Genomic DNA, 57,671 nt, shown 5'->3' on the forward strand with positions numbered 1-57,671 from the left:
CGAGAATAAAAGATACCGTCGAAAAAATAATAAACAACAAATTTATTGATGGACAATTCTCGGATTGTCCCATAACTCTAAAAGATTTAGAAGCTATAAGAAGCAGTATAATTTCCACTATTATAGGCATCTACCATATAAGAATCGAATACAAAGAATGAGGAAAAACTGTAATTTTATAAATTTTGCCAATTTCCCAAAACAGTATGAGACGTTACTTAAAAAAGCTGCTGTAACTGTTTTAGAATCGGAAAAAGTTGAAAAGTATCAAATAAATTTTATAATGGTAGACGACAAAGAAATAAAAAAACTCAATACAAAGTATAGAAAAGTAAGACGCATAACAGATGTCATATCTTTTTTGGTGGTTCCGGAGCTTTTTATGGGCGACGTTTATATTTCAAAAAATCGTTCGCAAAAACAGGCAAAAGAATACGCTAACGCTTGGCAGCAGGAACTTGCCTATCTGGTAATCCACGGAGCGCTTCATCTTTGCGGATATACGGATTATGATGCCGTAAGCAGAGCAAAAATGTTTGCTAAACAGGATAAGATATTCAAATGTTTGTTTTATTGGCTTTAATTACTTTATTTCTGCTTTTGTTTTTATCGGCTTGGGTTTCCGCGTTTGAAATAGGAATTACGAGTCTATCAAAGTATAGAGTAAAAAAACTTATAGTTCAAACTCCAAAACTTTCAAAATCCTTGCTGTCATGGCTTGAATATCCGCATTACCTTCTCACAATTATTTTAACTCTCAACGTCGTCGCCGATATGCTCACAAGTTTTCTATCCGCGTTCGTTATGACCTCTGTTTTTTCTACGGTTAACAGATACGTTATAGAAACGATTACGTGGATTGCAACGTCTTTTACTCTTTTGATTTTTGGAGAACTCATACCTAAATTCTACGCAAGAGTAAACTCAGAAAAAGTTACGGTTATGTCAGTGCCTGTTTTTTCAAGAATGGAAAAAACTTTCAAGCCTTTTTTATACCTAATTAAAAAACTCGCTGAATTTTTGTCGTCTAAAACTCCAAATGTTAATTCTTATGGATTGAGCAGAGAAGAAGTTGAAAGTCTGCTATCAGAATGCGACTACAGCGGCGAGATAGATAAAGAGACCAGCACTATGCTTGAACGCACGCTTCGCTTCGGCGATTTGTCGGTAAGAAGAATAATGACGCCATTTAAAGATATAGAATCCGTGGATTTATCTTTGCAAAAAGAAGACTTTTTAGACAGAGCTGTTGAGATTTCAAGGAGCAGAGTGCCTGTGTATGTGAAATCAAAGGACAATATTATCGGCTATGTGCATATAAAAGATATTTTGATGTTATGGCAGGGAAATAAAGTCCATTTTATGAGTTCTCTTGTGAAGTCTCCTTATTATGTCAGCGAGGATAAAAAAATAGATGGTTTACTAAAAGAATTTCAGAGTGGAGAAACTCATATAGCGTTTGTAAAAGACAAAAATAACAATATAACCGGAATAGTTACGCTTGAAGACATACTGGAAGAAATTGTCGGCGAAATTCTTGACGAATACGAGCTTGAAAAATGATGATTTTAATTGTGGGTAAAATTACTCTGTTCGTTTTTCTTTTGCTCGTTTTGGTATTTTTTAACGGAGCGGAAACCGCCATTACGAGTTTACCCAGTGCTTGTTTGCACGAAATAAAGGAAAATCAAATAAAATATTCTAAAAATATAACTCTTTGGGAATCGCATACGCAGGAGCTGATGACTGCTATGATTATAGGTATAAATTTATCTATTGTCGGCATGGGAATCGTTTTGTCGTCTCTTGCCGTGGATATTTCCATGTACTATGAAATTAAATCCGATATTTTGAACATAATTTTCCCTTTTCTTTCAATAATTCTTGCATTGACAGTCGGAAGTATTTTACCGAAAACTTTGGCGCGGTACAACTCCGAAAGAATAGCATTGACAGCATTGCCAGCGGTAATAAAATTTGCGGCGGTTTTTAAAGTTGTCATCGGGCTTCTGCTTGGAATTTCAAACAGAATTATTAAACTGTTTAGCGCGCGGTCGGAGAGTCAATATATTAAAGCGGATGAAATAGATTTTTTGCTTTCAAATGAAAATACTTCGCCTCTTCCCGGTGACTCTAGAAAACTTGTAAGCAACATAATAGATTTTACTGAAAGAAAAATATCGCAGGTAATGAAACCGCTTTTTGAAATTTTTGCAGCAGACCTTGATTTGCCAGAAGAAGAAATAATCAAACGTATTATTGAGACAAAATATTCAAGAGTTCCAGTTTATAGAGGAAATATAAATAATATTGTCGGAATAATATATACGAAGAATCTTGCTGTTGCTTGGCGTAACTCCAAAATTATAGTGCTTGAAGACTTAATATATCCCGTTTATTATGTTCCAAAAGACGCAAAAATAAGCAAGATACTTAAAGAATTCAAAACGGGTCATCACCATATTGCGATAGTCGTCGATGAATTCGGTTCTACAATAGGGATAGCATCTATAGAAGATATCCTTGAAGAAATAGTTGGAGAAGTTTGGGACGAATATGATTCAAAAGAAAAAACTGCAATACCTTTAGAAGGCAATTCGTATATTATACAAGCTTATGAATCGATATCTAATGTAAATAGCAAATTAAATATTGAGATACCCGAAGGGAATTATAATACTGTTAACGGCTGGATTTTAGAGTTGTTTGGCAGAATTCCTAAAGCCGGCGAGAAAATAAATTGGCGGAATTGTTTTATAGAAATAAGAGACGCGGACTTAAAAAAAGTGAATAGAATTGCATTAAGGGTGTGTTCATAAAACAAAGTGTACTACACAATAAAAGGACTAGTTCTCAACACAAAAATAAAAGATGAGTATGATAAACTCATAACTGTTTATTCCTATGAGTGGGGAAAAATTCAGGCGGTTGTTCCTAGCGCAAAAAAAATTGCAGCAAAACTTTCCTCGTCCACCGAACCTTTAACGGAGAGCGAATTTATGGTTTTTAGTGGTCATTCTTCTGTAAGACCTAAAATTACCGGCGCGAATATAATTGAAAACAATACGAAAATAAAAATGAATTTCAATAGAAATTTGTACGCTTTATATACTGCGGAAATAAGCGACAAATTCGCTCCTTTTAATCTCAAAAATACCGTAAAGTACGACTTAATAGCGAGAATCTGGGAAATACTTGGCACTTGTAAATATCCGAAACGTGCGATTACGGCGTTTACTTTGCGCTTCTTAAAACTTTCGGGATATGCTTTTTCGGATTACTTAAAAAATAGCGGCGCTTTTGTGAATAAAGACATTGAAAAGGCTATAAAAAAACTTTCAAACTGTTCGGGAGATGATATTGACGCGCTTGAAGGAATAGAGGAAGAAAAAACTTGGAACTGTGTTGAAACTTATCTTATAAATTATATACGTCGTCCCGCGTTAAGCATTTTTCTGCAAAAAATCGGCAAAAGGAATTTTCAATTGACAAAATAAGAGAAAGTTGTTATACTTCTCCCTGCAATATGCGGATAACTGACGTCATTTTGACGTACGTATTCAGGTATTTTACCATCTTTTGTTTCAGAAAAATAGTAAAAAAGCAGAAAGAAATATAAAGGTAAAGGAAGAAATTTGATAGATTCCAGATGCTTTTATGAGGGGGAAACGCAATGATTAATGCCGGAGATACAGCTTTTATGATAATATGCACTGTCTTTGTGTTTATTATGACACCGGGTCTCGCTCTTTTTTACGGAGGTTTAGGTCGCAGAAAAAATATGGTAAATAATATGATGAATTCTGCATTTATTATGGGGCTAGGTATTGTTTTATATGTGCTGATAGGTTATTCGCTGTCATTTGGAGAAGGAGGAGGAAGTTTTATAGGGTCTTTTAAGAATTTCGGACTTTCTGGCATTACAAAAGATTCCCTCGCTGGATCGTTGCCTACGTTTGTCTTTGTAGCGTTCCAAATGATGTTTGCTCTTATAACTCCGGCAATTATAACGGGGTCTGTCGCGGGTAGAATGAGATTTAAAGCATTGTTTTTCTTCATAGCTTTGTGGTCAATATTCGTATATTATCCTCTGGCGCATATGGTGTGGGGCGGAGGATTTATCGGCGGCGAAATCGGGGCTCTTGACTTTGCCGGTGGAGATGTGGTGCATATTAGTTCGGGTACGACGGGTCTTATTCTCGCAATTTTGCTCGGCAAAAGAGTCGGTTACGCTCAGACTTCATATCGTATCCATAATGTGCCTTTCGTTCTTATAGGTGTGGCGCTTTTATGGTTCGGCTGGTTTGGTTTTAACGCAGGAAGCGCTTTAGCGGCAAACGGACTTGCAGCTCATGCGTTCATGACGACGGCTATATCTGCCGCTGTTGCTATGTTAACTTGGATGCTCATAGATGTAATTAAGCAGAAAAAAGCTACTTTAATTGGTGCTTGCACCGGTATTGTAGCGGGTTTGGTGGGCATCACTCCCGCAGCAGGTTTTGTTGATATGTGGGCTGCTTTAATTATTGGCATAACCGTAAGTCCCGTCTGCTATTTTGGGATAGTGCTTATTAAACGGATATTTAAGATTGACGATGCTTTAGATGCTTTTGGATGTCATGGTATCGGCGGTATATGGGGCGGCATATTGACTGGCGTTTTCGTAAATCCCGCAATCAACGGCGGCAAACCGGGACTTATTTTCGGTCAGACTGAACAGCTCTTTTCACAGATTGAGGGTATACTTGTAACTTTTGTGATAGTTATTACAGGAACTTTGTTATGTGCCGGAATCGTTAGGATGTTCATACCTCTTCGCGTAAAAAAGAAAGAAGAACTTATAGGTTTGGATATGTCGGAACATGGTGAAAATGCATATCCGTCGTTTACTGGTTTGGATTAATAAAAATTCTTTCTCTCGCCGCTTTCCATTTCCTCTGCTCTCTTATATCTTGAGGGTGGACGGATTAAGGTGGGAAGAGCAAATATAAAGGAGGAGTTTCATGATAAAAATCGAAGCTATAGTTCGCGAAGAAAAATTGGAAGATATAAAAGAGGCTCTTGACAGAGTTGAAGTAAAAGGTGTTACCATTTCGCAAGTCATGGGATGCGGGAAACAAAAAGGCTATAAAGAATTTGTGCGAGGAACTGAAATTGCCATAACCATGCTTCCAAAAATTAAAATTGAGATTATAGTTTCTTCTGAAGAGTGGGAACGGAAAACAATAAAAGCAATTCAAGAAGCGGCTTATACCGGCGCTCCCGGCGATGGAAAAATATTCAGCTATAACTTGCGCAGTGTTATGAGAGTGCGCACTAAAGAAATTGGAACGTCAGCAATAAATTGACAAAATGTAAAATTATCATATGATAAAAATGTAGAATCAAACTATGCAGAGTAATGTATGCAGGAAAATTATCCAGCCGTTTGAAAAAGCTCTAAGTAAATTGCAAGACGGAAGTCTAATAGGTCGGGAATATTGTGCGAAAGACAACAAGCCGCTGATGGACAATCAGTCAAAACAAATTGGCTGGAGCAAGTTTAACCAAGTTGACATTCATACAAAAATCTTATGGAGAAAGCAAACGGATGTCAATTGGAAAATGTAAAAAATTTGAAAGACTTAGAAGGAAAATGAGAAACCTTTTAAAATTGAAAGTTAAAAATTATCCTTATGATTGAGGCTAAGAGGGTTAACTTAATCTCTAGCTGTAAGCAAGAATACAGAGATAAGCTGTTTCAGGTCAGGCAGAAGCTTCTGAAAGAGATTTAATTACAAAAAATAATACGAAAAAGGATATTAACTATCATTGGTGGATGTAGTTGACCAAATGATAAACAGAAGGCACCACCTTAATATCAATAAACAAAAAACGCCTCATCGGAGACGGACATTTCATAACTGTAACCTAAAGCCGCATTTCTTTTTTTCCTAAAGTTGCATATATTCTAATTTTCTTCAAGATTTCGCTCGTCTTTAACAAATTTTGATATATAATCAGTTGTGTTTGTGGTATTTATCGTATTATTCCGCCGCCTAAAACTATATTGTTTCTGTAAAACACCGCGCTTTGTCCCGCGGTGACAGACATTTGCGGTTGAGTAAATTCAATTTTTGCCGAGAATGTTCCCCGCGGAATAATAAGTGCTTTTGCAGGTTTGTGTTGTTGTCGAATTTTTACGGTTGCTTCAATAGGTTCTTTCGGGGCGGAAATAGAATTCCACAATACCTTTTCAACTGTGAGCGACAAAGAGTATAAATTTTCTTTTGTGCCTACTGTCACAATATTTTGTTTAGCCGAAATATTTATAACGTACAACGGATATTTCGTCCCTCCCGCAAGTCCGAGACCTTTGCGTTTTCCCACCGTATAGTTCCATATCCCGTTGTGTTTTCCTAAAATTTTGCCGTTTTTGTCCACAATATTTCCTGGATTTGCGGAAAACTGTAAAATATTATTATAATCTCCACAGTAAAAATCCTGGCTGTCGGGTTTTTCGGCTGATGGAATTCCTGTTTCTTTCGCAATATTTCTGACTTGCTCCTTAGTGTAAGCGCCTAACGGGAAAATGGTTTCTGAAAGAGTTTTCTGCGTAAGTCTATATAAAAAATAAGTCTGATCTTTATTTATATCGGCGGCTTTGTGTAATTGATACATATTGATAGAATCGTCAAATCCTATGCTTGCATAATGTCCTGTGGCAAATTTGCCAAAAGAAAGACCGATTCTTTTAGCGGCAGCAGGAAGAATGCCGAACTTAATATAAGCGTTGCACCGTATGCAGGGATTTGGCGTGCGCCCTTCTTTATACTCATTTTTAAAATTTTCAAGAACAACTTTTTTGTATTCTTTTTGGCAGTCTATTATATGTAAAGGAATTTTAAGGAAATCAGATATTTTGCGCGCCGTTTCAATATCTTCATTTTCTGGTCCGAGACAAGAATCGGCGTTTTTTATTTTCGGCTTCGGAAGAGAATCGTCCCATATAGACATCATTGCGCCTGTCACTTCATGACCTTGTTTTTTTAATAGATAAGCGGCAACTGCAGAATCAACTCCGCCGCTCAAGCCGACTAATATTTTCATTTTTTTTGATAACCTCTGTCTCTGGCTTTTACATTCTTTATAGCAAAAAAATATCGGACAGACTAAGTTTTTTATAATTCATATCAAGCTCTTACTTTAATTACATACCTTATATCAACTTAATTCTTCGCCTAACTCTTATTTCACTCGCGGTTGTCCCGCTAAACTATCTTTATTTTCATAAATGATCCGCAGCTTTGGTTTGGCGTTGTTTTGCGGCTGTTCCTATTTCTTAAGAAATATTTTTTTCTGGTCGTCCTCCAACTCTTTCGTATTAGTGTTGCAATTTTGTATTTTTCGCATAAGCTGTGTCTTGTCGTCTGCATAATTTCCTCCGCGGCAATAAATGAAACAATACGCCTTGTAAAGTAACGCTGGCGACGCAAAAGAGCAAACTTAGGTGTAATATTTCTAATGCCGTTGGCGCTTTCCCTATGGATATTTTTTTATCTTTGTGTCAGAGGTAAGTTTCTCCGGGCAGACTTTTCGCCATTAAACTATCGCAGCTCATTTTCAAGCCAACCATTAAAACGGCTCTTTCTCTTGCGGCGATATTTAAAACAAAAGTTGTTTTGCCTATGCTGGTTTGTCATCAATAACATACAGATTATCTTTAGACACGCTCCGCCGCCCAACAATTCGTCAAGACTCTTTAAAACCTGTTTCCGTTATGGAAATTTCTGCTTTTTTTCCAGCTTATTCAAAATTTTTCAGCGTTTCAACAAACAGAACACACCGTCATAATCTTTCTTTCTAGTTCTGGTTTATCCTGTTTTACCGCCTCAGAAACGTTCTCTGTCTTTGCCATAGCTTCAGCTGATAATTTGTAGTATTTTATCTTAAGCTCGTTCAGTTCTGTTATTATCAGCTCTTTCGTCTCGTCGTCACCTTTGCCGCCGCAGAAAGCTAATATAATCTCTGGCATGTTTTCTCTATTTTTTTTCTAACTTTTCTATTAAACGCAGCATGCCGTCTTTGTTTTCCAGCTGTACTCCGCAATATCTCTCAAGACTATCGCCAAGTTTCGAGGAGTTATTGAAGTTTGTTATCAACGTTTGCTCTTTACGCTTGAAACATTCTTTAAAAAAATTGTCTGATTCTTTGCCTGCCCGATAAGATTTGTGTCCAAATAATTCGGTCTCTTTCTTTTCTGCTTTAGATATAGTATTCCTCCATGTCTGAGAAGATTTGCAAAAATGACGGAATTTTCTGCATTTTTTACATTGATTGGTTTGAAAAGACTGTGTTAAAAGATTGACTATTGAATAGTATTTAGATGGGGTTTTTACGCCAAGAGAAAGTTAAATGATTATCTAAATATAATCCGGAGAGGCGTATTTTTCTATACGCCTTTACTCTTTTTAAACTCCTGTTTCTAAGACTGTTCTCCTGTAATGTTTTCCGTTTAGTCATTCGCTCTTAATTTGCGTCCTAGTATCTCTATAGTCTGTTTAAGGCATGTATCTATTAATTTATAAATGCCGCCCCTCGCCGCATTATCTGCTCGGTGCACATGTCCTCTTGTGGCGTTGCCTGCCCTTGCGTAAATCCAAATATAATATTTGTCATTTATATGATTGTCGCGTCCTCAATCTCTGTTCCATGCCGGCACTCTTATGCGACCATATATAGCATAATAATTATACCGCAACCACACTTGAATTATATAAATGAGTTATATATAATAAACAGAAATTCCTGTATCGGCAAAGCGTGTGCGAATTTCTAATGAGCGACAATAAGTAAATGACGCGCAGAATGCAGAGCTGAGGTCGGTAGCTTTATTTATATAGAAAGTCGCGTTGTGCCTAAAGTATAAAAATGTAAACGCGGATTTAACACGAAAAAAATAGTTTTAGCAGCCATGCTGTGTCTTTATTCGCCAATCCCAAGCCTTATTTAAATTTAAAGATAAATTGTGTTTTGGAACTTGTAGCGCTGCATATTTTGAATCGCGTTCAAAGACTGATGTGAATCAAGCTGCAGAAGAGAGTGTAGCGATAAATGCAGCTGCGAGATATAAGAGAAGTTCTATAATTAAAATGCAGAAGTGATTGCGGGTGTCAATATAACTAGGATAAACATATCACTATATAAAAGTTGGCAAAGAAAATTTATTTGCCAACTTTTTTGCGTGTATGGTTAGGAGTTTTTTTATGAAGGTGTGCAATGGATAATAAAACGTTATCAAAATATGCCGGTAAAACAGCTTTTGGTACTATTCTTTCAAGAATACTCGGTTATATAAGAGATACGCTTGTTGCTAACCTATTTGGCACGGGTATGTTTGCCGACACTTTTTACGCTGCTTTTAGAATCCCTAATCTGTTTAGACGAATTTTTGGTGAAGGTGCGTTTTCAGCAGCTTTTATACCCGTATTGAGCGAGTACTTGCATACCCAAAAAAAAACAGAAGTACAAAAATTCTTGAATGCAGTATTTGCGATTCTTTTAATAATACTGATAACAATATCTGTTTTAGGAATGTTTTTTTCGCCGTTTCTTACAAAAATAGTGGCGGGCGGATTTGTAAATGACCCAGAAAAGATGTTGCTTACGACAGAGCTTACAAGGCTGATGTTCCCGTTTATTCTTTTTATATGTCTTGCTGCTTTTTTATTGGCAATATTAAATACTTTGCATTCATTCTTTATTCCGGCTTTTGCTCCAGCCGCATTAAGTTTTTCTGAAATTTTTTACATACTTGCTGTTGCTCCCATGCTCGTTCCGAGCAATCAAATTAAAGGACTTGCTGCAAGTGTTGTTATAGGGGGGATGCTGCATTTTTTTGTGCAGTACCCTAAACTTAGAAGTTTGGGATGGCATTTAAAATTTAAACTTGATTTAAAACATCCGGGCGTAAAAAAAATTGTTTTTCTCATGCTGCCGTCAATTATAGGTTTATCTGTGGAGCAAATAAATGCTTTAGTTGACAGCAGGTTTGCCTCTTCTTTAGGCGCAGGCTCGGTGTCGGTACTTTATTATTCTAACAGAATTATGCAAGCACCTCTTGCAATTTTTGGATTTGCTTTTGCCAATGCTTCGCTTCCTGCAATGTCAAAATTTTTTGCTCAAAAAGATATGACAATGCTCAAAAGCTCTCTAAATTACTCTATACGTCTTACTGTTTTTACTCTTCTTCCCGCAACGGTCGGACTTATGGTTATAGGGCTTCCTATAGTAAAACTTTTATTTGAGCATGGCAAGTTTAATCTTTCAGGGTCAATTATGACAAACAATGCGTTATTTTATTATTCTCTAGGTCTTCCCGCTTATGCTCTATCAAAAATTTTTGCAAATGTTTTTTATTCGCTTCAAGACACAAAAATGCCTGTTAAAATAGCTGTAGGAGCTATGATTTTACACATTGGGCTATGCGTTATATTGATACATCCAATGGGGGTTAAAGGACTTGCTCTGGCGACAGCAGTATCATCTTATTTTAATTTTATTTTGCTTGTTATTTATCTAAAAAAACGCATAGGTGAGCTAGGTCTTAAACAAATATTGTTTTCATCTTCAAAGTCTTTGCTTGCGGCTACTGTAACGGGTATAACGTCTTGGAATATGTGCAGGATTTCAGACAACTTAATCATTGCGGTTCCTATTGCAATAATTTCTGGATTTATAGCTTTTATTATAGTTTCATATATTTTAAAAGTAGAAGAGCTAAAAATATTTTTATCAATATTTTCAAAGTATAAAAAATCTTAAGAAAAAGGGCGGATTCAAGGTGATAAAGCAACAGTTTTGTTCCTTAATTTCCGTTGCCTGTATTGGCGGATTTACTTTCGGCGATGCTTATTTCAGGCGATACAGCCCTCAAAACGCCTGCCTTTTCAATCCCAAAAATAAACGATGAAAATGACCGATTACACCGCGGCGGCATCCAGTCGTTGACGCTTTTTAATCGTAGAAATAAGCGGGGCAAAGTCTTGCCAGCATAAGACAGCTGAAAAAGCGTTAAACAACCTTCAAAATGCAGACTTGTGTGGCGGGAATATGGCAAGAAAGGGAAGAAACCAATATCAGTCGAAAATGTAAAAGAACGGAAGGTCTTCCGAAATCTCTGCATAAACATAAAAATTATATGGGAAATTGTCAAAATACCAGAACAATTAGCAACGGCGGATAATGCTCAACAAGTATTGGAACAATCAACAAAGAAAGATAACAATCAACAGCCAGAACTGTTTTCAACTATTGGCAAAACGCAAGCAACTCCCTCGAGAAAAAGCCTCTTACATCTTTTAAATCTTTTATAGATTTAAATGGGCAGTTGCCTGTTTGGACAGGTAGCTCCTGCTTAACGGAAGAGTCGCGGCGAAGACAAATCCGTTAAGTCTGGTTGTCTTTTCTTTTGGGAAGCCGTGTCTTTCTTTCAAGGCAAACAGACTTAAAGACAACGGCGTTAAAGCCGCTAAGTCTTTTTCTTAGAAGAAGCAGAAATCTTTTGCTGATAAGGTTGTTACTTTAATGCGTTTTGAGGATCCTTATCGTGGATCTGTTGTTATCGCTGATAAGACTTTGAAGTATAAATGACAGTTTAATCAAAACTATTCTGATTTTGCTATTTTGATGAAGAATAATTCGCAAGCCACTCAGATTCAAACTGAATTTTTCTTGCGTTTTATTCCTTTTAGTCCTTCTTCTGACATAAAAAATATTTTCTTCCGTTGAAATTAAGGATATTTTTGCTTATTTTGAATTCTTAAAGATGATGGTTTTGCGTGTATTGCTAAATATATCACGAAATATGATTCGTGGAAGGTTCATACTGACTGCGAATATCCTTTTTCTCTTATGTCACAATGAATAAATTCTTTAATGAATGAACTTATTGAAGATTTAAATGGCATAACTAAATTCTTTCTGCAAATTTTGTGTTTTTTGTTTGCATTACTTGATTTTATATCATTTCTGAAAGCAAGGAAGTCGGTTATTCTTATTTATTCTGCTTTCAGAAGCAAGTCCCGTTTAACCGGCATTCATTTGCGAGACAATATTTTTCATTCGCTTGCTGATTTTGAAGATGTCTGCTAATTATTATAAAAAATTGCCCGTGTTCCGCTATACAGAGAATTGACGTTTTGGCGGTGGAAGCAAGCGGTAAAATTAGTTAAGTTATTTTATGTCGTTGGGTTGATTTTAATTTTAGCTGTCTGTTCTTGTGATAAGGGCAATAGATGAGTAACTTTTCCGTCAAAGCACCAAAGCGCGGACATATTCATATCGTATTGACAGAGAAATTATTTATGGTATAAATGTTCTTTATAGCGATATTAAAGATACGAATGAACTATCGTTTCGTAGAGTCGGCGAGTTTTTGTATTATATCATTTTAGCTATAATTGATAGGTTCTTAGCGAGATTGGTTGGGTACGTCTATTTCTTGATTGAGGCTATATAAATTCGCGAAATGAATATTTGCAGCTTAAATTGTGTAGCCAAAAAGTTTTTTTCATACTCTCAAGGGATTTATTAACAAAAAAGAGAGTAGCGGATATATTTCGGGCAAAAGCTGATAATGATTGGGAGAGTAATCATTGCAAAGCAAAGCGACGAACGATGTCTCGAAAGATTGGAGAATATCTGTTGCGCTTTTGGCTTTAATTTTAAGAATAATGTCGTTTTTTTTTGACAAAGATAGAAGAGTTTAATAAGGTGTTGTTTTTAAAATTTTGGTAAAGAAACGAGATAGGCTCATAATTTGCTAAGTGTATACCTAGAATGGTAAAGGTGGTTTAAAATATGAGTTTTAGTTTTTTAATTTTTGATTTAGACGGAACGCTTATTGATTCTCAAAGAGATATAGCGTCGGCAGTTAATTCGGTTAGGAAAGATTACGGTTTTGATTGTCTTCGTGTAGAACAGGTATGTTCTTGCCTTGGCAGTGGTGCTAGCACGCTTATGGACAGAGTTATTCCTGAAAAAAAAGGAATGGACAGATTGGAAATTCTTGAGAAATTTAAATTTTATTACGGACAGTGTTTGACCGACACTACTATTATGTATGACGGTGTTGGAGAAGTACTCGAAACTTTAAAAAATAAAAAGAAAGCGATTTTGTCCAATAAAGATGAAAATTTTTCTCGCAAGATTGTAAAAAAGCTGGGAATTTCTGATTATTTTGTTAAAGTATGGGGCGGGGACAGCGCAGGGGCGAAAAAACCTGATCCTAAACCGATTGCGGATTTAATAAGCCTTACAAATTCCGATATTTCAAAAACTGTTATGATAGGCGACAGCGCAAACGATTTTTTAGCCGCTAGAGCCGCGGGGGTAATGTCAATAGCTGTGCTATACGGCTACTCCGACATAGAGCAAATAAGGCGGTATAATCCTGACTTTACGGTTAAAACTCCTAAAGATATAATTGATATAGTTCTATAGTTGTCTTACGACAAATAACGCTGCCTTTGGCGTAAAAACGAAACAGCTTCATTATAGAGGCGTTTTTATGTGGCGGCGTTGCTTTTGTCTGCCTTGAATTTGAGTTTTTTAACAGTTCTTTTTGTCAGTAAAAACTGTTTCAAATCCGCCTTTTAAAATATCTGCTGCTTATTGGAATTGAGTTGCCGAAAATTCATCTGTTCTGTGGGGTTTTAAAATCTTTGCCGTTTGTTAAAACTGCAGGCTTCCTCCGGTTTATAAAAATCATCTGCAGGTTTAAAATGCAAAAAATTAATATAGAGTCGCTTTGTATATCCGAAATATAAGTTTATACTGCTTGCAGCGCATTTATGAAAATCCGAACAATTTGTGAATTTTTGGCGAAACTTGGATTTTAAGAGTTGCGTGAGTTTGAGGAAATCCGCTTTTACCTTAAAACTCTCAATATGCTGATAGTTTATCTAAAGCCGGTTATAAAAGCCGGCGTATAGAGAAATTGTCAAGTTTCAACGTGGAAAACTCTATTCTTGTCTCTGAGAAGAGTTCTTTAAAGGTATTGTCGGGATATTCAATATCCGTGACAACTCTTTTGATGCCTGCATTTACTGTCATTTTGGCACATAATACGCACGGAGAATGTGTGCAGTAAAGCGTTGAACCTTTGATGTTTACGCCGTGATACCCGCCCTGTATAATTGCATTTTGTTCGGCGTGAATCGCTCTGCATATTTCGTGTCTTTGTCCGGAAGGGATATTGAGCGTGTTTCTTAAGCAGCCCAGAGACATGCAATCCAGCGTTCCTGTGGCAGCTCCGTTATAGCCTGTCGTTAAAATTCTTTTATCTCTTACGATGACTGTCCCGACGTGATGTCGTATGCACGTTGATCTTTCGGAGACAAGCCATGCGAGCTTCATAAAGTATTCGTCCCAAGACGGACGACTGTGCGTTGTAGTTTTTTCCATTTTTGTGTCAAATATTAAACTAAAAAAATAATGCTAGGGTCAAATATGTTTTTTTTGCTAAAATACTCATCTATAATAATTGCGTAAAAATCGGGAGATTATATGAATTTTCAGGAAATTATTATGATTTTGCAAAAGTTCTGGGCGGAAAAAGGATGTCTTATATGGCAGCCTTACGACTTGGAAAAAGGGGCGGGAACATTTAACCCCGCTACGTTCCTGCGTTCTCTTGGTCCGCAGCCTTGGAATGCAGCTTATATCGAGCCTTCCAGAAGACCTGCCGATGGAAGATACGGAGAAAATCCTAACAGGCTCCAGCATTATTACCAGTTTCAAGTTATTATGAAACCTGCTCCCAAAAATATACAGCGAATTTATTTGGAAAGTTTAAAAGCTGTGGGACTTGATCCGAAAAAACACGATGTAAGATTTGTTGAAGACGACTGGGAATCTCCAACGCTCGGCGCGTGGGGACTTGGTTGGGAAGTATGGATTGACGGTATGGAAGCGACGCAGTTTACGTATTTCCAGCAGGTTGGCGGCATCGATTTAAATCCGATTTCCGTTGAAATTACGTATGGAACTGAAAGACTTGCGATGTATGTTCAAAAGAAAAACAGTGTTTACGATTTGCAGTGGAACGACAAAGTGACTTACGGCGATGTTCATCTTGAAGATGAAAAGCAGTGGTCTTTTTATAATTTTGAAACAGCAGGTGTCGGTATGTTAAAGAGACATTTTGACGAATGGGAAAAAGAGGCTGAAAGACTTGTCCAAATGCATTTTCCGATTCCTGCTTATGATGCTGTTGTTAAATGTTCGCACTTGTTTAACTTGCTTGACGCAAGAGGCGCCATTTCAGTTTCTGAAAGAGTTGGTTATATTTTAAGGGTGCGCACAATAACAGGAATTGTCGCTAAAGAGTATTTGAATTCCGAAGCGATATTTAAAAAATAACTTGTAAGTAGTACGAGAAGCCTAAAAGAAATTTTTATTTTAGATAAATACGGAGCGGAAAATGGTTGTTGAGGATATAAAAAACGCTTTGCTAGAAATAGGCGCGGAAGAAATTCCGTCTTCATATATTGAACCGGCTTTGAAACAGATGGAAGATTATGCGTTGAAAGCCTTTAATTCTTCAATGTTGAGATACGGCGCGCTTAAAACTTACGCCACGCCTAGAAGACTTGTGCTTATGGTGAAGAATCTTTCTCCAGAAAGTGATGGTAAAACTGAAGAGATTTTAGGACCATCTTTGAAAGTGGCAAAAGATGCTCATGGCGGATATACGCAAGCGGCTGTGGGTTTTGCTTCAAAAAACGGCTTAATTCCAGAAAAACTTTCCGTAAAGACGACAGAAAAAGGCGAGTATCTTTTTTTTACTAAAAAAACTAAAGGCGAAAAAACAGGAAAGCTTTTGGCTGTAATTTTTCCTGAGATAATAAAGAATATATCTTTCCCTAAGACAATGATATGGGAGGAAAGCGGTTTTAAATTCGCAAGGCCCATAAGAAATATAATCGCGCTTTACGGGAAAGAGGTAATTAAATTTAAAATTGCGGATGTTGATTCTTCAAATTGGACTACGGGGCTTCATACATGTGATGATGGTAAAATAAAAATAGATTTGCCTGAAAATTATCTTTTGACAATGAAGGATAAATCTGTGATTGTCAACCAGAGAGAAAGACGCGAAGAAATAAAAAAATCTATAAAATCGGTCGCTGAAAATATCGGCAGCGCGATACTTGACGAAGAACTTGTTGACAATGTGAATTATCTGGTTGAGTATCCTTCGGCAATACTTTGTGCTTTTGGCGGAAAATATCTCGATTTACCGGAAGAAGTTCTTACTGTGTGCATGAAAAAAAGCCAAAAATGTTTTGCGGTAAACGATAAAAACGGCAATTTTTCGAATTATTTTATCGGCGTTAAAAACGGCGTTGCAAAATATCTGGAAATTGCGAGAGAGGGATATGAAAGAGTTGTTGCTGCAAGACTTGCCGACGCTGAGTTTTTTTACCGCAACGATTTGAAAAAAGGGCTTGGCGCAAATATAGAAAAATTAAAAGGTGTCGTTTTCCATAAGGAAATCGGAACGGTTTATGAAAAAGTAGGACGCGTTAAACAAATAGCGGCGCTTTTTAACGAAGAATTCAATATGAGAATTGACAGCGGCGCTCTTGAAAGAGCGGCGATGTTTTCAAAAGCCGATTTGGTAAGCGAAATGGTTTTTGAGTATCCAGAGCTTCAAGGCGTGATGGGAAGAATTTATGCTCTTAAGTTGGGCGAAAGCATAGATGTTGCCGCGTCAATGGAGCAGCATTACTGGCCGTTAAGCGCTTTGGGAAGACTTCCGTCGTGTCCGGTGTCGTCTTTGATATCCTTGTCTGATAAAATAGATACCTTAGTGGCGTTTTTTTCAATAGGGCTTGAGCCGTCAGGGTCTGCGGATCCTTACGGGATAAAAAGAGCCGGGACAGGTTTTATAAAAGTGGCGATGAAAGAACTGCCTAAATGCGATTTAACGGGCGCTGTTGAAAAAGTTTTTGAATTTTTGCCTGAGAATGTGAAAAATCATCCGAAATCAAAAGATGCTTACGAGAGACTTCTCAAATTCTTTCGACAGAGAATAGAAAATTTTTTTGAGACGGAAGGATATAATTCTGATGAAATAAAAGCTGTTGCGAATGCCTCGGCGGCTAATAAATTGGAAACATTGGGTTCTTTGCGACCTAAGCTTGATGCTTTACGTAGCGCTAGACAAAGAGGGGATTTTTTGTCTATTGCGGCTGTATTTAAGAGAATAAATAACATTGTAAATCAAGCGGAAAAGCAAAAAATCAGCGTTCTCGGAGCAGTAAACGAGGATTTGCTTGTTGAAACTGCCGAAACGGCGCTTTACGCCGTTGCTAAAAAAGTAAAAACAGAAGTTGAGAATTACGTGTCGGAAAGCGGATATAATGAAGTTTTTGATAAAGTATCGGAGATAAAGCCGTCGATTGACGCTTTTTTTGAAGAAGTTATGGTGATGACAGAAAATGAAGCTGTAAAATTAAACAGAATTTCTCTTTTAAATTATATAAAAAATATATTTGAGCAATTTATAGATTTTTCGGTTCTGCGGTATTGAATTGTCAAGTTGCCATTTTCTGTCGGCGTTTTTCTTAAAATAAATAAAGAATGGCGGAAGTAGAAAATAAAATTATATTTGAAATAAAAATACAAACATAGAGGGAAAAGAAAGGTTTGGGACTTATTTGCACATAAAAAAATTGTATAATAGACAAATGAAAGAACAAAAATCATTGGATATTTTAAGACATTCTGCGGCGCATATAATGGCAGCAGCCGTCACAGAGCTTTTTCCCGGAACAAAAGTCGCGATAGGTCCGTTTATAGAAGACGGATTTTATTACGATTTTGACAGGGTAGAATCTTTTACTCTCGATGATTTGACAAAAATTGAAGAAAAAATGGGAGAAATAATAAAAGAGGACCATCCTTTTATACATTCTTCTGTGCCTAAGGACCGAGCCGTTAAAGATTTTCGGGAAAAAGGCGAGAAATATAAAGCCGAAATAGCTTCTCAAATAGATGGCGACGAAGTAAGTGTGTACAAGTCAGGAAATTTTACGGATTTGTGCAAAGGTCCTCATATAAGTTCAACCGGAAAACTCAAATATTTCAAGCTTCTTTCCGTTGCAGGCGCTTATTGGAGAGGCGATTCTTCGAGGGAACAGCTCCAGAGAATTTATGGAACGGCGTTCTTTACAAAAGAAGATGTTGACGGTTATCTGGCTAAAATTGAAGAAGCTCAAAAAAGGGATCATAGAAAGCTTGGAAAAGATTTGGATTTGTTCAGCGTCAACGAGGCTGTCGGTGGCGGTTTGGTTCTATGGCATCCGAAAGGCGCGCTTTTGAGAGATACTATTGAGAGTTATTTTAAAAAGTTCCATATTGACAACGGTTACGATATTCTATTTACGCCGCATATTGCAAGCGAGGAGCTTTTTAGAATAAGCGGTCATTTGCAGACTTATTCTGAAAATATGTATGCGCCTATGGAAATAGAGGGAAAACCGTACCGAGTAAAACCTATGAACTGTCCTATGCACTTAATGATATATAAAACAAAACTTCATTCTTATAGAGAACTCCCGGTGAGATATGCAGAGCTTGGCACGGTTTACAGATTTGAAAAATCTGGCGTTTTACACGGACTATTAAGAGTCAGGGGATTTACTCAGGACGACGGGCATGTTATCGTTACTCCGGAACAGCTTGAAGAGGAAATGCTCAAAGTTTTTAGCATGGCGATAAACTGTCTTAAAGATTTTGGATTTAGTGAATATAAAATATATCTTGCCACAAGACCTGAAAAAAAATATGTGGGCGAAATAGAAGATTGGGAAAAAGCGCAAAATTCTATCGAGAACGCTTTGAAAAAAACGAGATACGACTATGAAGTTGACGAAGGTGGCGGAGCTTTTTACGGTCCGAAAATCGACATTAAGATAAAAGACGCTTTAGGAAGACTCTGGCAATGTTCAACAATACAATTTGATTTCAACCTTCCTGAAAGATTTGATATTTTTTATATTGATTCATCGGGCAAAAAAGCAAGACCTTATATGATTCACAGAGCGCTGTTAGGATCTTTAGAGAGATTTATAGGCGTTCTTTTAGAACATTATGCAGGCGCTCTTCCTGTTTGGCTTTCTCCTGTTCAGGTCGCGTTGATAAATATCAATACGGAACAGCATGAGTTCTGCATAAAATTGTTGAAAGAGTTGAAAAAGAACGATGTGAGAGTTATTTTTGACGGCAGAAATGAAAAGATCGGGCATAAAATAAGAGAAAATGTAATGCAGAAGATTCCCTATGTGGCGGTTGTGGGAAATAAAGAAAAAGCTGCGGGCGCGGTTTCCGTAAGAGCAAGAGGCAATAGAGATTTGGGAGTTATGGCAATTGATAATTTTATTTCTCTTATAAAAGAAAAAAGTGCCTATGGAGTGAACGATTTATAGTCGTTTTTCACATAAATGTCGTAAATATAAGGTAGGTGGATGAAGTGAAACACGTGGATGAAGCAAGAGTAAATTCTTTTCTTGAGATAGAAGCGTCCGAAAAAGAAATTGACAGTGTTTTAGAAAAGACAAGACAGTTGAAAAAACTTACTTTGGAAGAGTCTGCAAAGCTTTTGTCTGTAACCGATTCTGCGCTTCTTAAAAAAATCTACGACGCCGCCTCCTATGTGAAAAATACCATATACGGCAAACGTGTTGTAATGTTTGTGCCTCTCTATATAAGCAATGTTTGCGCAAATAGTTGCCTTTATTGCGGTTTTGCGTCAAACAATAAACTTACCGTTAGAAAAAAGCTTACGTTTCAGGAAATAAAAGAACAGACAGAAATACTTCTCAAGAGAGGTCATAAACGCATTTTGATGGTTGCGGGAGAAATGTCCTCTTCAAAAGAAAATACGGATTATTACGTCGGTGCAGTTAAAGCGATTTACAGTGCGGATTACAAAGGAAATAAAATAAAAAGAGTAAACATAAATGTCGCTCCGATGAGTACCGACGATTTTAAAAGATTAAAGGAAGCTGGTATAGGCACATATCAGATATTTCAGGAAACTTATCACGAAGAAACTTACAAGAAACTTCATATTGCGGGTGCAAAATCTGACCCTGACAATCGTCTGGACGCAGTGGATAATGCGTTTAAAGCAGAGATCGACGATGTTGGAATAGGACCGCTGTTGGGTCTTTACGATCACCGTTTTGAGATTCTTGCGATGCTTATGCATGTGGAATATCTTGAAAAAACTTACGGCGTAGGACCTCACACTATTTCAGTTCCACGTATTGAGCCGGCGCCGGGATCTGCGTACGCTTCAAACCCGGAATATCCGCTTACAGATGAAGAATTTAAAAAATTAGTAGCTGTTTTAAGACTTTCTGTTCCTTACACCGGAATAATAATGTCAACTAGAGAAACTGCAAACCTAAGGGACGTTCTTGTAAATCTGGGTGTTTCTCAGATAAGCGCGGAATCAAGGGTTACTCCCGGCGGATATGAAGACGATTCGGTAGTAACTCCTCATAACAATAAACTTGAAAGACAGTTCAGTCTAAACGATCAGCGTACTCTTGACGAGATAGTGAAATCGTTGCTCCTGCAGGGATTTATACCTAGTTTTTGCGCCGCGTGTTATCGTAAAAATAGAACGGGCGAACATTTCATGGATTTGGCAAAACCCGGCAAAATAAAACATATGTGCGATATAAACGCTTTGGTTACTTTAAAAGAATATCTTGAAGATTTTGCAGAACCCGAAATAAAAGAATTAGGATATAAGCTTATTGAAGAGTGTAAAACAAAGCTTGACGGAGCGGGACTTAATGCGCTGGAGACGTTTTTCAAGAACGTAGATAACGGCATACGTGACGAGTACATTTAGTCTGGCGAATTCCTATTTATTATGCCGTGTAGAATTATAGTGTCAACGGCGTTTTTCTAACCGCGCGTTTATAACAGGTTACATATGTGTTTTCAGTTTATTTGAGTCGTCCCAGAACAGCGATGGAAAAAGATTTAGCTCTATTTGTTAACGCCATAATATTGTTTGTATAGATTTGAATAAACGCATTAAAAAAGGAAGATATAAGAAGAAACTTAGGATTTGACAATCACCGAATGATAATCACAGCTTTAGGTAAATCATAAGTAAAAGCATTAAAAAGAGCAATACGATAATGAGGGCTGCCATGCAAAGTGCGCCATATTCACCATGCAAATAATATAAGTGTTTGCATGGTTTAACATATTATTTATAACGATTAAAAAAGTTCTGTGCGTCAGATTTGCGAAGACTGTTCCGTTTCGGCAGACAATCGTTTTTGTAAGTCAGCATTATGGACAAATTATTCCTGTGAAGTCTGCTCTCACGCTATATTTGCAACAACCGCTCGGAACTGCGTTGCATTCGGCAACAAAGGCACTTACCGCAACCAAAAAGTTGGTATTTATTGTATTTCTTACTAAAAATTGAAACAGGATTAATACATTTCATCAAAACCTCTTTCTAAAAAGTTCCGTTGTAATTCACGCGGATTTATGCTTCCAGACGTTGGCTTTGTCCTATTAAAAACCATAAATTTAAAAATTCTCTTATTTATAAAGAACTTTTTTTGAATAGCTCAATATATAATAAAGAAGAAAAAATTAAAATAGGATTAAAAGAGTTAAATTTGTAAAGAGCTGAGTTAAAGTGTTATATTTTTGGTGTCTTTTTACACAAACACAGCTCGTTATTATAATTGATTTTTCAATTATAGTTTGTTAAAATCCTTTTTTAAAGCGTAGCTCTAGCTTGTGTTTTACTTATGATGCGCTGCTAGCTCAATTGGTAGAGCAAACGACTCTTAATCGTTAGATTATAGGTTCAACTCCTATGCAGCGCATATTTATTTGTTTTGATTACTTAAATGCGGGCGTGGCGGAATTGGCAGACGCGTATGGCTTAGGACCATATACCGCAAGGTATGGGGGTTCAAATCCCTCCGTCCGCATATGCATAAGTTTTTTGCTGTTGTCTTAAGCAATGTCGTCTTTTTCATTTCTTCTCTTTCCGCAAGTCAAGTAGAAAGGAAGTGAGAAGGCGTGTTGTTATTTCCGCTTTCGGCATTCAGTCCTGTCCGCGTTGTTTACCGCCTTACTAAATCTAAATAAGGTGTGCAAATTTGTCGGTTTAAGCGGATTTGAGCGGCGCTGTACCCTATTTACAAGGTTATCGCTAAAAAAAACAAACGATGTCAATTCCTATTGATATCCGGCTGAGTTTATCCGGAAATAACGACAAGAAAGTCGGCAGTCGCGGTTTCCGGCATGACAAATAGTGTTTGTGTTAAATAAAGAGGAAAAGTAAATGGTTCAGGAAAATAAAATAATTGATTTTAAGTCCACGGTTGTTGACGAAAAATTGTGTTCTATAACTGTAGATGTTGAAGTTCCAGAAAATATTGCGACAGATGAAATTAAATCTGCTTTTGGCTGGATACAGCAACAGGTAAAAATCGACGGATTTCGGCATGGCAAAGTCCCGATGGGTATTGTCAAGCAGAAGTTTGTCGGCGAAGCTAAAGATAGAGCTGTAGAAAACATTATCAAAAAGACCGTTTTAAACGCTCTTAAAAAAGAGAAGTTCGCTTCGATTGATGTGCCGGTTGTCGAAGAATTTAATTATGAACTCGGACAAACTCTAAAATATCGTTTTACTGCGGAACGCCATCCAAAAATCGATATAAAGGATTATAAAGGCATTCCGGTGAAAAAAGAAGTTTTTAAAGTCACTAGTAAAAATTTGGAACAGAGTCTTGAATTTTTAAGAGAAAAAAACGCAAAACTTGTTTCCTCTAAATCCGGCGAAGTTGCGGAAAAGAGTTTTGTTTACGTTGATTATAATGCTTTTGCCGCTGACGGCAAAGCGCTTCCTGAAATTACGGCGAAAAACCATATTCTCGATTTAAGTTCAAGCAACATAGTTAAAGGATTTAAAAAAGCTTTAAAAGGCTCAAAAATAGGCGACGAAAAAGATGTAAAGGTCGAGTATCCTGCAGATTATCCCAATAAAACTTTAGCGGGAAAAACTGTAACATTTAAAACGAAGGTGCTTGAAATAAAAGAAAAAGAACTTCCGGAACTCAACGATGATTTTGCAAAAGATATTGAAACTGAAAATCTTGAAGATTTAAAAACAAAACTGAGAGAAAGTATGGAAGCCAAAGAAAAACATCGGCAGGACATAGACGTTGAGAAACAGATTGTCGACTATTTGCTCGAGAAAAATAAGTTTGAGGTTCCGCAGTGTTTAATTGCGAAATATAGAGAATCTTTGATTGAAAAAATGAAAAGCTATATGAAAAGTCAAGGCGCTTCCGCCGAGTATGTTGAAGAACAAATTGAACTCGAAAAGGAAAAATTTAAAGAAGAAGCGGAAAGAAAAGTGAGACTTTCTTATATTCTGGATACTATATGTACAAATGAAAATCTTGCAGTAAACGACGCTGATATTGAGGAAGAGAAAAATAAGATGAAGACTTCAAATCCGGGTAAAGAAAATGTGGTTGATAAATATTTTACGGAAAAAAAAGAAAGTGTGATGCTTTCGTTAAAAGAACAAAAGCTCTTCAAGTTTTTGCTTGGCAGCGCAGATATCAAAACTGAAGAAAAAGATATGCCGCTAGAGAAAGACTGGGATGAAAAATAAAACCTTTGTAAAGCAAAACCCGCTGCTTTTGTCATTGCATGGAAAGCTCGAGTTAACGAAAACCGCATAAACTTCTACGATGTGTTTGCAAGTGTCAAGTATTTACGTTGTTTGGAGGAAGAGGTGCCGTCACTAATACCCACAGTAATAGAAAGATGGAATCAAGGAGCTGCCGTAACGTATGATTTGTATTCGAGACTTCTCAAAGACAGAATTATTTTTGTCGGAGGTCAAGATGGAGCCGTTACCACCGATTCTGCCAATGTTTTAATAGCGCAGCTTTTATATTTAGATTCAGAAGATCAAGGAAAAGATATAAGTTTATACATCAATTCGCCTGGCGGGATGGTTACTGCCGGACTTGCAGTTTATGATACTATGCAATTTATAAAAAGTCCGATAACCACAATTTGTATGGGCATGGCAATGTCTTTTGGAGCTGTTTTACTTGCAGCGGGAACAAAAGGCAAAAGATATGCTTTGACGCATTCCCGCATAATGATACACCAACCTTTAATTTACGGCGGCGGTTTATCGGGGACGGTTTCTGATATTGATATAGAAACAAAAGAACTTGTCTATACGAAGCAAAAACTTTCAAAAATAATTGCAAAGCATACTGGAAAAACGACAGAACAAGTATTGAAAGACACCGACAGAAATTATTATATGTCGGCGCACGAAGCAAAAGACTATGGTCTTATTGACGAAGTGGTGGTCAGTTTAAAATAGCGTTAGTCGTAATTAAAAGCGGCGCCGTAATAAATTTGCAACGATTGCAAAGAAGCAGAGGAATACAATGGAAAATAATTTGAGCGAAAAGCATTGCGTATTCTGCAACAGAGGTTATCCTCATAAATTAATTGGGGGAAACGATATTTATATTTGCGAAGAATGCGCGAGGCGTTCGCTAGAGTTTTTCGACGATTTAAATAAAAAAGAATCGAAAGAGGCCATTTTAGAACTGCCTAAGCCAAGCGAAATAAAAAATTTCCTTGACGCTTATGTCATAGGACAGGATCACGCAAAGAAAGCTTTGTCTGTTGCCGTATATAATCATTATAAAAGATTAGAATCGTCCGTCGACGCTATATCAGAAGACGATGTTGAACTTCAAAAATCCAATATTTTACTTATAGGTCCTACAGGAACGGGCAAAACTCTTTTAGCTCAGACACTGGCGAGAATACTTGACGTTCCATTTGCTATTTCCGATGCGACTGCTTTGACGGAAGCAGGATATGTCGGAGAGGATGTTGAAAATATACTTTTAAGGCTTATACAAAATGCGAATTTTAATATAAGAAAAGCGGAAAAAGGTATAATTTATATTGATGAAATAGATAAAATTTCAAGAAAGTCCGATACCCCGTCCATTACAAGAGACGTTTCCGGCGAAGGTGTTCAACAGGCTCTTTTAAAAATTCTTGAGGGAACTGTCGCAAATGTTTCTCCTCAAGGCGGAAGGAAGCATCCGCAACAGGAATATCTAAGAATAGATACTACGGACATTCTTTTTATATGTGGCGGCGCTTTTGACGGACTTGAAAAAATAATAGAGAAACGTTTATCAAAAAAGACTTTGGGTTTTATAACAGACGGTGCGGATAACAGAGACAATTTGAAAAATGCAGATTATGCGCTTTCCAGAGTCGAAAGCGAAGATTTAATAAAATTTGGTCTTATACCGGAATTTATAGGAAGAGTTCCCGTGATTTCAACGTTAGAACGTTTGTCGGCGGCGGATCTGGTGCATATTTTAACAAAGCCAAAAAACGCTCTAGTAAAACAATATCAAAAAATGTTTCAGTTTGAAAACGTTGAACTTAAATTTGAGAAAGAGGCTTTGGAAAAAATAGCGGATGAAGCTTTAAAAAAAGGTTCAGGAGCGAGAGGTTTGAGATCAATTATAGAAAATATACTGCTTGATGCGATGTTTGGTATTCCAGATGATGCTTCAGTCGTAAAAAGCATAGTTACGGCTGAAACCGTATTAAAAAAAGAAATGCCGAAATTTATATATAAAAAAGGCACAGAGGAGACTGCATGAGCGAACTGGATAGACTCAGTAGCGATAAAAACGAACCGCCCAAAATTCCTGACGTACTTCCGCTTCTTCCAGTGAGGGATATAATTTTGTATCCGGCAATGGTGTTGCCGCTTGCCATAGGCAGAGAAAAGTCAATCAAGGCTTTGGAAGAATCTATGGCGACAAACAGACTTATTTTTATTGTTGCGCAGAAAAATACTCAAATTGAAGATCCTACGCCTAATGACGTTTATAATATAGGAACCATTTGCGAAGTGCTTCAAATATTGAAAATGCCTGACGGCACATTGAAAGCTCTTGTTGAAGGTATAAACAGAGCGCAGTGGACGGATTTTAAGTTGAGCAATAAAGGTTATATTGAAGTTGGGTTGAAAGTTTTTGATGAGAAAACTGTAAAAATGCCTGAAGTTGAAGCAATTATGAGACAGGCTATCAGTCTTTTTGAGCAGTATGTTAAATTAAATCCCAGAATACCTATAGAGATTTCTGTTTCCGTAAGCAATATTGCGGATCCCGCAAGACTTGCAGACACAATAGCGTCTCACCTTGCAATAAAAAACAACGACAAACAAACAGTTCTTGAACTTGTGAATTCCGTTGAGCGTTTAGAGAAGATAGTCAAGATACTTAACACGGAAATAGAAATATTAAATATTGAAAGACGCATTCAAAGCAGGGTGAGAAACCAGATAGAAAAGACGCAGAAAGAATATTACCTTACCGAACAAATGAAAGCTATTCAAAAAGAGCTTAAGCAAAAAGATGATGCGCAAAAAGACGTTGACGAGTTGAAAAACAAGCTTAAGAAAACAAAAATGCCGCAGACTGTAAGAAGTGCCGCGGATAAGGAAATAGCGAGACTTGAAAAGATGATGCCGATGTCTCCGGAAGCTACGGTTATAAGAACGTATCTTGAATGGATATTGGATTTGCCATGGGAGAAATCGACTTCTGACAATTTGGACTTAAAGAGAGCTAAAGAAGTTTTAGACGAGGATCACTATGGGCTTGAGAAGGTTAAAGATAGAGTTTTGGAATATCTTGCGGTCTTATCAAGAGTGCAGAAAATAAAAGGTCCTATCCTCTGTTTTATCGGACCTCCCGGAGTGGGTAAAACTTCTATTGCGAAATCCGTCGCAAGAAGTCTTGGAAGAAGCTTTGTGAGAATTTCAATGGGTGGCGTAAGAGATGAAGCCGAAATAAGAGGGCATAGGCGCACTTATATAGGCTCAATGCCCGGTAAAATTATACAGTCGATGAAGAAAGCGGGGTCGAACAATCCCGTATTTATTCTTGATGAAATAGATAAAATTGGTTCTGACTGGAGGGGCGATCCATCCTCGGCACTGCTTGAAGTTTTGGATCCGGAACAGAATTATGCTTTTGGCGATCATTATCTTGATGTGGATTTTGATTTGTCAAATGTTATGTTCATAACAACAGCAAATACTTTAAACAATATTCCCATCACTTTGCTTGACAGATTAGAACTTATAAGGTTTTCCAGTTATACGGATGTCGAGAAATATCATATAGCTGAAGGTTTTGTAGTTCCTAAACAGATAAAAGATCATGGATTAAAGCCGGAAGAGTTTATTTTTGCGGACGGCACTCTTGACGCTATTATTAAAAACTACACGCATGAAGCGGGCGTCCGTAATTTAAGTAGAGAAATTGCAAATCTTTGCAGGAAAGTTGCCAAAGAGCTTGAATTTAACAAAGAGTTGAAGTCGATAACAATTACGCCTGAAAATCTGAATAAATATCTTGGTGTAGCTTATTATGAAAGGGAGAAAATAGCGGAAAATGATATCGGTGTGGCAACGGGACTTGCATGGACAGAATTCGGCGGTGAAACGCTGACGATAGAAGTAAATAAGATGGGGGGCAAGAATTCTTTGGTTCTCACGGGAAAGCTAGGTGATGTTATGAAAGAATCCGCACAAGCCGCTTTGACGTATGTCCGTTCGTCATCGCGAAAACTGACAATAGATGAAAGTATGTTTTCAAGTACAGACTTTCATGTACATGTGCCTGAAGGTGCGGTACCGAAAGACGGACCGAGCGCAGGAATTGCTTTGGCGACAGCTCTCGCTTCGATATGCATGAATAAGCCTATAAAAAAGAAAATTGCAATGACCGGAGAAGTTACTTTGAGAGGTAGGGTGCTTGGTATCGGCGGGCTTAAAGAGAAAGTTCTTGCCGCTGATAGGGAAGGAATAAAGACGGTGTTATTTCCTGAAAGCAATAAAAAAGATTTAGTTGATATCCCTGAAGACGTGAGAAAACGATTACATATGATACCTGTTTCCCATATGGATGAGGTAATTTCTTTGACGATAGAACAGATCCCCATAGATAGAAAAAGCATAAAAATGAACAAAAGAACGTAGGAAATGGAATATGACGAAACATTACCTTCTGACGCCGGGACCTGTCCCAGTTCCTCCTGAGATTGCTCTTAAGGAAGCATTGCCGGTATTTCATCACAGGACGGGCGAGTTTGCGGCAGTTTATGGGGACATTGCTAAAGGTTTAAAATATATTTTTCAGACTGAAAATGAAGTGTACGCGCTGGCTTCTTCGGGAACAGGTGCGATGGAAGCGACTGTTGCAAATCTTTTAAGTCCGGGAGATAGAATTATAGTTGCAAGCTGCGGGATTTTTGGCTGTAGATGGATAGAAATAGCGCGAGAATACGGAATGGAAGTTGTTTCTGTTTCCGTCGAATGGGGAAAAGCCGTAAAGCCTGCCGAAATAGAAAAAGCACTCAGAGAAAATCCTAATGTCAAGGCTGTTTATACGACATTTGTCGAGACATCGACGGGCGTTGCAAATGATATTAAAACCATCGGCGAAATAGTTTCAAAGACAAACGCCGTTTTAGTTGTCGATGCAATTTCGGGACTTGTGGGTCAGGAGTTTAGGGCGGACGAGTGGAAAGTTGATGCAATGGTCTCCGCTTCGCAGAAAGGTTTTATGCTTGCTCCGGGTCTTGCTTTTATAATGTTGAGCGATAAGGCTTGGAAACTTGTTGAGAATTCAAAACTTCCGAAATTCTATTTTGATGTTAGAAAATATAAAAAATTTTACGCTGTAAGCGAAACTCCTTTTACTCCGCCGATAACTCTTATCGTTGCTCTTCAGGAGTCGATAAGACTTATAAGGAAAAAAGGATTAGAAAATATATGGAACGAATGCGGACTCCTTGCGAAAGCCGCAAGAAGCGGAATGAAAGCTCTAGGTTTGGAACTTTTCGGCGAGGCTCCGTGTGAAGTTGTTACGAGCGCTTTGGTTCCTGTTGAAATTGGCGTTGAGATAGTTGAGACTTTGAGAGAAAAATACGGCGTGTCGATTGCCGGCGGACAGGGCGATTTGAAAGGTAAAATTATAAGATTTGCGCATATGGGCTATATAGGTAAAGCCGACTTACTTGTAGGTTTTACATGTCTTGAAATGGTATTAATTGAACTTGGCATGAAAATTGAAAAAGGAAAGGCGGCGGCGGCTGTTGAAAAAGTGCTGCTAGAGGCGATGTAAAAAGTAAAAAGTTGAAAGTGAAAATGATATTTTCTTTTTTTTGCAGAGAAAATAGAGGGGAAAGAGAAAGTTTGGAGCAGTACGGAGAATTAGAATGTCCCGATAAAGCGATATCTAATGTTAAAATGCGATTAATTAGATTAGCAAAAAGTTGGAGTCTTATCTATTAAAACGCTCGTCAATTTTAATTACATATCTGAATAATACGTAAATTTGATAAAAATCTGTCATTTAAAATAATTGTTGTCACCAAAACATTTGAATAGTTTAGTTGTTTATTTTTAGTCTATTGTTAAAATTCTTTAATTAAGGAATTTGCTATGAGTATTGTTAGTATTGTTATTTTTGTTGTTGTTGGTTATTTTGTTTTAAAATTTATCATTTCTTTACTTGCTCCTGATTATACGCAAGTTTTTAATATTATAGGTTCTGCTTTGAACGAATTAGAAAGCAAGATAAACAAATTAGAAAGCAGGATAGACGAATTAGAAAGCGAGATAGGTTTACCATGAAAAGAAGTATTTTCATACAGAGAAAAACGAATCCTTTTATTAATTAGTTTAAAGAGTATTTTTTCGACAAAAGATTTTAAGCATACTTGGTTGCGTTTTATTTTGTTTTTCCGATTTTGCCGTATTTTGTTATTTAAATTGTATTTCTTATCGTGTGGATGCTGTGGTTGAGAATAATACTAAAAAATAGATGGGTATTTGTTTTGGAAAGTAGGAGTTTTTATGACTTTTTAATTGTCTTGTCATTTGTACAGTTTTAGCATATTGATTGTTATTTTTACTCTTTAGTGTACCGAAAACAGCATTTAAAATCTTTCATTGTAGCTCTTGAAAGAGCGGCAATAAAGCAGAGCGGCGTCTTAGTTGAAAGCGAAATCTTATCTTAAAAGCGTCTATGAGCCGGTTAGAAGCTCAGAATAAGAGATATCGTATGCGCCAAAAAGGTCATATTCATAATTCTATTCCTTAATCTCTACTTGAATTAACATCAGTTTAAATGTACTATATAAATACGATGTTACTGTTAGTTAACTGCTCTTTAGTTTTCAAAGTTAAAAACGAAATAAAATAAACCCGATATGTGCTTAGAAACGCACAGAAGTCGGCGTTTTTAATTTTTTATATAACAATAAGAGGCAACTATCTATGTGTGGAATAATTGGCGTTGAAAACAATAAAAATGCTGCTGTTTTAGCTTCAGCGGGACTTCTTACTTTACAGCATAGAGGGGAAGAGTCTGCCGGCATTACGATAAGCGGCAAAGAAAAGATGAGAACTTTTAAAGCTATGGGACTTGTCTCAAGAATTTTCAATGAAGAAATTTTATTGAATAAACTTCCTGGGACTGCTGCTATAGGACATGTTCGCTATACGACTTCTTCAAAGAGTTCTTTAATAAACGCCCAGCCTTTCCAGATAAGTTGCATTCACGGAAATATTTCTGTGGCGCATAACGGCAATATTACGAATTTTTTTGAAATAAAAGAAATGCTTTTGAAAAAAGGTGCAATTTTTAACCACACTTCTGATACCGAAATACTGCTTCATCTGATCGCAATGTCTAAAGGAAGTCTTACGGATATAGTTGCAAATTCAGTTCGTAAACTTGAAGGCGCCTTTTCACTTGTAATCCTTAAAGATAGAGTTCTGATAGGCGTGAGAGATAATAATGGTTTTAGACCTTTAGTTTTAGGGAAAATAGGCAATTCATATGTAATGTCTTCGGAAAGTGCTGCGATTGAAGTTATAGGGGGCAAATACATAAGGGATATAAGTCCCGGCGAAATTATCGTCATAGAAAACGGGCAGATTAAAGAATCTTTTATATATAAGAAACCTAAAAAACAAAACACCTGTATTTTTGAGCAGGTTTATTTTTCAAGACCTGACAGCATAGTGTTTGAGCAAACTGTGAAAGAAGCGAGAGTTAAAATGGGAGAATATCTTGCGCAACAGATGAAAGGTGTAAAAGCTGATATTGTTATGCCCGTTCCCGATACCGGTTATTTTGCAGCACTAGGATTTTCAAGGGCGTCAGGCATACTTTTTGAAAACGGTTTTATGAGAAACCATTACGTCGGCAGATCTTTTATAAAACCGTCGCAAAACTTAAGAAATTTAACGGCAATGCTTAAACTTCGACCTATAGGGGAAGTTGTAAGCGGCAAAGAAATAGTGCTTATTGACGATTCAATAGTAAGAGGAACCACTTCAAAGAGATTAATAAATATTTTAAAAGACGCCGGAGCAAAGAAAATACACTTTGCCCTTTCCTGTCCGACTATAACCGACTCGTGTTATTACGGAATTGACACCCCGAGCAAAGAACATTTGATAGCTGCAAATAATTCTGTGGAAAAAATAAGAAAATATTTGGATATTGACAGTTTAACCTTTTTAAATTTAGAAAATCTTGTTAAGGCTTGTTCTTTCGGTAACAAAAAAAACGACGTTTTCTGCACAGCATGCTTTACCGGGAAGTATCCTACGAAAATTTCAATGAATGTGTAAAAGGGAAACTGTTATAGATGGCAAAGTATATTTTTATTACCGGCGGAGTTGTAAGTTCTTTAGGCAAAGGCATTTCTGGTGCGAGCATAGGCAAACTTTTGCAGCTTCACGGCTTTAAAGTCAGTATGATAAAGTTTGATCCTTATATAAACGTGGATCCGGGAACGATGAATCCCTATCAGCATGGCGAAGTTTTTGTGACGATAGATGGTGCAGAATCAGATTTGGATTTAGGAACTTACGAGAGATTCTTAGATATTTATACAAGCAAAGCAAATACGAATACTGCTGGTGATATTTACCAAACTGTAATCAACATGGAAAGGATGGGAGATTATGACGGAGCTACTGTTCAAGTCATACCTCATATTACAGACGAAATAAAGAAGCGTTTTGCAGCGCTAAAAGATGATTGCGATATTTCGATAATTGAAATCGGAGGGACTGTTGGAGATATTGAAAGTCTCCCTTTTATGGAAGCCGCAAGACAGTTTCAACTTGAAAATAAAAAAGAAGACATTTTTAGTATACATGTCACTCTTGTTCCATATATTGCGGGCGCGCGCGAATTGAAAACGAAACCTACGCAACATTCGGTTAATAAATTGAGAGAGATAGGCATTTCTCCCGATATGATAATATGCAGAACGGAACACAGGCTCGATGAATCATTGAAGAGAAAAATATCGCTTTTTTGTAATGTGAAAGAAGATTATGTAATTGAGGCGTTAGACAGTCCGTCGATTTATTATATTCCAGAAGCTCTGTATAGACAGGATGTCGATTCTCTGATAATAGAAAGACTTAACATAAAACCTAAAAAGAAATTTGATGAAACGTGGTTCGCAAAAATAAAAGCCGCCGCTAGATTTAATAAGAAAGTTAAAATTGCCGTCGTAGGAAAATACGCGGATTTGAAAGACGCTTACAAATCTATTGACGAATCTTTAAATATCGCTGCGGCGGAATTAAGTGCAAAAGCTGAAGTACATTATTTAGGAGCCGAAGATAAAAACTTGATTGAAAAATTAAAAAGTTACAATGCTGTTTTAGTTCCCGGCGGATTTGGCAGCAGAGGCATAGAAGGTAAGATAGAGTCGATAACTTATGCGAGAGAAAATAAGATTCCATTCTTAGGAATATGTTTGGGAATGCAATGCAGCGTCATAGAGGTAGCAAGAAATTTGGCGGAGCTTAAAGGTGCGAATTCTACGGAATTTAATGAAAACACGAAATATCCCGTAATAAAAATTCTTGACGAACAGAAAAATATACGTTATAGAGGCAGCACAATGAGGCTTGGAAATTACAAGTCTGAAGTAAAGAAAAATACATTGGCATATAATTTATATAAAACCGTGGAAATCGAAGAAAGACACAGACATAGATATGAAATGAATCCTGAATTTATAGATATATTGGAAAAAGCTGGACTTTTTGTAAGCGCATACCACAAAGGAATGCTTCCTGAAATTATAGAGATGAAAAACCATCCGTTTTTCGTAGGAGTGCAGTTTCATCCTGAGTTTGGCTCAAGACCGATGAAAGCCCATCCTCTTTTTAAAGGTTTTATTGATGCAGCGTTAAAAAATGCTGAAAAATGAAAAACACTCTATCTTGCATTGTTTACTTATAAAACAAAATCTATTGTGGAAAAAGTTAGAAAGCGATAAGAGTTCTTATACCGATGACAACTGTATCGTGGTTGTAAGATGTATTTCCGCCCTTAAGGTTCGCTAAATACTGTAAATTCGCAATGATAGAAATGTTATTATTTATTTTATGTTTATAATACAACTCTATCTGCGTTTCTTTGCCGTATTTAAAATTATCTATGTTATTGCTTTTTAAGACACAATCTCCGGATATTTGTCCGATAGCAAACCCTAATGCATTATTTGTTAAGTCTTTTACCTGAATGCCGACATTCCATAATGTTGACGGTGGAGGAAGATTAAACGAGGGACTTTCAGCGTGTTCTCTATCGTTTATAGTTCCGACATAAGGATTTTTGTGTCCAATTTTGGCAAATACGCCGACTCTTTCATTTATTGCGTAATCTGCGCTTATGCCAATACCGCAAGTCCCATAGTATTTTCTATTCATTTCATAAGACCGATAAGAACGATGATATGCGTTGTTCGTCCACACATATACTCTGTAATTTCCACCTTCATGAGGTTTATATGTAACCTGCAAGATACTTAGTCCTTTATCGGGTCCAGGAGAAGCTTTTGTTAAAAAATAGGTAAAATAGGCGTAATCAATGCTAATATCAGTTATTGCGGCGTAGTTTAATCTTAGAGCGAGAAGTGAGGGGGAAATGCTAATTGTTTTATCAGTTGAGAAAGCTCCAGTCAAAAACTGTGAAGTATAATTATTGTCGGCAAAATAAGCCCCCACACCAAACTTACCGAAGTTAACGATAAATTTATTGTCTAAAAAAGACTGCTGATAGAATAGTTCAGTATTTTTTATGAAAGCACCTGGGTCAGCGGATTCGTTTATTTTTGAATACGTTTCTAAATTACCGTTAAGTCCATTTCCTTCCCCCCCTTTAAAACGCACTACGAGTTTACCATTATTTTCAAATTCTTTTGTGAGTTTTAAAGAAAATGCAAATGTTGCTTTAATTAAGTCTATGTAATTTTTAACGTCGTCAGGCGTTATCTGTAGAGTAGATTTATATTCCGTCGTAGAGGCTTTCATTACGTCAGGCATTCTCTGTAGAGTAAATGTACATTCTCCCGTAACTTGAGTTCCAAACAATTCCATAGCAAATGCCGCACTGCTCACGCCCACCGTAAGCGCTACCGCTGCTAAAACTGCCATTTTTTTTTTCATTAGTTTTTTCATTTTGATTGTCAATTGTCAAAACTTATAAAATGGGTCGTCTTTGTCGCCTCCAATTTGTTTTATCGGTTTATCTGGCATCCTCATCTGCCTTACTATCTAGATGGGAACACTGCGTTTAAGGATATTTGGACAGCGCGGTTTCTGTTTTCTCCGTTTTATCCGCCGTTGTATATTGGTTATGGTAAGCTTGGCATATTCTTGGTCTCATTTCTCAACTGTTAAAAAGAACTCACTCCTAAATATTATTAATTTTTTCATATTTTTAAGAATTCTCCTAAAAAATAGACTGTCAGTTAGAAAGATGTGTGCGGGTCACCTATACATGACAGATTGTCTCTTCTTGTTCTTATTGCCTCGATGATACTGTTTGAAATGCCTTAAATTAAATGCCACCATCAAGAACATTTTATACACTCATATAGCACTCGAGATATTTTATGTATTCATTTGCGTATTCGAGGTGTTTCATTGTATAACCTGCGACTTTGTTTTCAATTCGAGCTTTTCAAGATGACTTTTTGTTGAGCACAGCTTCTTTCTTCCACGTCAAGCTTATAAAGAACATTGCCAGTATACAAGATGCGATACAGGACACAAAAAATCCGTGCCAGCCCCACTTCGCAACAAGCAAGGCTACGCCAAAGCCCGACATAAAAGCGCCTCCGTATCCGAACATTCCAGTGAAACCGCAAGCGGCAGATACAGACTCCTGTACTGTAAGACGAGATGTCTGTACTCCTCCCACAAGGTTTTGCGGACCGTCTACAAAAAAGCCGACTAAAGATAGAAATAATACCATAATCCATGTTGGTGTTGTAGCGTGAATAAAGTGATACATGCCCAGTAAACAGAAAATCAAACAGAATAAATATATGAGATTGACCGGCGTGCAACGTCCTTTAAAAAATCTATCTGCAATCCAACCGGACGATATGCCGCCTAGAGTGCCGACGAATGGCATAGTTGACAGCAGAAAAGCTGCGCGTGCGTTCTCTATGCCTCTGGTCTCCATAAATACGGTGCTCCAGTCTAGCGTTGCAAAACGGATATAGTATATAAATATATAAGCTATCGCAAGTGACCAAAGAAACGGATTGGCGAAAACATATTTAGTTAAAAGCTGCCAATGGGAAAGACCACTTTGTCTTTTTACCGGCATTGTGTCCTTGTGATAGACGTCAATAGGCGGTAGTCCTATAGATGAAGGTTTGTCTGTCAAAGTAAAGAGCAGAATTGTGCCTGTCACTATTCCGACTATGCCCGGTATATAAAAAACCGCATGCCAGCCTCCTATTGCTATACAAATACCAGTCGCTATTCCTCCCAGTGAAGTACCAACTGTATGAGAGGATGACCACAAAGTCCATTTAGTTGCTCTTTCCTTTGGGGAGAACCAATATACCAGTCCTTTTGCCACCGGCGGAAACCCCATAGACTGCAGTCCTCCGTTTATCCCCCAGAATAAAGTTAGCAGAGGCAGAGATGGAAGAAAACCGAAGAAAAGGTTAACTAAAGAAGATCCTATCAGTCCTATTGCCATAAAAGTTCTTATATTGCATTTATCAGCGAGTAAGCCGCTTATAAATTTGCCGATGCCGTATGCTACATATGATGTTGAACTCACAATGCCTAAATCCAGCATTGAAATATTGAATTTTCTCATTATAGAAGGCGCTGCATAAGTCAGATTCTTTCGTGTAAAGTAGTACATTACGTAACCCACGTACATTCCCAAAAACATTCTGATGCGCCAATGTTTATATTGTTTTGCAATTTGTTTCTCATCTGTAAGTGGATTTTTCGCATCCGGTAGAGGCTTTATCCAATTAATGAATTTTGATAACATTTTTATCGTCTCCCGTTTTGTACGCCTACAATGCTTCTGCAGTTTAGATTATTAGACATATTTAAATGATAAAAAAGTCTAAGTCACCTAATTTATCATTAATAATTATATATATGCCTTTAATTTATTTTATCATTTTTTTATCTTTTCTTTCAACCGCAGGTATATCGGTTATATAATACGACGCTTTGGTAACATCTAAAATATTTTTAATTCGCGTTTTACGTTAACCTTGCTACATATTTATTTTAATCCATTTATTAGAGAATGTGAATCTGTAAAATACTGGTCAAAATAGATGTTTAGTCCGCAAAATTTTAACGGTTTTTAGAGGTCATATTTTTATTGTATTTTTTCATATTATTTTAATGTTATTCTAAGCGATTTCTTTTCAATATTCAAACGAAAAAAATTTAGTATAATCACCTCAAGTATTTAGCGTCTGTGCATAGCATGCAGGCGGATGCGGCGGAAATAAACCGCAACAGACGGCGTCGGTAAAGTTAGAAAAACTTAGATATTTAAAGCTTCTTGATTCGCTGGTTGAAACAGTAAAAGTTATTTTAGAGCGGTTGAAAAAACTTGAGCGGATAGATGAGAGACTTAAAGGGAAAATAAATTCAACTGTGAAAAGCCTCAAATTGAACGGACGGACATGCGGTATTTGTCATTGTAGATTTATGAAGAGGTCGGTTGCTGCAGGCTTTGTTGTGTATCCTTAATTTCTAAAATTTTCCTATGGGGATTATCTTTGGTTTCTGTTTGCCGTTTTGAAAGGCGAAATATCTGAGCTGTAAAGCTTTTTAGAATACGGATTTTACTAGCAAGGAAGTTGCAGTGAAGTTGCGGGTGAAAGAATGTATGTTTTTGTAATTTTCTATTTTATTTTGATTCTGAGCTTTGTCGTTGATTTTTGGTGATGTGCTTATATACTTTATTGTTCCAAACGGTTGCGGCGGTTTTGAGACAGGTATGCAGTGTATGCGAATAATGTTTTAATCTATAATGTAGATAGGAGTATAATATGAATCTTTCTAAATTTACAATTAAGTCGCAAGAAGCTCTAGCAGATGCGCAAAATATAGCGGCGGAATACGGCAATCAGGAACTCACTTCTGAACATCTCTTGTACGCTTTAGTAAAGCAGCAAAATGGAACAATCGGAGCGATAATAAAGAAATTCGCGGCGGAGCATGGAAATATGTTATTTGAGGATATTTCAAGAGATCTGCTCTCGGAAATTGAAAAGAAGTCAAAAGTTCCAGGCGGAAATCTATTTTTATCTCAAGGGTTAAACAAAGTTTTGAATAATTCCGAAAAGACGGCGAAAAGTTTAAAAGATGAGTTTGTTTCTACGGAACATATTTTTATTGCTGTATCTGAGGAAAGCTCTGAGATTGCTTCGAAAATATTAAAAAAATACGGACTTACGAAAGATGTTATTTTAAAAATACTTGTGAGCATAAGAGGAGATCAGAGAATTACGGACCAAAATCCTGAAGATAAATATCAGGCTTTGGAAAAATATGGAAGAGATTTGACCAATCTGGCGATAATCGGAAAACTTGATCCCGTTGTAGGCAGAGACGAAGAAATTCGCAGATGCGTGCAGGTTTTATCAAGGAGAACAAAAAACAATCCTGTTATTATAGGCGAACCGGGTGTCGGTAAAACGGCAATAGTAGAAGGACTGGCGCAGCGTATAGTTTCCGGAGATATCCCTGAAAATTTGAAAGATAAAAAAGTTATAGCTTTAGATTTGGGAGCGTTAATAGCGGGTGCAAAATACAGAGGCGAGTTTGAAGACAGGCTTAAGGCAGTTCTAAAAGAAATTCAGTCCGCTCAGGGTGGGATAATTCTTTTTATTGACGAGCTGCATACTATAGTCGGTGCAGGTTCCGCCGAGGGTGCGGTTGATGCTGCGAATATGTTAAAACCTATGCTTGCGCGCGGGGAACTTAAACTTGTCGGGGCGACGACTCTTGACGAGTATAGAAAGTATATTGAAAAAGATGCCGCTTTGGAAAGGCGTTTCCAGCCGGTTTTTGCAGGCGAACCGTCCGTTGAAGATACGATTGCAATTTTAAGGGGTATAAAGGAAAAATATGAAGTGCATCATGGCGTGAAAATAAAGGATTCGGCGCTTGTTGCCGCGGCGTCGTTGAGCGCGAGATATATAGCGGACAGATATCTGCCTGATAAAGCTATAGATTTGATTGACGAGTCTGCAAGTAAATTGAGAATAGAAATAGATTCTATGCCCATAGAACTTGACGCTGTGGAACACAAGCTGAGACAACTTGAAATTGAAAGACAGGCGGTAAAAAAAGAAACTGATGTTGCGTCAAAAGAGCGTCTTGCGAATATGGAAAAAGAAATAGATAAGCTGAAACAGGATTCCGCTGAAATGAAAGCTCACTGGGAAAAAGAGAAATCTTCGATTTCGGAAATTAGTCGGCTTAAAGCAGAACTTGAAAACATAAAAATTGAAGAACAGAGAGTCGAAAGAGACGGCAATTTAAATGCTGTCGCGGAAATTCGTTACGGAAAAATTCCACAGATGCAGAAACAACTGGAAGAGGAAAATAAAAAACTTCTTAAATTGCAGAAAAAAAAGAAGATGTTGAAAGAAGAAGTTGACGAAGAAGATATTGCCGAAGTTGTGAGCAAATGGACGGGAATACCCGTTACGCGCATGATGGAAAGCGAAATGCAGAAGCTTCTTAAAATGGAAAGTAAGTTGCATGAGAGAGTTGTCGGTCAGGACGAAGCTATATCCGCGATAGCAAATGCGGTGCGGCGGTCTCGTTCTGGACTTTCGGATCCCAATAAACCTATAGGCTCATTTTTGTTTTTAGGTCCTACAGGCGTCGGCAAAACTGAGCTTGCGAAAGCGCTTGCGGAACTTCTGTTTGATAATGAAAAGAATATAGTGAGAATCGATATGTCCGAATACATGGAAAAACACAGCGTGTCGCGTCTTATAGGCGCTCCGCCCGGATATGTCGGATTTGAAGAAGGCGGGCAATTGACGGAAGCCGTAAGAAGAAGACCTTATTGCGTAGTTTTGTTTGACGAAGTTGAAAAAGCAAATCTTGAAGTGTTTAACGTTATGCTCCAGCTATTTGATGACGGTAGGCTTACGGACGGACATGGGAAGACTGTTGATTTTAAAAATACGGTAGTTATAATGACGTCAAACATAGGCTCGCAGCATATTCAGATATGCGATGACTATAACGAAATGAAAGAAAAAGTTACGCAGGAACTCCACAGCTATTTCAGACCGGAGTTCTTAAACAGAATAGATGAAATAATAATATTCCAAAATTTGAGAGAAGAGGAATTAAGTAAGATTATCGGCATACAGATTAAATCTTTTGAAAATCGTCTTGCGGCAAAAAATATTCATGTCGAGCTTGTCGATAGAGCGAAGGATTTTATTTCTTCAAAAGGATATGATCCCGCCTTCGGTGCGCGACCTTTAAAGAGAGCCATACAGACATATTTGCTAAATCCTCTTTCTTCAAAACTCATTTCGGGAGAATTTAAAGAGGGTGACAATATTGTTGTGGATGCGACAGAGATAGACGGAAATAATCTGGAATTTAGAAAGAAATATGTAAATTAAAAAAACTTGTTATTCTTCCGTACTGAAGCGCTTTGAAACTTTTTTAAAATTTATAAAGACGACTGCTTTTCATCGTTTATCAATTATTGCTGCTACTTTTTCTTCATTGTCGAGCAATACTTTGGGCAAGCATTTAACTTGTCTTTTTGTCTTTCAGTTAAGTTTAGTTGCGTTTAATTGTTGGATTTGCCATGTCGTTATTCGATATACTTAACTGTTTTGCTGCTTTTCAAAAGTTGGTTGGCGTATAAGAGTATTCTTAGGATAATTACGTCAATTTGTCGAGGTGATGAAATAAATGTATAGAGGAATATTTGTAACGGCGACTGATACGGAAGCTGGGAAGACTTATGTATCTTGCAAAATAGCGGAGGCGCTTAAAAAATTCGGCGTAAATACTGGCGTTTTTAAACCGGTGTCGACCGGCGACAGAAACGATGCAAAAGCTTTAATTAAAGCTGCGGAAATTGACGAGAACCCGGAAATGGTTACGCCTGTGTTTTTTAAGAATCCAATGTCTCCTTACGGAGCGTCCTTACTGGAAAACGATGTCTCCGGCAAAGTTTTTGATTTAAAAAAGATTGATAGTTCGTTTAAATATTTTTTGAATAAATATGAGTTCACTGTGGTTGAAGGAGTGGGCGGTGTTTTGGTTCCTTTAAAACGAAATTTTTTTGTGAGCGATTTAATAAAAAAGTTCAATCTTCCGATTGTTGTGGTTGCTAGATTCGGTTTGGGCACGCTTAACCATACGCTGCTTACGATTGAAAAATTAAAGAGAGATAAACAGAAAGTTTTAGGGATTGTTCTGAGCGGCAAAAGGGATAAGAAAGATATTTCTGTAAAGTCCAATGCGTCAATCATAAAAGAAATAACTAATTTATTCGTCTTGGAATTGGGATATAACGAAAAAATCGACTTGGAGAAAAATAAGTGGATAATAAAATAAAGACAGCATTGATAAATTTGGATAAAAGCAATATTTGGCATCCTTTTACGCAGATGTCGGATTGGCTGAACGACGATCCAAATAGTCCTCTGATAATAGATAAAGCTAAAGGTTCGTATTTATATGACGTCGACGGAAAAAAGTATCTTGACGGAGTATCATCGCTGTGGGTAACTCTTTTGGGACATAGAAATCCCAAAATAGACAGAGCGATAAAAAAACAAATTGACAAAGTTTCGCACACGACTTTTCTCGGACTTACGCACAAACCCGCGATAGATTTGTCCGAAAAACTTTTAAAAATACTTCCCGATAACTTAAAAAAAATTTTTTATTCCGATAACGGTTCTACCGCTGTAGAAGCCGCGTTAAAAATGACTTATCAGTACTGGCAGTTTAAGAATGAAAAACGAAGCTTTTTTTTATCTTTGAAAAATGCGTATCACGGAGATACTATCGGCGCTGTTTCAGTGGGAGGCGCAGATTTGTTTCATTCAAGATTCAGATACTTGCTTTTTAAAAGCTATTTTGCAATGTCGCCTTATTGCTACAGATGCGCTCACAGAAAAAAAGAAATAGAATTTCCTGTAAACGCGGAGAATTTTAGAGATCACAATATGCAAATGGGCTGCCAGGGGCAGTGTATAAAAGAGGTCGAAACGATTCTTGCCGAAAATAACAAAGAGATTGCTGCTGCTGTTATTGAGCCGTTGAATCAGGCAGCATCTGGTATGATAATAATGCCGAAAGGCTACCTTAGAGAATATGCAAATCTCTGCAAACGTTACGGAATACTTTTAATTTGCGACGAAGTCGCCACGGGATTTGGGAGAACTGGAAAAATGTTTGCAGTAGAGCATGAAGATGTTAAACCAGACTTTATCTGTCTCTCAAAGGGCATAACAGGCGGTTATATGCCTTTGGCTGTTACTGCTGTCACAAATGAGATTTATAATGCTTTTTTAGGAAAGTATGAAGAATTTAAAACTTTCTTTCATGGACATTCCTATACGGCAAACCCGCTTGCGTGCGCTGCTGCAAATGCGGTTCTTGATACGTTGCAGCAAGATGAAATTTTACAAAAACTTCAGTCTAAAATTAAACACTTAAAAAAAGAGCTCGCATTGTTGTCAAAACATGACAAGGTCGGAAACATTAGGCATTGCGGCGTGATGGTGGGCATAGAAATTGTTGAAGACAAAAAAACGGGAAAACCTTATGATTGTAAACTTAAAACAGGCGCAAAAATTTGCGCTGACATAAGAAAACGCGAAGTCTTAATCAGAAATCTCGGAGATACGCTTGTTTTATTTTTACATCTTACGATGACAAATCGGGAAATATCAAAAATAATAAGTGCGGTTAAAATAGAGTTAGACAATCTTTGAAATTGAATCTATCAATTTTTCAATATCACGGGCGACATGTCCCGACGTAAGCGAAATTCTTATCCTTGATTGTCCCTTGGGCACCGTAGACGGTTTGATTGCCGGAATGTAAATTCCCTTCTCTCGTAAATAAGACGATGTTTTTTCAGTATTTTCAATACTTCCGGTTATAACGGGTATTATCTGGGACTGTGTATTTAAGGTGTTAAGACCAAGTTTGTTTAATTTGTTTTTTAAATATTCGGCTGTTTTCAATAAAAACGACCTTTGAGCGTCGCTTCTTTTTACGATTTCCAAAGATTTTAAAGCGGCGGCGCATATTGCTGGGGAAACTGACGTTGTATATATGAAAGCTCTGCTTTTACTGATTAGAAAGTTAATAAGTTGGCGAGAGCCGCAGACAAAGCCGCCTTGTACAGCGAAAGCTTTTGAAAGCGTGCCGACGGTTATGTCTATTTTGTTTGAAACGTTGAAAACTTCGGCAAGTCCTTTTCCTTCTTCTCCGAAAACTCCCGTTGAATGCGCTTCGTCAAGCATGCTCACAGCGCCGTATTTTTGGCATAATTCGACGAAATCTCTTAAAGGCGTAAAATCTCCGTCCATAGAAAAAACTGACTCGGCTATTGTCAATTTAATTTCATATTTATGCGCTCGTTTGAGCGATTTTTCAAGTGAATTCATATCGCAGTGTTCGTAGACGAAAATTCTGCTGCTGGAAAGTTTTGCTCCGTCCCAAAGCGAAGCGTGGTTTAGTTTGTCCATTATTATGCACGAATTTTTTTCGTTTGACATCAATGCGCTTATAACGCCGACATTAGCCTGATAGCCGCTCGGGAAAACGAGCGAAGCTTGTTTATTTTTAAAAGCGGCGAGTTCGGCTTCCAATTTTTCATGAATTGAAAGATTGCCGCATACTAAGCGCGAAGATGTGCCTGCAAATCCGTATTTTTCAACGGCGTTCATAGCCGCTTCGTTTATTTCTTTATTTCCGGCGAGATTTAAATAGTTATTTGATGAAAAGTTTATGAAGCTTTTTCCGTTTATTCTAATTGTCGACGCGGGACTTGATTGTATTGTGTTTAACGTTCTAAGCAGACCGCCGCTTTCTATTTCTGATAATCTTTTTAATAAAAAGTTGTTGAGCATTTAAATTCCTTTTTTATCATTGAGCGTAAACTAATTTTGGACTTTAGTTGCAGTCCCGCATTGTTGTGTTAATAGCTTTGTGGAATTGACAAAAATTGTAACCGCACACGTTGAGTTAGCATGTGAAACTAAATTTTAAAGATATCATATTACTTATTATGCATACAACAAAGATATGTCGTTGAGATTATTGTCGTCCTAAAAAAATGAAGCTTTTGAAAAATTCGGAGACGGTTCGCTTATGCCGTATAAAATTATTTGCCATTGTGGAATAGCAAGCGTCTAAGCGTTTCAGAGAAATTGCCGTTAATGCGCTTTTAAGACATATTTTCCTACATTGAGGATTTAAGATTTTTATCTTTAGGAGTATATATATTATAAAAAATATCTTTTTTATAATATGGTTTATAGTCTGCAAGACTTAGATATCAGTGCAAAAATAGAATAACAAAAAAGTTCGTGCCGTACGGAAAATAATTCTGAACCAGATTTGAATAATGACTTTGAAAACTCGACAAACAATACTCTCCTTTCCCAAACAGTCGCAGTTGAAAACAGCGGCTGCCTGTATTTCAAGCCTTGACTCTAGCGCGATAGAAGGGTTAACAAAAATAGGCACTTTCCCTCTCGAGAGGGAAAAGCGAAAATGCAGTTTCAAACTTGATTCAGAATATTTTACGTCATAAGCTTAAAGTTTTAATTTTTTTAAGAAAAGAGCGGAACCTTGTCCTCCGAATCCAAAAGAAAGAGATAAAGCGGAATCTATAATCTTCTTTTTGGATTTGTTTGGAGTGTAATCCAGTCCTAAATTTATATCGGTCTGCTTAAAATTTAAAGTGGGCGGAACAATATTGTTTTTTATCGCAAGCATTGAAAAAACCGCTCCCGCCATTCCGGAAACTCCAAGCATGTGTCCAGTTGCCGCTTTAGTAGAACTTAAAGAGATTTTATATGCATTTTCAAAACTTTTTGCGACAGCCACACTTTCGTAATAATCGTTTAATTTTGTGCCGCTGCCGTGCATGTGTATGTAATCGGGCGTCTCTGAATTCGCTGCTCTTTTTATTATATCTTTTATCTTCCGGTGCGAATTTAAGGACAGAGTATCGTTTGAATAAATTCCGCTTGAAAATCCCTTAATTTCGCAATAAATTTTTGCTCCGCGTCTCAATGCTTTTTTTATGTCTTCAACTATAACAAAACAGGCGCCCTCCGCTATCGCGAAGCCGCCCCTGTTTTCGTCAAAAGGACTCGGATTGTGCTTTGCTAAAACGTTCATATTTTTAAATGCCGAAACATATAGTGGATGTATCGAAGTTTCGGCGCTTCCGCATATAACCGCATCGCATAATCCGTTTTCTATAAAGCTACAGCCTTCTATGATTGTCAGCGTGCCCGTCGCGCATGCTGCGGATATAGCGAGCGTAGTACCGTAAGACCTGAATCTTTTTTTGAGTCTTTCTAAAAGAGTGTTTTCAAAAATAAAAACTTTATTAAAGAGATTTAATTTACTTTCTCCGATGCAAAATCCGATTCGCTTTTCTTTATATCCCGAATTTCTTATATCGGCTTCTTTCATAGCTTCTAAAATTGCTTTTTTTGCCATCTCGTATTGGCGCATATCATCCTGCATTTTAAAATCGCGGACGGAACCAGTGCATACTCCGTATTGCTTATCGTAACGAACTTGAGATTCAGAGTTAATAAGCCTCTGCCAGTTTATTTCCTTTCCTGAACCAAGAGGAGAAATTATGCCGATTCCTGTAATTCCGAATTTTATGTCTTTCATCGCCGCTTTTATCTCTGCCTTTACGCTATCCTTGAATCGAAATTAAAAATTTGGCCAGATACTGTTTTTATTTGAGCGAGGAAGAGAATAAAATCGGCAAGTTCTTTGATATCGGTTGTAGTATTTAAAACGCTTTCCTGTTTAACTGCTTTGACATATGTCTCGCTTGACTTGTCCCCCATACTTGTAAAATGAAAACCCGGCAGAACCGCGTTTACGGTTATTCCGAAACGTCCCGCTTCCCTTGCGGTTGTCCTCGTAAGAGATATAATTCCTGATTTTGAAGCTGAATAGCCTGCCGCACCGGCGTAAGATTTAAGCGCTGAAATTGATGCGATGTTTATTATCGATCCGTTTCTCTGTTTTATCATCGTGGACAACGCCTCTTTAACCACATAAAAAGTTCCGCTTAAATTTGTTTTAATGACAGATTCCCACATTTCGTCGGTCATTTTAAGTATGATTGCGGTTGCTGTAATCGATGCGCTGTTTATAACGCAATCAATTTTGCCGAACTCATCGATTGAATTTTTTATCAACTCCTTTACTTCACTGTGTTTTGATATGTCCACTTTTATAAATTTGGAATTTGGAATTGCGTAATTTGGTTTATTGCTTTTATAACAGCCGCAAATATTCCATCCATTTTTTGAAAAAACCGACGCGAGTACTTTGCCTATTCCTCCTGAAACTCCGGTTATCAATGCTGTTTTTGCTTCCATAATTACCTCTTTGGTATTAATGTCGTATCGGTGGTAAAATCCGTCTTTCAAAAATAGCGACTGAAAATAATAGTAAATTGTACAAAAAAATTACAATTAATAATGATTTTTTGGTATAATTTCCAAATTAAATTCGGGAAGGTCTTAAAATGGAAATGGAAAAAGTTTACAATTCTAAAAAAATTGAGGAAAAATGGCGTAAATACTGGATAGAAAATAAAACCTTTTCGGCAAAATCTGACAAAAATAGAAAGCCGTTTGCCATGGTTATCCCGCCCGCCAACGTAACGGGATCTCTACATATGGGACATGCTCTGAATGCTACTTTGCAGGATATCATAATAAGATTTAAAAAACTTCAAGGGTATAATACTTTGTGGGTTCCGGGTACAGACCACGGCGGTATTGCTACGCAGAATGTTGTTGAAAAACTTCTTATGAAAGAAGGTAAAACAAAGTACGATTTGGGGCGGGAAAAATTTTTGGAAAAGATGTGGCAGTGGAGAGCTGAAACGGGCGATACAATATTAGATCAGCTTAAAAAGCTTGGCTGCGGTTTGGACTGGGACAGACTGGCTTTTACGATGGATGAAAGCCGTTCAAAAGCGGTCAAAAAAGCTTTTATACGACTGTTTGATAAAGGTCTCATATACAGAGGGAAAAAACTTGTAAACTGGTGTTTCAGATGCGGGACAGCTTTATCTGATATAGAAGTTGAGTATGAAAACGAAAGCAGTAATCTGTGGTATATAAAATACCCATTGAGAGATTCCGATGGATACATCGTCATCGCGACGACAAGACCTGAAACAATGTTCGGCGATACGGCAGTTGCCGTAAATCTAGATGACGAAAGATATGCGGAACTGATAGGAAAAACTGTAAAACTTCCTTTGGTAAACAGAGAAATAAAAATAATTTCAGACTATGCTATCGATAAGTCTTTCGGAACGGGCGCCGTCAAAATTACGCCCGCTCATGATGCGGTTGATAATGAAATAGCTAAGAGAAGCGATATTGAAACTATAGAAATAATAAATACCGACGGTAAAATGATGAATGTTCCGCCGAAATACTGTGGTTTGAGTGTTGAAGAGGCAAGAAAAGAAGTCGTTAAAAACTTGGAAGCTGCAGGGTTCTTGGTAAAGACAGAAAATTATGACCACTCGGTGGGAAAGTGTTACAGATGCTCTGGAAAAATAGAGTCTTTGATGTCGGAACAATGGTTTTTAAGAGTAAGAGAGATGTCTAAAGAAGCGGTTGATGCGACGAATGCCGGGAGAATGTCTTTTCATCCGCAATCATGGAAAAAACCTTACGTTTTATGGCTTGAAAATTTGAAAGATTGGTGCATAAGCCGTCAAATATGGTGGGGACACAGGATACCGGTTTATTACTGTGTCGACGAAAAAGGGAACAGAACAGACTGCAAGCCTGTTGCTTCGTTTGATAAACCTTCAGAATGTTCTTGCTGCAAGAGCAAGAATTTTATTCAGGACGAAGATGTTTTAGACACATGGTTCTCTTCGGCTTTATGGCCTATAAGCGTTTTTAACTGGGGTGAAGATGAAAATAACGGGGATTTAAAATATTTTTATCCTGAATCGGTTTTAGCTACGGGACACGAAATTATATATTTGTGGGTTGCGAGAATGGTGCAGTTTGGTTTGGAATTCATGAAAGATATTCCTTATGGCGACGTGTTTATACATGGCATAGTGAGAGACAAACGCGGTAAGAAAATGTCAAAATCTCTTGGAAACGTTGTTGATCCCTGCGATATTATGGACAAGTATGGCACAGACGCTTTGAGATTTGCGTTAGCACAGACTGCTGCTCCCGGGAGAGATATGCAGATTTCGGAAGAATCTTTTTTAGCGGCGAGGAATTTTGTAAATAAGATATGGAATGCGTCGAGATTTATAATAATGAATTCGAAAAACGTCGCCGGACTTGACGAGAATATCCAATCAGTTGAGTTTGTCGATGAGTGGATTTTGACTGAGCTTGCCAGAACCGCTTTAAAGATCAAAGCGAGCTACGAATCTTATAATATTGATAGCGCTGCAAGGGAGATTTATGATTTTTTCTGGACAAAATACTGCGATTGGTATATAGAACTTTCAAAGATACGCGTTATGTCAGCGGATTTGAATATAAAAAAGCAGACTCTTTCAATATTGATATATGTGTTGAAATCGGCATTGCAGTTGATGTCGCCCATAATGCCTTTTATAGCCGAAGAGATATGGCGGATATTGAATAGAAATGAAAAAAATATCAGAATAATTAGTGAAAGTCCTTTTACTGAAATTAAAGACGTAAATAGCGATTCTATTGAAAAAATGAAAGTTTTACAGGATATAATTGTAAAGATAAGAACTTTGAGAAGCGAAATGGATATTTCTCCTGCAATGTGGATTGAAGCGTTGTTCAACATTTTGGATAGCGACAAAGAAAAAATTGCGATGGAAAACGAAAGCTATATAAAACAGCTTGTGAAAATAAGCTCGATACGATTTGGGAAAAATATTACAAGACCTAAAAATTCTGCACTTGCCGTTGCGAGCGGTTTTGAAATATTTTTGCCTTTAGAAGGTCTTATCAATATTGAAAAAGAGAGAGCGAGGCTTGCAAAAGGAATTGCTCTCGCAAAACGAGAAATTGACAGGACAAGTTTAAAATTGCGAGATGAAAATTTTATAAAAAGAGCCGCTGAATCCGAAATAGAAAAAATTAAATTAAGGTTTAGAGAAGCAAATTTAAAAATTGAAAGGATAAATGAAAGTTTAAAATTTTTGGAATAAATTCTATCAGCAGTTCCTTGAAATAAGTTCAGCGGAGGATATGTTTAAATATTGTGACATATATGAAAACAAAAAAAAGATTGCAGTCGAGAAAAATTAAAATTGCAAAAAAATTATTTAGTGTATGTCAAGATTACTATATGTTTTCAACGGAAAAGCCAAAAGTTTTGTGTGCGGTTTTCGTTGAAAAAAGTCCCATATTTTATGGAACGAAAAGGTGGAAAACGCGACTGAATAACTAAGGTTTTAGATTTTATAATCTAAAGAAAAGACAATGGCGTGATTATGGACTATGAGTGTTGTGATGATGTCCTTCAAGAAAATTTGTTGAAATTCAAGGAACTAAAGAGAATCGTTTTACGGAAAAAAATTAAAGAACTTTTGAATATGACGTGTAAAGTTGCGGATTAGAAGAAGAGCGTGTTAAAAAGGATTTTGAAATGATAAAAGAAGTAATTCTCGCTACGGGGAATCGGCATAAAGCTGAAGAAATTAAATCGATATTAAAAGATTTGAATGTTGAAATTGTGCCGATGACTTCTTTTTCCAATTACCCTGTAACGGCGGAAGACGGTGCAACGCTTGAAGAAAATGCTTCAAAGAAAGCGAAAGAAGCGGCTAAATTCTTTAAAAAATGGACTATTGCGGATGACTCCGGACTTGAGGTCGATTATTTAAACGGTAAACCCGGAGTATATTCGGCAAGGTATGCCGGCGAAAACTGTTCTTATGACGACAACAATAAAAAGCTGCTTGCAGAGTTAAAAAATGTTTCTGAAGAAAAAAGGACAGCAAAGTTCAGAGCGGTAATTGCGGTCGCAAGTCCTGAAGGTAAAATATTCTTGGTAGAGGGTAAAATATTTGGTATAATAAAAGAACACGCGGTAGGAACTGAAGGGTTTGGATATGATCCGGTTTTTTACATCCCGCAGTACGAGAAAACTTTTGCAGAACTTGATTGTGAAATAAAAAATTCCATAAGTCATAGAGCGAAAGCTTTGCAGAAAGTAAAAGAAATTATAAAAGATTTATAAAATTCGCAGTTATCATTATGAAAATCGAAACAATAAAATCGTAAAGTTTTGAAAAATCCGGAAAAAATCTAGCACTCTATGTGCTAAATCTCCTTAAATATTGTGAAACCGACTGCAAATTCCGAAATGAATTTTGAATGAGGTTTATCCGGCGTAACAAGTATTCTGAAATTGCTAACCGGGAAGTAGCGTAATTGGCTATCGCGCCTGCTTTGGGAGCAGGAGGTTGTGGGTTCAAGTCCCGCCTTCCCGATATTTTTTTGATTGAGATTTTTAATTTGAATAAAAAATTAGACAATTCTAACGAATCACTAGGCAATATAATAATTATTTCTGCCCCGTCCGGAGCGGGTAAAACTACTATATGCAGAGCTGTCGTGGATAGCAGTAATAATATGAAGTATTCGGTATCATATACTACAAGACTTTCTAGGAAAGACGAAAAAAACGGCAGAGAATACTTTTTTATAGATAAAACCGAATTTGTAAAAATGATTGAAGAAAAGAAGTTTGCCGAATGGGCGAAAGTACACGGCAATTATTACGGTACTTCAAAAACATTTCTAGACGGGGTTTTAAAAGCAGGAAAAAACGTTCTTTTAGAAATTGATGTACAGGGCGGAATGAATATAAAAAAACAGTATCCCGACGCCTGTATGATTTTTATAATGGTTCTCGATTTCGGAACGCTTAAGAAGAGACTGATTTCAAGAAATGAAGATTGTAAAGAGTCGGGGATAAACTTACGTCTTGAAAACGCGAAAAAAGAACTTGAATTCGCTCGAGAATACGAATATCTAGTTATAAATGAGAATTTAGATGAAGCGGTGGCTGCGGTGAAAACGATTATAAAGTCTTTAGAATACAAAATTTTAAAGAATAGAAAGCAAAAGTATTTTAATTAATTTTTTTAGTAAGGGATAAAAGAAATGGTATTGACGGAAACGCAGCTAGGATTGGCAATGTCAGCATCTCATTTGGGAAAGTATGAAGTAGTAAAACTTGCGTTAAAATGGATTGAAGTGGTAAAGCAGACTGAAGATTACAGAAAGCTTACGCAGACTGAGCTTATAAATAAAGTGTTAAGTGATGTTGTAACAAATATCGCGACGTATGAAAAAATTGAAGAACTGAGCAAAAAAATGAAAAAAGAGGTAAGAGAATAGATAATTGCTTTATCGTCCTGTAATAGCAGTAGAAAATTGAGCATATTTGCCGTCACCGTCGCTGCCATATGGCGGACTGATGATTAAGATGTTGTGAGAAAATGCATGACTTTAGAAAACAAAAATATTGTTCTGGGCGTTTGCGGCGGTATTGCAGCGTACAAAAGCTGCGATATTATAAGAGAGCTTGTTAAACTTAAAGCAAACGTTGAATGTATTTTAACAAGAGGCGGCTCTGAATTTATAACGCCGCTCACTTTGCAGACTTTGTCAAAAAATAAGGTACACAAAGATATATTTGAACTTCCCAATAAATATGAAATAAGTCATATATCGCTTGCCAAAAAAGCTGATATTATTGTCATTGTTCCGGCTACCGCTGATATAATTGCAAGACTTGCTTGTGGCAGAGCAGACGATTTACTTGCCTGCACTGTGCTTGCTTCAAAAGCGGATATTTTAGTATGCCCTGCAATGAACACCAATATGTTTAACCATAAAGCTACGCAGAGTAATATTGAAACTTTAAAAAGTTACGGCTATAGGTTTGTCATGCCTGAAAAAGGCGAACTTGCTTGCGGAGACTATGGAGACGGCAAGCTTGCTTCAGTTGAAGTTATAGTAAGGGAACTCTTGTGGTGATGTCGAAAAAACTTACATTTCTTATTTTATCGGGACCCACGAAAGAGTATATTGATCCCGTGAGATTTATAAGCAATGAATCTTCCGGGAAAATGGGGAATGCTCTTGCTCAAGCCGCTTTGAAAAAAGGCGGCGACGTTATCTTTATTTCGGGTCCGGTAAGCGTATTTCCGACAGGTGTAAAACTTATAAGAACTACGACGGCTTTAGAGATGTTTAAAGAGGCAAAATTAAATTTTAGGAAAGCCGATATCACTATAAGCACGGCGGCTGTTGTGGATTATAGTCCGGTTAAAACCTATAAACGTAAAATTAAAAAAAACAATCCCAAACTATTAATAGAACTTAAACAAAATCCTGATATTATCGGGTATTGCGGTAAAAATAAAAAAAATCAGGTTGTTGCGGGATTTGCGCTTGAAACTGAAAATTTGATAAACAACGCCAAATTGAAGTTGGAAAGCAAAAAACTCAATCTTATAATCGCCAATGGCAAAGAATCGTTTAACTCGGATAATACTACGGTTTATATCATAGACGCTGGTAGTGTTTTGAAAATAGCGGATAAAAGTAAAAAAATCATTGCGGAAAATATCATAGATGAAACGATCAGAATATTTGAAAATATTAAATCTGGCAAAAATATCCCTTGAAGAATATAACAATTGGGGAGAAAATGAAATTTATAAAACCTCCACTGCGGACGCTTCTTATGGTAAAATCGTTTCGACGGAAATAAAGCGGCAAATCTCTCCTACCGAAATTTTCGGTTCAAAAGAAGAACTCGAACGACTTAGAGAAAAAGTTAATTCTTGTAAGAAATGTCCTTTAGGTAAAAGTCGTTTAAATGCAGTTTTCGGAATCGGATCGTCGAATGCCGATTTAATGTTTGTCGGCGAAGGTCCAGGGTATGATGAAGATCACAAGGGAGAGCCTTTTATAGGAAGAGCCGGACAGCTTTTGACGAAAATTATTGAGGCAATGGGACAGACGAGAAAAACCGTATATATTGCAAATATAGTTAAATGTCACCCTATGATTGATGCGTCTAATCCCGAAAAACGCTCGAATGACAGACCTCCGACATTTGAAGAAATGGAAATATGCAAACCTTATCTAGATATGCAACTTGACATTATTAAACCTAAAATTATTGTGACTTTAGGCGCCTCTTCCACAAAAGGACTTTTAAAAAGCGGAGAACCCATCAGCAGGATAAGAGGTGCCGTAAGGGAATATAAAGGCATAAAACTTATGCCCACGTATCATCCTGCTGCTCTTCTCAGAAACCAAGACTTAAAAAAGTTTGTCTGGGAGGATATGAAAAAAGTTGCGCGTTATTTAGATATGGGTGAAATATGATAGTTTTAGAATTAGCCGTGCCCGTTCCTTTAAATAAAACCTTTTATTATCTGCCGCCTGAAAATCTAAATCCCAAAAACATAGTTGGAAAAAGAGTTAAAGCGCAATTCGGTAAAAGAACTTTAACTGCTTACGTAATTTCCTGTCTAGATGTTGAAAATACCGACGATTTAAAATTAAAACGGATTATTGAAGTTGAGGACAACGACTCTCTTATTACCGAAGAGACAGTTGAGATCGCGAACTATATTTCAAAGAATTATGTCTGCTCTCTGGGCGAAGCGCTTGCATCAATGATTCCCGTTTCGATGAAGCTTCCGAAAAGAATTCCCAAAAATAAAATTGCAGATGGAGAAGAAATACGTGAAAACCATATTTTAAACGCTCAACAGACAAATGCCGTTAATTTGATAAATAAAAATTTAAAAAAAAAGATTTATAATGCTTTTCTTCTCTACGGAATCACTGCTTCGGGAAAAACAGAAGTGTATATAAACGCTGTAGAATGTGCTTTAAAACAGAACAGAAGCACCATCATGCTTTTCCCGGAAATTTCTCTTACGACTCAATTTGTAGATATTATGACAAAAAGATTTGGCACAAATATCGGCGTCTGGCATAGCGGCATAAGCAACGTTGAGAAGTACAGTCTGTTTTCAAAAGCAAAAAACGGCGGTATAAAAATAATGATAGGCGCAAGGTCTGCAGTGTTTGCTCCGTTTGAAAATTTGGGACTCATAATTGTCGATGAAGAACACGAACGTGCGTACAAACAAGATAAAAAACCGTCTTACGACGCCAGAGAAATTGCAAAACAGCGCGGCGTATATCACAATGCGGTTGTGGTTTTAGGTTCGGCGACTCCCTCGCTTGAAAGTTATAAAGATGCGATTGAAAACAAACTGAATTTAATAGAGTTAAGCGAGCGGATACATAAAAAGGACTTGCCTGAAGTAAAAGTTTTGACGTCAAAAAACGGAATGTTTCAAACAGGAGTGCTTTTTTCAGAGACAATAGAAGCGGTGTCCAAAGCCTTGTCGAGAAGGGAGCAAGTAATAGTTTTTTTAAATCGCAGGGGATACTCTCCTGTAATTATGTGCGGAAAATGCGGCAGTGTTTATCAGTGTCCCAAATGTTCCATTTCGATGGTTTTCCATAGAAATCCGGATATGCTAAAATGCCATTACTGCGGTGAAATAAAAAATCTTCCCGCGACTTGTTCCAAATGCAAAAGCAAAGATATGACTGTTTTCGGCACCGGAACTCAAAAAGTTGAAAACGAATTAAAAAAACTTTTTAAAAACGCAAAGATTTTTAGACTCGACGGAGATACGGCGTCTTCAAAAGGAAATTATGAAAAAGCTTATAACGGCATGAAAAATGAAGAGTACGATATATTGATAGGAACGCAAATGATAGCAAAGGGATTTGATTTCCCGAGAGTAAGTTTAGTGTGCGTCGTAGATGCGGATACGTCTTTGTATCTTCCGGATTTTAAGTCGGTTGAAAAAACTTTTCAGCTTATTACTCAGGTTGCGGGTCGCAGTGGCAGAGGAGATATGAGGGGTGTCGTAATAGTTCAGACAAGTCACCCGCAGCATTATGCGATAGAATGTGCGAAAAATCATGATTTTGTGTCCTTTTATAAAACCGAGATAGAAGAGAGAAAAAAATTATTTTATCCGCCTTATTGTGATTTGGCAAAAATTTCAATAAGAAATAAAGAAGAAAAAAGAGCAGAGGAAGATTCTGAGAAACTTTTTTCTTTTCTTGAAAGCACAGCCAAAACTTGTAAACTAAACTTAAAGCTTTTAGGACCTGTTTCGGCATATATTGCAAAAATTAACAATGTTTACAGGAAATATATAATAATCAAAGGCGATAGGGAAAATATATTAGAGCTTACAAGATTGCTTGAAGATTTCAAACAGTCGTCAGGAACTTTTATAGGCATAGAAATTATGCCTTCGGATTTAATATAATGGGAAAAAGGCGGTAAAGTTGGTTTGGTTTTTTAAAATTTAGACGACTTTGTTGCGAATAGTCTTAGTTTTAAGCTTTATTGGAAATGGACGGTTGATTGGGATATATAGCTGGTTAAACTCGCGATGGCAACAATGTATAGATATTAAAGTGCGGATTTGTCAATACTCTTTTCATCTCTATTTAAGACTTGCAAGCGCACGACTGTGTTTTTGATTGTAAGTAGGGTCGCGGATAACGTATCTTTCGCCGTGTAGCGGCGACTGTAAAATAGCAGCCAAAAGCGACGTGTAAGAGAAGTTTGACAGCGAAATGATTTTTTAATAATGCGGTGTCTTTTTGCAGTTTTGAAAGTAGCTTTAAAGAAATGAGACTGTTTGAAATGAACGGACGGCATTAACAAAAGAGTTTGCAGTGCTTTAACTGACTTTATAAAAACTATTGTTAAGATGGCGCAGTATGAGTGTGCGTTCACGGCAGATGGAAGAGGTAGTTTTTCAATCTTTTGGAATAATAATAAAAACAGGATAGTAAAGAAATAAAAAATATAATGTTTGTATTATTTTTCTCTGTATTTTTCTGTGCTTTGCCGGTTGCGGCGGTTTGGAAAGAGCGAAATTGTCGGCGATTCTGTTCCTAATGTTGAAACTACTCTGACAGAAAAAATAAAGTCTGAATTGTCTTTCGTTCGTTGGAAGACAAAAAAGTATTGGATTAGCGTCAGTTTGATAATTATTGCCACTGCAGTTTTAGGCAGTTATTATTTTTCAAAATATAGATTGAAAAACAATATTGTACTATTGAGAGAGAGTATAAATTAAATAGTCAGTTTAGAAAGAAATTATCCCGTTTACATCGCTTAAGATTGGGAAAATATCATCCGTAAAAGCTATAGGACAGAATATCCTGCACATTAAACGATATGTTTGTAACATCAATCTTATTGTCAATTATGGAAAGAAAAATAATATGCTAGATACTAATAAATGGCAAGTTATCGCCAAGATTTAGAAACCGCCAATAAAAATTTAGAAGAAGCGACTAAAAACTACAAGTCGCTTGCGGCAAACGTTAAAGTTAAAGCGAATAGACGCTCAAATCAATTTTTTTACGATCTAACGGCGAATATTGATTTAACTAACAAAATAGCAGCGGATTTTATCGAATGCTATATCTTGATGCTTAACATGCTGACTAAGAAAGAACAAACTGAATATAAACAAGGACTATTTAGAGAATATACTAACTTGCCGCATGAGATTTATGCAAACGGCGGAACAACAACAAAATGCTCAATTGAACGTTCGGTTGAGCATTTTGAAAAAAACGAAGTGTTGAGAAAAGCTTAATAAAAATAACAAAGGGCAGATAATGGAATACGGATTTATTAAAGTGGCAGCGGCAACGCCGCATATAAGCGTGGCAAATCCTTCGGCAAACGTCAAAGAAATAATAAAACTGATGGAGCAGGCGGATGCTTGCGGTGTTGAACTTTTAGTTTTTCCGGAATTGTGTGTGACAGGATATACGTGCGGAGAATTGTTTTTGTCTGATGTTCTTGTGCATTCTGTGAGCAATGCTCTCGACAAAATCTGCGAAGCCACTGTCGGGAAAAAAGCTCTTGTTTTTGTCGGTTCTCCTGTGTGGAATAAAGCGAAACTTTACTCTTGCGCTGTTGCTTTCCAGAATGGAAAAGTTTTGGGGGTTGTGCCTAAAACTGCGCTGCCTACATATTCCGAGTTTTATGAGCTTCGTCATTTTACTTCGGGTAAGAATATTTTAGGCTCAATTAAATTGTGCGGACAAGTCGTGCCTTTTGGGACGAATATAATTTTTGCGGCAGAAAATAACGACAGCGTCAGAATTGCCGCTGAGATATGCGAAGATATGTTTATAATTTCGCCGCCGTCTAACCGTCATGCGCAGGCAGGGTCCTCAATTATAGTAAACCTTTCCGCCTCTAATGAGCTTATCGGTAAAAGCGATTATAGGAGAACTCTTATAAAATCGCAGAGCGGGCGTTTATCAGCAGGTTATATCTATGCTTCTGCAGGCAGCGGCGAGTCGGTAAGCGATATAATTTTTTCAGGGTTGCGCATTATAGCCGAAAACGGAGAAATCCTTACGGAAAGCCAACTTTTTGAAAGCGGGCTTACTGTATGCGAAATAGATACGCAGAAGCTTGCTTACGAACGACGCAAGCTTAATGTTTTTGAGACCGCTTCAAATGGATACTGCACGGTGGAATTTAGTTTTGATGAAACGGGAGCGGAGCTTGTGCGCCGTATTTCGCCGTTACCGTTTGTTCCGAGTGATTTTAAATCCGTATCTTCTAGAGCGGAACTCATACTTCAAATGCAGTCGAGAGCGCTTGCAGAAAGATTAAAACTTACGGGACTCAGTGCAGTGATAGGCGTTTCCGGCGGACTTGATTCTTGCCTTGCTCTTTTGGCTATATTGAGAAGCTATAAGATTTTGGGTAGAAGTAAAAAAGATATTATAGCCGTTACTATGCC

The 57,671-nt window shown here is 37.2% G+C and carries 45 protein-coding genes and 3 tRNA genes (2 of these 48 running past the window's edge); 40 read left to right on the top strand and 8 right to left on the bottom strand.

The features are described from left to right. The 8 genes from LE179_RS01070 to LE179_RS01105 all read left to right on the top strand — a co-directional run. A protein-coding gene (locus LE179_RS01070) for an HD family phosphohydrolase (protein WP_374128526.1) crosses the window boundary here: on the top strand, positions 1-161 show its 3' portion. It extends 1,300 nt beyond the left edge of the window; 161 of the gene's 1,461 nt are visible here — the last part of the coding sequence; its start codon lies off the left edge, out of view; it ends in the stop codon at positions 159-161. Then, positions 158-583, top strand: coding sequence for an rRNA maturation RNase YbeY (gene ybeY, locus LE179_RS01075; RefSeq protein ID WP_374128527.1), 426 nt, complete (start codon positions 158-160; stop codon positions 581-583). The genes LE179_RS01070 and ybeY overlap by 4 nt, the downstream gene beginning before the upstream one ends. After that, positions 562-1,563 (top strand): hemolysin family protein, encoded by a 1,002-nt coding sequence (locus LE179_RS01080; RefSeq protein ID WP_374128528.1) that lies wholly within the window; start codon positions 562-564, stop codon positions 1,561-1,563. The genes ybeY and LE179_RS01080 overlap by 22 nt, the downstream gene beginning before the upstream one ends. Continuing rightward, complete coding sequence (locus tag LE179_RS01085; protein ID WP_374128529.1) at positions 1,560-2,819, top strand: hemolysin family protein; 1,260 nt, start codon at positions 1,560-1,562, stop codon at positions 2,817-2,819. Before LE179_RS01080 ends, LE179_RS01085 begins: the two co-directional genes overlap by 4 nt. Positions 2,820-2,825: 6 nt before the next feature. Next, a complete protein-coding gene (recO, locus tag LE179_RS01090) occupies positions 2,826-3,497 on the top strand; it encodes a DNA repair protein RecO (RefSeq protein WP_374128530.1) in 672 nt (223 codons plus the stop codon). 179 nt (positions 3,498-3,676) lie between these two features. Beyond that, complete coding sequence (locus LE179_RS01095) at positions 3,677-4,903, top strand: ammonium transporter (protein WP_374128575.1); 1,227 nt, start codon at positions 3,677-3,679, stop codon at positions 4,901-4,903. Positions 4,904-5,003: 100 nt separating this feature from the next. Then, positions 5,004-5,348: a P-II family nitrogen regulator gene (locus LE179_RS01100; protein ID WP_374128531.1), complete on the top strand. Its 345-nt coding sequence runs from the start codon at positions 5,004-5,006 to the stop codon at positions 5,346-5,348. A 43-nt stretch (positions 5,349-5,391) separates the two neighbouring features. Next, positions 5,392-5,610, top strand: a complete 219-nt coding sequence (locus LE179_RS01105; RefSeq protein ID WP_374128532.1) for a hypothetical protein — start codon at positions 5,392-5,394, stop codon at positions 5,608-5,610. A gap of 408 nt (positions 5,611-6,018) precedes the next feature. Here LE179_RS01105 and mnmA read toward each other — a convergent pair whose 3' ends face one another. Together mnmA and LE179_RS01115 are read right to left on the bottom strand one after the other, a co-directional pair. After that, positions 6,019-7,089, bottom strand: coding sequence for a tRNA 2-thiouridine(34) synthase MnmA (mnmA, locus tag LE179_RS01110; RefSeq protein WP_374128533.1), 1,071 nt, complete (start codon positions 7,087-7,089; stop codon positions 6,019-6,021). Between the two features lie 718 nt (positions 7,090-7,807). Next, entirely contained in the window at positions 7,808-8,014 is a 207-nt protein-coding gene (locus LE179_RS01115; protein WP_374128534.1) for a hypothetical protein, read from the bottom strand. Between the two features lie 1,244 nt (positions 8,015-9,258). On the opposite strand from LE179_RS01115, the gene murJ reads away from it, so the two are divergent. From murJ to LE179_RS01130, 3 genes are all read left to right on the top strand, one after another. After that, positions 9,259-10,803, top strand: coding sequence for a murein biosynthesis integral membrane protein MurJ (murJ, locus tag LE179_RS01120; RefSeq protein WP_374128535.1), 1,545 nt, complete (start codon positions 9,259-9,261; stop codon positions 10,801-10,803). A 275-nt stretch (positions 10,804-11,078) separates the two neighbouring features. Continuing rightward, entirely contained in the window at positions 11,079-11,354 is a 276-nt protein-coding gene (locus LE179_RS01125) for a hypothetical protein (RefSeq protein WP_374128536.1), read from the top strand. Between the two features lie 1,486 nt (positions 11,355-12,840). Then, complete coding sequence (locus LE179_RS01130; protein WP_374128537.1) at positions 12,841-13,482, top strand: HAD family hydrolase; 642 nt, start codon at positions 12,841-12,843, stop codon at positions 13,480-13,482. A gap of 471 nt (positions 13,483-13,953) precedes the next feature. Here LE179_RS01130 and LE179_RS01135 read toward each other — a convergent pair whose 3' ends face one another. Then, on the bottom strand, positions 13,954-14,445 hold the full coding sequence (locus tag LE179_RS01135; protein ID WP_374128538.1) for a cytidine/deoxycytidylate deaminase family protein: 492 nt from the start codon (positions 14,443-14,445) through the stop codon (positions 13,954-13,956). 102 nt (positions 14,446-14,547) lie between these two features. Between LE179_RS01135 and LE179_RS01140 the strand changes: the two genes are divergently transcribed. The 14 genes from LE179_RS01140 to LE179_RS01205 all read left to right on the top strand — a co-directional run bounded on the left by LE179_RS01140 (position 14,548) and on the right by LE179_RS01205 (position 33,438). Further along, entirely contained in the window at positions 14,548-15,402 is an 855-nt protein-coding gene (locus LE179_RS01140; RefSeq protein WP_374128539.1) for a glycine--tRNA ligase subunit alpha, read from the top strand. A 61-nt stretch (positions 15,403-15,463) separates the two neighbouring features. Further along, positions 15,464-17,578 carry a glycine--tRNA ligase subunit beta gene (gene glyS / locus LE179_RS01145; RefSeq protein ID WP_374128540.1) on the top strand — a complete coding sequence of 705 codons (2,115 nt, stop codon included), beginning with the start codon at positions 15,464-15,466 and terminating at the stop codon, positions 17,576-17,578. A 157-nt stretch (positions 17,579-17,735) separates the two neighbouring features. Continuing rightward, positions 17,736-19,475 carry a threonine--tRNA ligase gene (gene thrS / locus LE179_RS01150; protein WP_374128541.1) on the top strand — a complete coding sequence of 580 codons (1,740 nt, stop codon included), beginning with the start codon at positions 17,736-17,738 and terminating at the stop codon, positions 19,473-19,475. A 44-nt stretch (positions 19,476-19,519) separates the two neighbouring features. Continuing rightward, on the top strand, positions 19,520-20,914 hold the full coding sequence (gene hydG, locus LE179_RS01155) for a [FeFe] hydrogenase H-cluster radical SAM maturase HydG (RefSeq protein WP_374128542.1): 1,395 nt from the start codon (positions 19,520-19,522) through the stop codon (positions 20,912-20,914). Between the two features lie 930 nt (positions 20,915-21,844). Continuing rightward, positions 21,845-21,917 (top strand) — tRNA-Lys (locus LE179_RS01160). 26 nt (positions 21,918-21,943) lie between these two features. Beyond that, a tRNA-Leu gene (locus tag LE179_RS01165) sits at positions 21,944-22,025 on the top strand. 356 nt (positions 22,026-22,381) lie between these two features. After that, the gene (gene tig, locus LE179_RS01170; protein WP_374128543.1) at positions 22,382-23,722 is read left to right on the top strand and encodes a trigger factor; all 1,341 of its coding nucleotides are present in this window, start codon (positions 22,382-22,384) and stop codon (positions 23,720-23,722) included. Positions 23,723-23,845: 123 nt separating this feature from the next. Continuing rightward, positions 23,846-24,454, top strand: a complete 609-nt coding sequence (locus LE179_RS01175) for an ATP-dependent Clp protease proteolytic subunit (RefSeq protein ID WP_374128544.1) — start codon at positions 23,846-23,848, stop codon at positions 24,452-24,454. A gap of 67 nt (positions 24,455-24,521) precedes the next feature. Continuing rightward, positions 24,522-25,772, top strand: a complete 1,251-nt coding sequence (gene clpX / locus LE179_RS01180; protein ID WP_374128545.1) for an ATP-dependent Clp protease ATP-binding subunit ClpX — start codon at positions 24,522-24,524, stop codon at positions 25,770-25,772. Beyond that, complete coding sequence (gene lon / locus LE179_RS01185) at positions 25,769-28,165, top strand: endopeptidase La (RefSeq protein ID WP_374128546.1); 2,397 nt, start codon at positions 25,769-25,771, stop codon at positions 28,163-28,165. Before clpX ends, lon begins: the two co-directional genes overlap by 4 nt. 10 nt (positions 28,166-28,175) lie before the next feature. Continuing rightward, entirely contained in the window at positions 28,176-29,312 is a 1,137-nt protein-coding gene (locus tag LE179_RS01190) for an alanine--glyoxylate aminotransferase family protein (RefSeq protein WP_374128547.1), read from the top strand. A 320-nt stretch (positions 29,313-29,632) separates the two neighbouring features. After that, entirely contained in the window at positions 29,633-29,824 is a 192-nt protein-coding gene (locus LE179_RS01195) for a hypothetical protein (protein WP_374128548.1), read from the top strand. Positions 29,825-30,469: 645 nt separating this feature from the next. Continuing rightward, complete coding sequence (gene purF, locus LE179_RS01200) at positions 30,470-31,834, top strand: amidophosphoribosyltransferase (protein WP_374128549.1); 1,365 nt, start codon at positions 30,470-30,472, stop codon at positions 31,832-31,834. A 17-nt stretch (positions 31,835-31,851) separates the two neighbouring features. After that, positions 31,852-33,438 (top strand): CTP synthase, encoded by a 1,587-nt coding sequence (locus LE179_RS01205; protein ID WP_374128550.1) that lies wholly within the window; start codon positions 31,852-31,854, stop codon positions 33,436-33,438. A gap of 55 nt (positions 33,439-33,493) precedes the next feature. Here LE179_RS01205 and LE179_RS01210 read toward each other — a convergent pair whose 3' ends face one another. Both LE179_RS01210 and LE179_RS01215 read right to left on the bottom strand, forming a co-directional pair. Beyond that, entirely contained in the window at positions 33,494-34,678 is a 1,185-nt protein-coding gene (locus tag LE179_RS01210) for a carbohydrate porin (protein WP_374128551.1), read from the bottom strand. A 517-nt stretch (positions 34,679-35,195) separates the two neighbouring features. Continuing rightward, positions 35,196-36,536, bottom strand: coding sequence for an MFS transporter (locus tag LE179_RS01215; protein WP_374128552.1), 1,341 nt, complete (start codon positions 36,534-36,536; stop codon positions 35,196-35,198). Positions 36,537-37,560: 1,024 nt separating this feature from the next. Between LE179_RS01215 and clpB the strand changes: the two genes are divergently transcribed. The 3 genes from clpB (at position 37,561) to bioA (ending at position 42,504) form a co-directional block, all read left to right on the top strand. Beyond that, entirely contained in the window at positions 37,561-40,167 is a 2,607-nt protein-coding gene (clpB, locus tag LE179_RS01220) for an ATP-dependent chaperone ClpB (protein WP_374128553.1), read from the top strand. A 298-nt stretch (positions 40,168-40,465) separates the two neighbouring features. Then, the gene (gene bioD, locus LE179_RS01225) at positions 40,466-41,116 is read left to right on the top strand and encodes a dethiobiotin synthase (RefSeq protein WP_374128554.1); all 651 of its coding nucleotides are present in this window, start codon (positions 40,466-40,468) and stop codon (positions 41,114-41,116) included. Beyond that, complete coding sequence (bioA, locus tag LE179_RS01230; RefSeq protein ID WP_374128555.1) at positions 41,101-42,504, top strand: adenosylmethionine--8-amino-7-oxononanoate transaminase; 1,404 nt, start codon at positions 41,101-41,103, stop codon at positions 42,502-42,504. The genes bioD and bioA overlap by 16 nt, the downstream gene beginning before the upstream one ends. Here the strand turns inward: bioA and LE179_RS01235 are convergent. The 3 genes from LE179_RS01235 to LE179_RS01245 form a co-directional block, all read right to left on the bottom strand. Beyond that, entirely contained in the window at positions 42,490-43,650 is a 1,161-nt protein-coding gene (locus tag LE179_RS01235; RefSeq protein WP_374128556.1) for an aminotransferase class I/II-fold pyridoxal phosphate-dependent enzyme, read from the bottom strand. The two genes, bioA and LE179_RS01235, sit on opposite strands and share 15 nt — an antisense overlap. Positions 43,651-44,338: 688 nt before the next feature. After that, on the bottom strand, positions 44,339-45,439 hold the full coding sequence (locus tag LE179_RS01240; RefSeq protein ID WP_374128557.1) for a beta-ketoacyl-[acyl-carrier-protein] synthase family protein: 1,101 nt from the start codon (positions 45,437-45,439) through the stop codon (positions 44,339-44,341). Between the two features lie 20 nt (positions 45,440-45,459). Beyond that, the gene (locus LE179_RS01245) at positions 45,460-46,161 is read right to left on the bottom strand and encodes an SDR family NAD(P)-dependent oxidoreductase (protein WP_374128558.1); all 702 of its coding nucleotides are present in this window, start codon (positions 46,159-46,161) and stop codon (positions 45,460-45,462) included. A gap of 149 nt (positions 46,162-46,310) precedes the next feature. Between LE179_RS01245 and LE179_RS01250 the strand changes: the two genes are divergently transcribed. The 12 genes from LE179_RS01250 to LE179_RS01305 form a co-directional block, all read left to right on the top strand. After that, positions 46,311-48,968, top strand: a complete 2,658-nt coding sequence (locus LE179_RS01250) for a valine--tRNA ligase (RefSeq protein ID WP_374128559.1) — start codon at positions 46,311-46,313, stop codon at positions 48,966-48,968. A 443-nt stretch (positions 48,969-49,411) separates the two neighbouring features. Then, a complete protein-coding gene (locus tag LE179_RS01255; protein ID WP_374128576.1) occupies positions 49,412-50,002 on the top strand; it encodes an XTP/dITP diphosphatase in 591 nt (196 codons plus the stop codon). 179 nt (positions 50,003-50,181) lie between these two features. Continuing rightward, a tRNA-Pro gene (locus LE179_RS01260) sits at positions 50,182-50,255 on the top strand. Positions 50,256-50,280: 25 nt separating this feature from the next. Next, complete coding sequence (gene gmk, locus LE179_RS01265) at positions 50,281-50,907, top strand: guanylate kinase (RefSeq protein ID WP_374128560.1); 627 nt, start codon at positions 50,281-50,283, stop codon at positions 50,905-50,907. A 24-nt stretch (positions 50,908-50,931) separates the two neighbouring features. Further along, complete coding sequence (locus tag LE179_RS01270; protein WP_374128561.1) at positions 50,932-51,168, top strand: hypothetical protein; 237 nt, start codon at positions 50,932-50,934, stop codon at positions 51,166-51,168. A 105-nt stretch (positions 51,169-51,273) separates the two neighbouring features. Next, positions 51,274-51,810, top strand: coding sequence for a flavoprotein (locus LE179_RS01275; protein WP_374128562.1), 537 nt, complete (start codon positions 51,274-51,276; stop codon positions 51,808-51,810). Next, positions 51,810-52,463, top strand: a complete 654-nt coding sequence (locus LE179_RS01280) for a phosphopantothenoylcysteine decarboxylase (RefSeq protein ID WP_374128563.1) — start codon at positions 51,810-51,812, stop codon at positions 52,461-52,463. The genes LE179_RS01275 and LE179_RS01280 overlap by 1 nt, the downstream gene beginning before the upstream one ends. After that, positions 52,411-53,172, top strand: coding sequence for a uracil-DNA glycosylase family protein (locus LE179_RS01285; protein WP_374128564.1), 762 nt, complete (start codon positions 52,411-52,413; stop codon positions 53,170-53,172). Before LE179_RS01280 ends, LE179_RS01285 begins: the two co-directional genes overlap by 53 nt. Further along, on the top strand, positions 53,169-55,154 hold the full coding sequence (gene priA / locus LE179_RS01290; protein WP_374128565.1) for a primosomal protein N': 1,986 nt from the start codon (positions 53,169-53,171) through the stop codon (positions 55,152-55,154). The genes LE179_RS01285 and priA overlap by 4 nt, the downstream gene beginning before the upstream one ends. Before the next feature lie 594 nt (positions 55,155-55,748). Then, a complete protein-coding gene (locus tag LE179_RS01295) occupies positions 55,749-55,976 on the top strand; it encodes a hypothetical protein (protein ID WP_374128566.1) in 228 nt (75 codons plus the stop codon). 165 nt (positions 55,977-56,141) lie between these two features. Beyond that, on the top strand, positions 56,142-56,504 hold the full coding sequence (locus tag LE179_RS01300) for a hypothetical protein (RefSeq protein ID WP_374128567.1): 363 nt from the start codon (positions 56,142-56,144) through the stop codon (positions 56,502-56,504). Between the two features lie 22 nt (positions 56,505-56,526). Next, positions 56,527-57,671: the 5' portion of an NAD(+) synthase gene (locus LE179_RS01305; protein ID WP_374128568.1), read on the top strand. Its footprint extends 745 nt past the window's final position; the window shows 1,145 of its 1,890 coding nt (coding positions 1-1,145); its start codon is at positions 56,527-56,529; its stop codon lies beyond the right edge, outside the window.

It is taken from the genome of Candidatus Endomicrobiellum agilis, assembly GCF_020328115.1.
Lineage (GTDB): Bacteria > Elusimicrobiota > Endomicrobiia > Endomicrobiales > Endomicrobiaceae > Endomicrobiellum > Endomicrobiellum agilis.

Bases quoted from the DNA above. Each gene is read 5' to 3' on its own strand.
- ybeY (WP_374128527.1), top strand. From the start codon at position 158: ATGAGGAAAAACTGTAATTTTATAAATTTTGCCAATTTCCCAAAACAG.
- LE179_RS01080 (WP_374128528.1), top strand. From the start codon at position 562: ATGTTTGTTTTATTGGCTTTAATTACTTTATTTCTGCTTTTGTTTTTA.
- LE179_RS01085 (WP_374128529.1), top strand. From the start codon at position 1,560: ATGATGATTTTAATTGTGGGTAAAATTACTCTGTTCGTTTTTCTTTTG.
- LE179_RS01100 (WP_374128531.1), top strand. From the start codon at position 5,004: ATGATAAAAATCGAAGCTATAGTTCGCGAAGAAAAATTGGAAGATATA.
- LE179_RS01105 (WP_374128532.1), top strand. From the start codon at position 5,392: ATGCAGAGTAATGTATGCAGGAAAATTATCCAGCCGTTTGAAAAAGCT.
- mnmA (WP_374128533.1), bottom strand. From the start codon at position 7,089: ATGAAAATATTAGTCGGCTTGAGCGGCGGAGTTGATTCTGCAGTTGCC.
- LE179_RS01115 (WP_374128534.1), bottom strand. From the start codon at position 8,014: ATGCCAGAGATTATATTAGCTTTCTGCGGCGGCAAAGGTGACGACGAG.
- murJ (WP_374128535.1), top strand. From the start codon at position 9,259: ATGGATAATAAAACGTTATCAAAATATGCCGGTAAAACAGCTTTTGGT.
- LE179_RS01130 (WP_374128537.1), top strand. From the start codon at position 12,841: ATGAGTTTTAGTTTTTTAATTTTTGATTTAGACGGAACGCTTATTGAT.
- LE179_RS01135 (WP_374128538.1), bottom strand. From the start codon at position 14,445: ATGGAAAAAACTACAACGCACAGTCGTCCGTCTTGGGACGAATACTTT.
- LE179_RS01140 (WP_374128539.1), top strand. From the start codon at position 14,548: ATGAATTTTCAGGAAATTATTATGATTTTGCAAAAGTTCTGGGCGGAA.
- glyS (WP_374128540.1), top strand. From the start codon at position 15,464: ATGGTTGTTGAGGATATAAAAAACGCTTTGCTAGAAATAGGCGCGGAA.
- thrS (WP_374128541.1), top strand. From the start codon at position 17,736: ATGAAAGAACAAAAATCATTGGATATTTTAAGACATTCTGCGGCGCAT.
- tig (WP_374128543.1), top strand. From the start codon at position 22,382: ATGGTTCAGGAAAATAAAATAATTGATTTTAAGTCCACGGTTGTTGAC.
- clpX (WP_374128545.1), top strand. From the start codon at position 24,522: ATGGAAAATAATTTGAGCGAAAAGCATTGCGTATTCTGCAACAGAGGT.
- lon (WP_374128546.1), top strand. From the start codon at position 25,769: ATGAGCGAACTGGATAGACTCAGTAGCGATAAAAACGAACCGCCCAAA.
- LE179_RS01190 (WP_374128547.1), top strand. From the start codon at position 28,176: ATGACGAAACATTACCTTCTGACGCCGGGACCTGTCCCAGTTCCTCCT.
- LE179_RS01195 (WP_374128548.1), top strand. From the start codon at position 29,633: ATGAGTATTGTTAGTATTGTTATTTTTGTTGTTGTTGGTTATTTTGTT.
- purF (WP_374128549.1), top strand. From the start codon at position 30,470: ATGTGTGGAATAATTGGCGTTGAAAACAATAAAAATGCTGCTGTTTTA.
- LE179_RS01205 (WP_374128550.1), top strand. From the start codon at position 31,852: ATGGCAAAGTATATTTTTATTACCGGCGGAGTTGTAAGTTCTTTAGGC.
- LE179_RS01210 (WP_374128551.1), bottom strand. From the start codon at position 34,678: ATGAAAAAAAAAATGGCAGTTTTAGCAGCGGTAGCGCTTACGGTGGGC.
- LE179_RS01215 (WP_374128552.1), bottom strand. From the start codon at position 36,536: ATGTTATCAAAATTCATTAATTGGATAAAGCCTCTACCGGATGCGAAA.
- clpB (WP_374128553.1), top strand. From the start codon at position 37,561: ATGAATCTTTCTAAATTTACAATTAAGTCGCAAGAAGCTCTAGCAGAT.
- bioD (WP_374128554.1), top strand. From the start codon at position 40,466: ATGTATAGAGGAATATTTGTAACGGCGACTGATACGGAAGCTGGGAAG.
- LE179_RS01235 (WP_374128556.1), bottom strand. From the start codon at position 43,650: ATGCTCAACAACTTTTTATTAAAAAGATTATCAGAAATAGAAAGCGGC.
- LE179_RS01240 (WP_374128557.1), bottom strand. From the start codon at position 45,439: ATGAAAGACATAAAATTCGGAATTACAGGAATCGGCATAATTTCTCCT.
- LE179_RS01245 (WP_374128558.1), bottom strand. From the start codon at position 46,161: ATGGAAGCAAAAACAGCATTGATAACCGGAGTTTCAGGAGGAATAGGC.
- LE179_RS01250 (WP_374128559.1), top strand. From the start codon at position 46,311: ATGGAAATGGAAAAAGTTTACAATTCTAAAAAAATTGAGGAAAAATGG.
- LE179_RS01270 (WP_374128561.1), top strand. From the start codon at position 50,932: ATGGTATTGACGGAAACGCAGCTAGGATTGGCAATGTCAGCATCTCAT.
- LE179_RS01275 (WP_374128562.1), top strand. From the start codon at position 51,274: ATGACTTTAGAAAACAAAAATATTGTTCTGGGCGTTTGCGGCGGTATT.
- LE179_RS01280 (WP_374128563.1), top strand. From the start codon at position 51,810: ATGTCGAAAAAACTTACATTTCTTATTTTATCGGGACCCACGAAAGAG.
- LE179_RS01285 (WP_374128564.1), top strand. From the start codon at position 52,411: ATGAAACGATCAGAATATTTGAAAATATTAAATCTGGCAAAAATATCC.
- priA (WP_374128565.1), top strand. From the start codon at position 53,169: ATGATAGTTTTAGAATTAGCCGTGCCCGTTCCTTTAAATAAAACCTTT.
- LE179_RS01300 (WP_374128567.1), top strand. From the start codon at position 56,142: ATGGCAAGTTATCGCCAAGATTTAGAAACCGCCAATAAAAATTTAGAA.